The organism is Clostridium sp. ZS2-4, from assembly GCF_026719745.1.
GTDB lineage: Bacteria > Bacillota > Clostridia > Clostridiales > Clostridiaceae > Clostridium_H.
Genome location: NZ_JAPPRQ010000022.1, coordinates 1 through 42,476 on the forward strand (window position 1 = coordinate 1; position 42,476 = coordinate 42,476).

Genomic DNA, 42,476 nt, shown 5'->3' on the forward strand with positions numbered 1-42,476 from the left:
TGCCTTTCTTAATTTTTTTGTGGTAAGAAAATTATACTTCAAGGCTTGGTATTATCCACTATTTATTTTTTGGAAACTATAATATGGAAACTAATAAAGTTTTGTTTGTACGAAACTTAGGTAATTATCAAAGTAATATATTTAAAACATTCCTATTAATAATATATTATTGCTTTTTATTACAATAGTCACTCTGTAAATAAATTCAAATAAAGCATTGTATATTCTTTACAAACAATTAAATACTAATTTATTTTTTCTTTATTTTTTTGCATAGATATATAAAAAATTTTCCAATCCCTAATTTTTCACCTACATAGTTTGCTACTACCATATAAATTTTTATAATTACTATATATATAAATAAAACACTTAAGATTTTTAAAACATACTGAATATAATCCATACTTCTTCCTCTCTAATCAGTAATCAGTCCGCTTTAAATTATAACATATTATTCCTTAAAAGTATTTGAATTGCAAAATAATAAAACACAGCTCTAAAGTGTTAACTCTTTAGAGCCGTGTTTTATTTAGTTCTGTTTTATGTAATATTTAGTATATTTCCAGCAAATTGTTTTATGTAAGCCGTATTTAAGGCTTTCACATAGGTATGTTAATTATTTATATACCACTTCAAACTCTTGACATACTACTAACATATCTTCCGAAAATTCTTTTTCTTCCTCTTCTAATTCTTTAGTGAAAAAATGTACATGTACTTCTCTCCAATACTTTAGCGACTTATCCCCTTCACCCTCTATTTTTGCAAATTCTTCATTTACATCTTTAAAAGGACGTACAGTCACCTTTTTAGTTCTTATAATACATTGAACTATTCCATTCCAGTCAGTAATAATACTATAATTATCTTCTGTAGGTAGTTCTTCATTTTCTAATTCATACCAATAATAAAGAGATGTTGTTCCTCTTTTGATTCCTTCTCTAACTAATTTTGCTAAATCATTAGCACTTTTTTCATTATCACAAAAATACCATGAAGTGTAATTTTTATTAGTATTATTAATATTCTCACCTATAGACGCTAAATAATTTTTCCACATTTCTTGTACTGATTTATGTTCTTGTTCCATATTGTGAATTCTCCTTTGTATATTTAGTTTGGAAGCTTTAAAGAGTAGTCTTGATATTGCTATTTTCTATAACTAAGTTGCTCCCTATACTCATGAAATAAATGTTGCTTTTTATAGCTTCCTATTATATGGATAATGTGAAGTTAATAACTATAGATATTATCTACACCTCAATTTGGATAATATAGCATATTTGAAAAAATATGAATTAACTAAACCATACATTATGTTAGTTTTGTTCAATAAGACAAATTGGAATTTAACTATTTCATTCTTTTAAGTGTTTCATCCAGTGAAATACATTCTGCATATCTACAATTCCACATAAATTCATTGTAGTATTTGTAACTTTGCTCTGAAGACATAAACTTATTATTAACTGTTGTATTTGCATACGCTGGAACTATAATATTAAATCCATGCTCAAATCCACATTTTATAGTAGCATCAATACAATAATCTGTTTGAAGCCCTACAATAATTATATCTTTTTCACCTTTACCTATTAAATATTCTAATAAACCAGTCCCTTTGAAAGCACTATTAACCTCTTTATCAAATATTTTTTCTTCATTGATTGGTTGAAATTTTTCATATATTTCAAATCCATCTGTTCCTTTTGTTAATTCACTTCCTATACCATCATCATGACGTACATATATTACTTCAATATTATTTTCCCTAGCCTCATGTATTATTTTTTTAACATTAGATACAAACATATTAAATTTATATAATTTTTCGTTTGTTATTAACTTTTGTGTATCAACGACTAATAAAACCATTTTTCTCTCCCCTTCAAATTACTATTTGTCTAAAGATTATATGAACAATCTTTACTTGGAAGTTATTTATATTTACGGTGCTTTTTAAATAAAATCTTTATATACTTTAACATCTTGTTATTAGCTTAATGGGTATATATGGATAATTACAAATTCAAATTGTACTAATGTTTCGTATTTACGAAGTTATGTTATATGTAGTCCCTCTTTCCATTAGCCTTGAAAATATCATACATACTCTTTCTATTTGGATCATTAAACAAATCATATCGAATAAAATCAAAAGAACTATTAATTCGATTAGTTTCTGAATAAAGTTGAACGTAAAAATTTCCATGAAATTCTAAGTCAATTTCTACTACCAAACTATTATAATCTAGATCATAGTATTGACTATAACCTTTATGTTCTTCATTAGGAAAATTCTCAACAAAGTTGACGTTATATGGTGGCTTAAAATAATTAATCATTGCTGCCTCTATGATATTAATTATCTGATTATACTTTAATGGATTACTCATTACGCCGTTGAAATGACTATCTTCTTCTTCCTGTGTAGCAGTGTATATCCCAGTTATACCATCAAAGTTCATCTGTAGTTGTGGTGAAAATTCAAATAGGAATATATATAGTTGCTTATCTGGATGTGAACTATAATAATCTGTCAATATCTTTTGCAACGTTGAATGTGATTTCAATCTATCTGTAGCTATACGTTCCCCATCTTTACCGAATGCCTGTCCAATATACAATATTTCAAATTCCCAATTCCTTGTAGGACCAGATATATTTAACACTCCCTGGGCTTCAATTGAAAACGTATTACTTTTTAGATCACGCCCAAAGGTGTTCAGCCATTCATTATCATTAATTTCAACTTTCAAATTGTTGTAAGGATAAGGACAATCTAGACTTAACTTTGTATGGTCTAGATTTGCATCAAGAACTAAGTGTTGAATCTCAATTGTCTCAACTGAATCTTTTATCTGTTTTTCTAGAGTTAAACTTATGCCTTCTTCACTAGACTTATAAGAGTCCTTTACAAATCTCACTTTTGGACATGACATAATACTATATATATGATAATCATGTCCATCCTTAATAATATTAAGATGTTCAACTGGAATAATCGTCTTATAACTAGTAAAAACATTTAATCCAAATTCTGATAAATACTTTCGTATTTTCATATACTTCCCCTTTCGATATCAGACTTTAATGTCACTTAACTACGGTATTTCCGATACTCATGAATTAAGTGTTCATTTTTTCAAATGCCTATTATAAACATTTGTTTATAATTGCTTAAATTTGTAAATAATACAGACAAGAGGTGATTATATGCAATCTAACACAACTTGTCAATTAGTTGAACAATATCTAGGTTACCTTGTTGTTATTAAAGGTCGTTCCGATAATACAATTAAAGAATATCGTACTGATTTACTTATGTTTTTCAACTATATTATGAACTTACGTAATATTCCTATTATTGATGAAAACTTTGCTAAAGCAGATTTAGAATTTATAAAATCTATTACTCTTCATAATATGTATTCTTTTATTTCTTATTATAAAAAGACATTAAATTCTTCATCTGGAACTAGAGCAAGAAAAATAGTATCCATACGTCAATTCTGGAAATATCTCAAAACTAAAGCTCATCTCATTGATAATAATATTGCTGAAGAATTAGAAACTCCCAAATTACCAAAACGAATACCTAAATATCTTAACTTAGAAGAATCTGTTTGCTTGTTACTTGAATGTAAGAAATCTCCCAGAGATCACTGCATAATTACTATTTTTCTTAATTGTGCATTAAGATTATCTGAGCTTGCCATCCTAAACATTGATCAAGTAAATAATGATATTTTATCTGTAGTCGGAAAAGGTAATAAAGAACGTAAAATCTTTCTAACACCCGCTGCTAAAAAAGCTATTAATGATTGGTTATATATTAGAAATTCAATTAACGTTAATACCAATGCTTTATTTATATCTAGAAATAATAACCGTATTACTACAAGAGCTATTCAAAATATTGTAAAAAAATATGTTATTTCTTCTGGACTTGACCCAAAATCTATATCCACACACAAGCTTCGTCATACAGCAGCTACTCTTATGTATAAATATGGTAGAGTAGATATTCGTTCTCTTCAGCAAATTCTAGGTCATGAAAGTATTGCTACAACAGAAATCTATACCCATATTGATGAGCATCAATTACAATCTGCAGTAAACTCTAACCCCCTCGCAATGATGTTTAACTGAACCAAAGAGACACCTACTATTGTGTCTCTTTGAACAATAGACATAACCTGTCCAATTGTATGAATAATGGGTAGTTAATAAATATAGATATCTACATTTCCAATACGGATAATGTTACAAATTTTTAAAAATATGAATTACCTAAACCATACATTAAGCTAGTTTTCTTCAATCATACAAATTGTAATTTATCAAATAATGTTATTCATCCAAGCTTTATAAAATAATGTATTGGAAACGCTTTAAATCTTACCTTAGCCTCTTCATCTAATAGGTCCAATAAATTTCTACCTCTGATTTACTTCCCAGCAAAATGCTTGCATCTAATTTAATTTCTATGCTATCAATTTCACTTTTAATTTATTTTAACTGTAAAATTTCTTAATAATCAAAGTTTTTTGCCTTTTTACAATTTGAAGCATATTTAAAAATTTATTTCATTATTGATATTCTTTACTTGCCACTTTGATATTTCTAAAATACAATTAACTTACCCTTATTTATATAATCAATATTTAAATTATAGTTAACATTTTCGTTTTATCACCATCATTAAACAACAAATAAGCATTATCAAAAATATCAAATCTATCAGCTAAATCATCTCTATTATTTTTTAAAATTTCTTTTACCACAGAAAGAAATTTTCTACCACCACTAAAACACGGAACTTCCCAAAATACTTCCATTCCATATTTCATAACAATAACTTCTAAAACAATTCTATTTTTTTCAATCCCTTCAAAACTATTCTCTGCCTTTTCTAAACCTTTTATAATTTTTGTAAAAAATTTTTCAAAATCATAAGCTTGTTTTTGAGCTTCATCAATAGTCATTCCTCCCTGCGATGAAAATTTTGCAGGAAATTGAAATAAAACTCCACTTCCAGTATTTTTAAATTTAAACTTTTCATCGTTTGACAACTTAATAATTTTTATCTTAATTACGTTTTCTTTTCTTTTAAAGCTAAAATCGCCCAATACATTCATGTTATCTATATCAACTTTCGAAAGATACTCAAAAAACTCTTCTCTAAACTTGTTGTGTTCATGCTTATATAACTGTGAAGCTGGTATTTCAATCTTATAGTTTTGCGACAATTCATTATAAACATTATCTGGTAGTTCACATAAAACGTCATTTACAATATTGTAAATTTTAAACATACCATACATCAAAGCAATAATCTCTTTTTCTTTCTTATCATCTTCTTCAAATCCATATAAGACTCTTTTAACTTCTATTGTTAATATGTCTCCACTCACATTATCATAGTATTGCAAATCAGCTGTACAATGCACACCTTTTTCTTTCTTCTTATCTGGGCAACCAATAAATTTATACTTGCAATCTCTTTTCTTATTTAGATTATCGATAAAATATTCTACTTCAGGATATTCACATTCTCCAGTTTCACAATTTGAACAATAATCAAACATAGTTATCCCCCTCTAAATTACTATTTTGCAAATCAATTAATTTAGATAATAATCATAGTAACACTTTTTATTTCAAATTCTCAATCATTCTTCTAATGTCAGGTTCTCTATATCTATTTTCTTCTGTTGTCCAAGCAACTGTCATATTCATTTTCTTTAATAATCTAATAAGTTCAGTAATATCTTCTATAATTGAATTTGTATACATATACAGTTTTCTAAGTGTTTTATCTTGCGGAGTACCTACAGACAATTTTCTTTCTCCTATTAATACTGTTTTATCAGATTCATCAATAACATTTAATGTTCTAATAATACTGCAATTATCTCTTAAGGTTTTTATTTTATCATCTATATTAATTTCTTGTGGAATAGCCTCATTGATTTGACAAAGGAAATTCATAAAATTAAAACTTCTACCTGTATGTTCTAACTGTAATTCTTGAATAAGGCAATTTTGCACATCCTCATTTATATAGGCTTTAAATGTACCCATTATATGATTTCCATACAATTTAATTCTTCTCATAATTCTTGTATTTCTCATATATAAAAATAATATATCTTTAGATTCTTTATCTTCTTCTGATAAAAACATCATAAATAAAAATCTACCTCTACCTACTTTCAAATCAAATGCTAATGCTTTATCTAAAGATTCCAAAGTTGCAATATACACATTTTTCAATTTACTAAAATCAAATTCTACTACCATATATAAATTCACCCTCTAAAATTACTATTTATCTAAAGATTATAGACATTCAGTATATATTTAATTAGATATTAACTGCCATTAAAAAATAGGCTCAGAGCTAAGCTTTGAATCTAAAATATTCAACTCGAAGCCATACTTCTTAACCATGTTTTCTACAATTTTTCTAAAATCGGCAGAAGCATTTGGATATAAAAATACATTTTCAATTAAAGTCTCGACATCCGTACTAACAAACCCACCTTTTGTTTGAGTTTCATCATCAATTTTGTTATTGCTTAACAAGTAAACGCCTCTTATTTCTTGTTCGTATTTAAATTCTTCTCTTTTTGTTAGAAAAGGCCCCCACAGACCTTCGTCATACTGTATAGAGTCTTCCTCATAGTTTTTGTACTGTACAATCCCCATAAAAACCATACGACGAGTATCGTCCATTACAGCTTCACCGTACCTTTTGTATGTCGACTGAATTGCAACCCCAGATTCATCGCTTATATAGTTTTCCCACATACCCATATTTTCATGTTCATTCATATGCCAGCAATTAATATGGACATTCTCTCTGTAAATCTGGTTTTGTGCTCTATGCTTATCTGTGTAATTATCTAGTATTCCCAAACCGTCCATATAAACCTCTGTATGCAAGTTCTTTCTGCAATACGAACCTTCATGATTATCCTTAAACGACTTTGAATTACAAAAATATAGAGCTTGCTCTTTTAATAGCGATTCAAACTTCTTTAAACTCATATATCTCCAAATTTTAACACTTTCATCCTCAGGTGTTTTCATTAAGTAATTTATATCAAACATTTCTCTTCATCCTTTCTATTATGTATCTTACTATATTGTCTAATTACAGTTTCACGACATTAAACTGTTTAATTTTAATAGATAATATTAAATAGTTTAACCCGATCAGACAAGTCACCCAAATGTAACAACTTGAATTCATAAATAACACACTTATATTATCGAACCAAGTAATCCGTCTTCAAAAAGCATACATCTTATTTTATCTGCTTCATATAAATCTAATACTCCAGTATGTGCACTACTTTTCCTAAGGTTATTTACAGTTCTTAGGTCCTCTAACTTATCATAAAAAGGAACAATATTATCATCATATATTTTACCTAATATCTGCCCAAGCATCCTTTCACGGCTAGTTAAAATCCCTTGAAGTTTATGTCTCAATTGCACCTCTACAATCTTAGAGTACCCAACAATAATAGGGGCAAAATCAATCATTGCATCTTTGTGTAAATCATTATAGATAATTAGCAGTCCTAAGCAGCTCTTTTGCCTTATCAGTTAAATTAGGAAAGGTTTGCTCAATGTTTTGTTCAATACTGAATAATAATTCCTCATTATTGATAGTACTTTCTTTCATACTTTCCACCTGATTTATATGAGTAATATCCTGTTATGCTGAGCATCGAACTTCCAGTTATATACATTTGTTTATAATTGCTTAAATATGTAAATAATACAGACAAGAGGTGATTATATGCAATCTAACACAACTTGTCCATTAGTTGAACAATATCTAAGTTACCTTGTTGTTATTAACGGCCGTGCTGATAATACAGTTAAAGAATATCGTACTGATTTACTTATGTTTTTCAACTATATTATGAACTTACGTAATATTCCTATTATTGATGAAAACTTTGCTGAAGCAGATTTAGAGTTCATAAAATCTATTACTCTGCATGATATATATTCTTTTATTTCTTATTGCAAAAAATCATTAAATTCTTCACCCGGAACTAGAGCTAGAAAAATAGTATCCATACGACAATTCTGGAAATATCTCAAAACTAAAGCTCATCTCATTGATAATAATATTGCTGAAGAATTAGAAACCCCAAAATTACCAAAACGAATACCTAAATATCTTAACTTAGAAGAATCTGTTCGCTTGTTACTTGAATGTAAGAAATCTCCCAGAGATCACTGCATAATTACTATTTTTCTTAACTGTGCATTAAGATTATCAGAACTTGCCAGCTTAAACATAGATCAAGTAAATAATGATATTTTATCTGTAATAGGAAAGGGCAATAAAGAACGTAAAATCTTTCTAACACCCGCTGCTAAAAAAGCCATCAATGATTGGTTGCAAATTAGAAATTCTATTAATGTTAATACCAATGCTTTATTTATATCAAGAAACAAATGTCGTATTACTACAAGAGCTGTTCAAACTATTGTAAAGAAATATGTTATTGCTTCGGGACTTGACCCAAAATCTATATCAACACACAAACTTCGCCATACAGCTGCTACTCTTATGTACAAATATGGTAGAGTAGATATTAGATCTCTTCAGCAAATTCTTGGTCATGAAAGTGTTGCAACAACTGAAATCTATACCCATATTGATGAGCATCAATTACAGTCTGCAGTAAACTCTAACCCCCTTGCAATGATGTTTAACTGAACCAAAGAGACACCTACTATTGTGTCTCTTTGAATAATAGACATACCCTATCCAATTGTAAACTTAATGTGAAGTTAGTTCGAGTGCGTTAGTAAAATTTTATTTTTACTTTTTTCTTCCTCACGTAGCTCTTGAAAAGTATGTATATCTAACATATAAGTATTTTCGCAATATCTTATAACAATACTTTTGATTGTATTTATAATTGTATAAGCATCATCTTCATTTAATTGCAAATCAATGATTGATTTACCACCATGTAAAAGTGGATTTCTTACATTTCCTCTCAAATCCTTTAAATAATTTACTAGCATATTTTTTTCTGTTTGTGTATTGCAGCAAAATGTTGCAATACGGTTGATGAGCTTATTTCCATCATATGTGGTTGGGTAAAGCATGTCCACAGCATCAAATATAGTAATAATGGTTTGGTTAGTATCATGAAAGTAAGTACTTTCTGCTATTCTATTTAAAGCATCACGGTTTATAGAAAACACCTCATCAGAACGCGAACCAAAAAAACAATTATAGAGTGTTTCAGAGCAATCAGTCAATGATGGAATAAATGGAGTATGAGGCTCAATATATTCTCCATAAACACGACCTGGAAGAGTGTATATTGAGCTACTCTCTTCAGGAGTGATATACGCTGCTCGGATTCCAGTAGCATTGATTCCAACTTTAGACGGTAATATAGTATCTTTTTTTAGATCACTTGATAAAATTAAATAATTCAATGTTTTCTGTATAGTATTGCAAATAATATCAGAAAATTCACAGTAAAATGAATAGTCAAATCCATTAGTTGGACTTTCCCAATAAGATTGATTTTCAATTATTGCGAAAGGACCATCAATGCTAATATTTCGTGATAAAACCGTCACTATTACACCTACATCCCATACAGTAAATGATTTCTCCTCTACATTAAATTTTGAAAACAAATGATATTTTGGGAAATCGCTATCTACTGCTAGTTCTTTTTCATCTAAATCATATGCCATACAAAGTCCTAAGCCATACTCATACACTTCATAAAACTCTTTAATCCTATCTTTGCTATTAGCTGGCAAAAATAATGTTTCTTCAATTTTCAAACAAGTAGTTATATTTAAATTATTCACTTCAGCAAAATAGTCACATTTTCCCAAAACAGTAACTGGCATTTCAGTGATAGCGATATCACTATTTGGAGAAGAATATAAAAACTCATTACACTTTTCGCATATTTTTTCGTTTAGTTCAGAAAAAGTTGTTACACCCGATTCAATTGAAGCCATACAAAATCTAATAACAAGCAAGTATAAATTATCCAGTAAATTATATATTTCTTTCCAAGGAAGGATATCATATAAAGATTTTCCTGCATGGATTATCTGAGTACGAACTGTTTTGGAGTAAAAATAAAATTGTTGCGAAAGGATATCAAATTCATTTTGATTTTCGACAATGAAAGATAGAATTCGTATCTTTTTAGCTTGGAAATTATGTGAGGTGCTACAGTCTAGCCCTTCAATTGTTGAAAACAAATATGCAAAGCAAGTATTTGCATCATAAATCTGTATTGCCTTAAAAAGTCTATGTAAAATATTTCTATACTTAACATAAACCTCATCTTCTCTAAAAGATAATAAAATGTCATTTTCATCCGTATAGAATCCAGTAGCATCACATCCGATTCCTTCTGATAATTCATAGTAAACTTCTTTACCCTTGATAATTTTATAAGATTCAAAATTATCACTTAATACTACTGCTACTTTATTTCCTTCATAAAATCCTGGTGTTCCTATTACTTGTTCATGAAAGGTAAAACTATTCAAAGATACTCTCAAACTATCCAGTGCATAATCCACGGGTTTTATTAAGTGCTCTACTAGTTCTATCTGATCTCCATAAGTATCTAACTCATCGATATGGTATATTGCAAAGGATTGATTGAATAAATCTAAAACATTGGATTTATTCACCAAGCTTATTGAATACTCCTTATTATTTATGAATATATTGTCGCTTTCATTTACGGCAATATTTGAACTTACAGTAATATTTTTGAGCACGACAGAATGCTCTATATGTAGCCTTTGTATTGGAATAAAAATTAACAATATAAATACCTCTCTTTCCGAATCATCAATATAAATGAAATGAAGCAATACCTTTCCCACTTTTACATTAAAGCTATTACTTCATTTTACAACTTCTAGTAATATCTGATTTGTTCATTTTAGACTTCCCATTATAGACATAACGTCTCGTACTTAAGACATTCCATCTTTTACCCCGTTTTTTACAAATACTGTTTTTAATTTATCTAAGCTCCTATTTTAAACATACTCACATACACCTAATAGATTTTAGGTGTATTAAATAATCTATGCTGCATGTGTATCAAATTATATCATATTAATACTTATTATTACAAATAACTTTATATTTACCATAAAAATAACCCTAAGCATCTAATACCTAGAGTTATTTTACAGAAATAATTTCAATTCTGTACCTCACATTCAAAATTTATTTGTTTGATGGTATAATATTTTTGATGATTAATCCATAACTGTAAAAAAGTTAAAATTAAAGATTATTTATACAATCCACTGTACAGAAGATTGTATAAAAGCAAAGTAGAGATTATAGAGTTTACTCTATAGATAACAAAACTAGTTTTAAAAGTCCAACTACTATGTACAAGGAGGGTTTATTATGTATAATAAAAAATTAGCATCACTAATATTAACAATAACACTATGTGCTACACCGATAACACACAGCCACTGCAAGCGCCAAAACTCCGTCTAATAAAACAGCAATTAAGACATCTTCAGCAAATAAAATCACAAAAGCACAAAAGGCTTTATTGGACTCTTACAATCCAACAGATACTGCTACTCTGAATAAATCATATGCATCATGCTTTTCTAATTTCTTCAAAACCGAAGAAACTATACTTAAGACAACTAAAACTTAGCAGTATATAATATTACACAATATACCAATGCTACTAAAATCGGAACTATGCAAATAAAAACTTAAAAACATTAAGAATTCTGGAATTTAAGAATTTTAGAATTTAGGAAATAATGAAGATAGGTTCTAATATTAAATAATTTTATTATGAAATTTGCTTATTTAAGAAATTATTATTAAATAAGCCGTTTTTAATCTTGACTACCAAAAGTTTAACATGGACATGCTCCTAAATGCTCTGTTAAAATGTCACTAGTTTATCAATAAATCATGCCGAATCTTCTTAAGAAGTACCGGGGATATTTTTTTGGGGTGAATCTCTTTGTGAGTAGGGTACCTCTAACCCAAACCCGACAACTAACCTGGGAGGCAAAATGGAGGTATTTAAACTAATGACAAAATTCAAAGCATTAAAAACTTTCTTAACTGCCTTAACTTTAAGTGCAGTACTATCTACCCCTGCTTTTGCAGGAGACTATACTGTAGTTTCTGGAGATTCATTATATAAGATAGGACAACTTTTCAGCACTTCCTCTGACAATATAATGAAAAGCAATAGTCTTAATGGAACTACTATTTATCCTGGACAAGTTTTAAAAGTTCCTTGTGATACACATACCGTAAAAAGTGGTGATAGTTTATATCTCATTGCTAAAAAATATGCTATAAGCTTATATGATTTAAGAAGAGCAAATAATAAATGGGACAATGTTATTTATCCTGGGCAAATACTTAATCTGCCTAAAATAAATTCCAGTGCTCCTGCAGTTACACCTAAACCTATTGTAAACTATACAGAAGCTGATTTAGACCTTTTAGCAAGACTTATTACCGCTGAAGCACAAAATCAACCTTATAGTGCACAAGTTGGTGTGGCAGCAGTAGTACTGAATAGAATAAAAAGTTCTCAGTTTCCAAATACTATTTCTTCTGTAATTTATGAAAAAAGTTATGGATACTATCAATTTACTCCTGTAGCAAATGGTTGGATAAATAAACCTTGTACAACAACAGCTAAAAAAGCTGCCAAAGAAGCTTTATATGGCTCTGATCCAAGCAAAGGTGCATTATTTTATTTTGATGATAGTGCTACTAACAAGTGGTTATGGTCCAAGCCTATAACAGCTAGAATTGGAAATATGGTTTTTGTTAAATAGTAACTTAGTATAAATTTATTCATTACAATAATAAGCTAGATGGATAGTAGTTAGACAAGCTATCCACCTAGCTTATTTGATTAGGTATATCTTATTATGAATAATAAGATATACCTAATAAATATTTTAAAGCATTGTTTGTGTTATAATTAATCTAATAATAATTGAAAATGGGGGCACAGATTAATGTATTTTAAAGAATCAGGAAAAATTAATACTGAAAAAACTTTAGAACTAGCAGTTAAAACTGCAAAGGAAAGAAATATAAGAAACATTGTGGTAGCTTCAGGAAGTGGTTATACAGCAAAGCTTTTAAAGAATATTAAGGATATTAATGTTATGTGTGTAACACTTGCCAAAGGATCTAATGAACCTGGAAAAAATAAAATGTCTGAGGAAATGCATAAAGAACTTATAGATTCAAATATAAAGGTTTTGACTACAACTCATGTTTTAAGTGGTGCAGAAAGAAGTCTTAGCCAGAAATTTGGAGGAATATCTCCTGTAGAAATAATGGCTTACACTTTAAAAATGTTTGGACAAGGAACTAAAGTTTGCGTAGAAATCTCAGTTATGGCTTTGGATGCAGGCTTAATTCCGTATGGTGAGCAAGTTATAGCTATAGGTGGGTCATCAGAAGGTGCCGATACTGCAGTTATAATTACACCTAATCATGCTAACAATATCCTTGGTACAAAAATTAATGAAATCATATGTAAACCTATTTAATAAAAAGCACAATATTTAAATCTATAAATTAGCCTTAGTATTATGGAATTATACCAGGGCTAATTTATTTCAAGTCAGCCTTTTTGTATTTTTGACTTCAATTTTCTTATCTCTTCATCCTTAGACGCTATTATTTTCTCATATTTTTGTTCCATTTCACACCAATTCTTATTAAGTAAATTTATGAGTGATGCCATTTCATCTGCACTTCCTGCTATACGATTAAATAACAAAAGATTTGAAGCCAATATTTCTGGAATTTCTTTATGGGAATATCTCAGCTGATGATCAATTTCACCATATCCTTCTTCAAATATTGTTCTTACTTGGATTTCCGCGATGACCTTTTGATTTGTTGGAAAAAACTCTACAAGATAATGTACTGAACGATATCCTGATTTTCTTGACTGAATTTCAATATTCAATTCTTCAAACCTTTTAGTATCATCACCTTCTCTTACATTAGCAGTTATTTCAATAACCTTCCATGTATTTAAGATAAAATTATGTATACTTTCCCAATCTTGTTTGAAAATATGTATTGCTCTAATACCTATTAAGTCATTTATTTCTTCTTTATAATTATCAACAGAAAATTGAAAATCTTTTCCATATTTTTGTTTTCTATCACTTGTTTTCCTAATAATCTTTTCAATTAAACGTTCAGGATTCTTTACTCTTGATTTTACTGAATGTATCTTATTGTGTGTTCTCAACGTATTTGCTATAAAATCAGCTTGAGCTTCATAAGTATCTTTATAATTATTAAAATCAACATATATATCGTTCAAAACATTCCATTGTATTTCATTATTTATAATATCTTCTTCTGCAAAAGTATATTTTTTAAAAAAATCTTCCCTTATAAATTCCCACTTCATATAAATTCTCCTCATATGTATATTAATTTTATATACTGATATTTTTACCCATACCTATAGTTTTATCATTATTTATTCATACAAAAATAACCCCTTAAAGTATTATATAGGTATTTTCTTACCTATGTCTACTTTAAGGGGTACATTTTTATTCTTAAGAAGTTTTATTCTTTTATACTTTAATCTATTGAACAACTACTAATGCTTGGGTGCTGCCACCAACCATAACGGACTTTCAGCACCAAGCTGTCGCTCATGCTGGGTATACATATATAAAGCCATATTCTCATAAACGAGAATATAGCTTTTGTCTATAAATTTCTTATAATCCCTTTACTAGCCGTTTGCTTTATTCGCACTACCTCATTTATGGCCCAATGCATATCCTCTGAATTAATTACTAAATGTTCTAGAAAATCCTCACCACTATTTAAAAATCTATCTATAGCCCTTATGGCAGCCTTGTTACATATTCCTTGAATATCTGAACCAACTAAACCTTTAGTATGAACAACCAATTCCTCTACATCAACAGTATCAGTAACAGGCCTTCCTTTCAGATGAATTTTAAATATATCACATCTTTGCTCCTCATCTGGTTCTGAAATTTCAAATATCTGGTCAAATCTTCCTTGTCGTAATAATGCCTGATCTACTAAATCTATCCTATTAGTTGCTGCAAGTACAACAACCCCTTTTAATTCTTCTACTCCGTCTAATTCAGTAAGCAACTGACATAGTACCCTTTGGCTAACACCTGAGTCACCACCATCAAAAGCACGTTCACTTGACAATGCATCAATTTCGTCAAAAAATATAATACAAGGGGCTGCCTGCTTAGCCTTTTTGAAGACTTCCCTTATTCTCTTCTCTGACTCACCCATCCATTTTGAAAAAAGTTCAGGTCCTTTAACTGATATAAAATTTGCATTATTTTCTGATGCTACCGCCTTAGCAATAAGCGTCTTACCTGTACCTGGCGGCCCTGTTAATAGAACACCTTTAGGTTGATATGCCTTTACATGTTTAAAAAGTTCTTTATACTTCAGCGGCCACTCTATTGCTTTTTTCAGTGAATCCTTTATCTCACTTAATCCACCTATATCATCCCAGCTTATATTTGGAATTTCTACAAATATCTCTCGTATAGCTGAAGGCTCTACCTCACCCATAGCTCTAGTGAAATGTTCCATTCTGACCTTCAGCATAAGTAGTTTTTCATATGGTATAACTTTCTGTTGAAAATCTATTTGGGGAAGTATCTCCCTAACAGCAAACATACCTGCTTCTCGACATAATTCTTCTAAATCAGCACCAACAAACCCATGAGTTATCTCCCCAAGCTTAGCTATATCTACATCCTCTGCCAAAGGCATCCCTCTGGTGTGAATCTCCAGAATTTCAGTTCTTCCATCCTTATCAGGGACATTTATAGATATTTCCCTATCAAATCTACCTGGTCTTCGAAGAGCAGGATCTAATGCATCTGGAATATTAGTTGCTCCTATAACCACCACATGTTTACGTTTTTCTAGTCCGTCCATAAGTGCCAAAAGCTGCCCTACTACTCTCTTTTCTACCTCCCCTGCTACCTCAGTCCTTTTAGGTGCAATTGCATCTATTTCATCAATAAATATTACAGCATGTGTACTACTGGCCGCTTCTTCAAACACATTTCTCAAATTTGCCTCGCTCTCTCCATAAAATTTATGAATTATTTCCGGGCCATTTACTGCTATAAAGTGAGCATCTGTTTCTGTTGCTACTGCACGGGCAATTAGAGTTTTACCTGTACCTGGTGGTCCATAAAGTAATACTCCATTTGGTGGATCTATCCCTATTGTTTCAAATATTTCAGGATATCTTAGCGGTAATTCTATCATTTCCCTCACTCGCTGAATTTCATTATGAAGTCCACCAATATCCTCATATGCCACCATGAATTTACTTTGGCGTTCATCAATAGTACTCATAATATCAAATGCTGTGTTGGAACATAGAAGCACAATTCCATCTGGAGTTGTTTTAGTTACTATAAAATCCATATATCCTGTTCCCAAAAGTGTAGTACGTACCCTGTTGCCTTTCATCACAGGTATTCCTTCCAATAATTTGCCTATATATTCAACATCCCAACTATTATCTATATCATTGTCTTTCATTATTGGCGATAAAGTTACAGAATGAGCCTCAGCGTATGCACCTTTTTTTACAGTAACCTTGTCATCAATTCCAACACCAGCATTTTCTCTCATTATTCCATCAATCTGTATTATTGATTTCCTTCGATATTCTTTATGAATTGGCAAAAGTTTAGCCACAGTATCTTTTTTACCAGATATGTAAATGATGTCTCCTATCTTTACGCCTAACTTTTTCATATCATCTATATCCATTCTTGCTATAGCGTATCCAACATCTTTTGATTCACCCTCTACTACTTTTAAGGATATTTGATTTTCTTGTCCTATATACATATCTGACATATCGATTTCCTCCCATTTACTCTTACCGTGTTATTAAGAGCTATGAACAAACCTTCTCATTTTTAAAATATTATTCTATTCTATAACTCATCCATCCACAACGTGAACATCCTTTTTCTAATAAACTCTCTCTTGATGCTCTTCTTCCGCAATTTGGGCATGTATCTGTATTTTTTTCATTTTCCTGTTCTTTTGTATATTCCCCAATAACCTTCTCCCATTCTTTTAAGGAAGTTTCATCTCCAGAGAAACAGACTACTTTATTTTCTGTTCCATCTCGGTATAATATGATTAAAGATTTTTCTCCTACCAAACTATTTCCAAATCCACTTCCTTCTATCACAACATTTATAAGACTATCAGCAGGAATATCACAAACTAGCTTTTTATCAAAATCATACCACCAACACAACCTTTTATCTGTAAGATATAAATGACCTGGTTTCCATTGATAATTTGTATTTCCATCAACTTTAAGATCCATTAGATACCACATCTTACCTTCATAAGCTATATCCTCTTCTGGTTGTAGGAATGTTAAGGACTCATCTTTCTTATCAGGTACAGTAGAATTTTCTTCTAAACTAAATCCTTCTTTCTTCATAATATTTTCTATAGTTTCTTTTAATATCCCAACATCCTTAGTATGCAGTTGTGCTACCTCATCTTCTTTTAGTAAAAGATGAAGTTCTTGTCTTGTAACACCAGTATAGTGAGGTCTTTCTTTTAGTGCCATAGCTCTTATTTCTTCATATGATGTTTCAAATAGAACCTCAGCTGGTATTTTTCTAAACATAACTATTCTTTTATTAGTAACGTATATTGTTCCTGCTCTCCAGGTTTCATATATACCTTTGCTATACCAATGAGTACCAAAAACAGAAAAAATAATATGTTCATCTTCTGCCATAGGAGGTCTTTCAAGTTGCTCTTCTTTTGCAGCAATAGCACGCTGGGCTTCATCCCAGTCCTTCATAATACCGTATTGCAGCATTGTTTCCATTCCTGCCAGAGCCAGTTTTAGATTAATACCTAGTAATGGAATACCTGATACAGATATAATAAGATCTGTATTCAGTAGAATACCTTTATCAAGGATTCTGTCCAACAGGTCATTGAGAGTTGCTTGTGGACTCCGTGTTGGCTCCATTATAACCCCACCTTTCAGCCATCATAAGTGTCATACTTTTTTTTATCATTTCACTACATTTTTCTGGTTGAGTCAAAACTATATATACTCGTCTCATTCTTCCTCTTCCACACTTGAAAATAATACATAACTGTTTTACTCTAACACCTAATATCCAAGCTTTTTTTAAAATTTTTAATTCCAGTATGCTATCAAGACTGATTTCAAATAATTCCCTAGCCATATTAATAAAAAGTAACCGTCTATTAGTAAGAAATAGCTCTCCTTGGTGATATAAATATATTGATTTCAATGTACCTTTAATCTGTAAGACGATTTTTTCGCCTTTATTTAAATTAATTGTCCTCACTTTTCTCACCCTTTTTCAGGAGTAACAAAACTAAAAGGTGCCCATGGTCCGCTAAAGCGTACTGATACACCATCATTACCTTCAATTTTCTCAAGCTCTTCACCTAATTCAGAAACTCTTTCCTTATTTACTAAACAAGACAAGTTCATAATCATTTTATTAGTTCCTTCAACTTGTTTAGTTTTTCCTATTACAATATCATCTGTACAATTTTTAATCATACCGTAAAACTCTTTAAAATACTCGTCTGATTTATCCTCAATCCTTTCCTTTATCAAATCCTTAAAAATCTCTCTTTCCATATAAGCTATTCCTTGTGGTTTAGCATCAATTTCTTTCTTTTTTGCCATCAATTTTTCATCTGTTTCAATAAGTTTCTCACCTAAAACTTTTGTATCTACCATAACTTGTACTCCATATTCTTGCCTATTTCTAAGTTTACTTATCTTTTGATAAAAATCATCATAATTCTCTTCTAACCAACGTTTTACTTCTTCTTCAGGATCACTTCCGACCTTTCCTTCTATAATCATATCAAAGCTCATAGGAAGCACAGTTCCAAACCTTTCACCAATAACATCCAATACTCCCTGCTGTGCAAAAAGCCATTCTTTTACAATTTCCTCATCCTCTGATTGGTATGGCTCTGGTGAGCAGTCATGAACAACAATACACATATCTTTGTATGGTATAGTGTAAACCTCAGCACCCTCAATACCTATTGTTCCTAAATTTTCTCTTATTCCTCCATCAGATACACCATATACATATCTAGCAGGTAATTCATGAACCATGTCACCTTCATAATCGGCTTCAGTCATAGTATCTTTTTTATTATGTTCAGCTAGCTGAACAGGTTCATTTTCAACTACTTTTTCAAGTTCAATCTCCTTTTCTTCAAAAATTTCTTTATTCTTTTCCTTTTCTAAGTTTTCTTTACGAATTACTGTTTGTTGCTCTTTATCTTTATCTTTATCTTTATCTTTATCTTTATCTTTTGCCAATCTGTCATCCATGTTTGTCATACATTTTTGCACACTTTCAAACCGTTTTTGCAAATCATTTAATTGCTGAAAATCACAAATTTGATTTTTTTTGTTTACTTTTTTTGTTTTTTCATTTTTAAGAATAGACAATGCAGGAATTAGAAGCTGTACTTTATCATCATCAGCTTCCTCATTCAAGGCAGTAAATATCTTTTGTATATTTGATTCACTAATATCCATTCCAATCTCTTTTAAAAACATAGCTATATACAGATATTCCATACTTATCCCTACTTTCTCTTAAAGATTTTATTACTCAACTTCTTCTTCCCATCTTTCAGGATTAAGGAGCCTATCTACAACATCGTCAACAATCTCGTCCAATCCATCTCTTATCCCTTTAACTGATTCAGTAATTCCTTGTTCTTCTTTTATATTCTCAATGGCTATATCAAGGTCCATTAAAGCATTTCCTAGTCTCTCTATCTCTTCACTATTTAAAATCCCACTTTTTATTCTTTCACGCGCTTGGTGTTTCAAAGCATCCCTGATTATTTCCACTAAAGCCATAATTAATCCTAGTAATCCATGCTTTAAATTATCCTCACTTATATCAAGTGGCATAACTATAATCCCTTCTTTCATACATAAACTGAGTATATATTGCTGTGTTACATCTTCTATTATAAATTTAAACTTACCTGAATTTGTCTATTTTAACACTTAATATCCCATTTCTATACTCTACCTTTGCAATATCTTTTACTTTAATTGATGGTGATATCTGAGAAACAATAGTAATATGATCATCCTCCTCGAAAAGATCTACCAAAGTTTTTCCTACTGCTCCCGTTAGTGATTCATTTTCTTCTAAAATGTCTGCCAACCACCAATTGAAAAGCACTTTTTTTCCAGTAACAGGATCAATTCTAGATTTGCTAAATTCCAATACAGGTCTACCAAAAATTTTTACCGCTGTTGGATTAATTATCTCCCTTAATCTGTATAAATTCTCCATATCGGTAGATTCATTAATAATCTTAGTCAACTCAGTAATTCTTACATGTCTGTGCCACCTAAAATACCAAAATATTTTTCTACTTTTCTCATCCAAAGCATCCAAGAATAAACTTATTTTTTCTCTAGACTGATCCATACTGTTTCCTCCTTATTTTTAAGGAATAGGAACAGCTGCTTTTTGTTTTGCTGTCACTTCTTTATTTTCTAATTTCATTTTAGCTTTTGCACTCATCCAACCACACCAAGGACAGCACTCATTTAGCAATTCCTCCTTACTTACTTCTTTACCACACTGAGGACATGTTTCTACCCCAGATTGTGCCTCCTGCCAAGCAGCAGTATCTGTATTAGTACCTGATGGAAATTCAAGACCATACTTTGCTGCAGTAGCAAATGAGGATAATGCAGCTCTTACCTTTACACCTAAAAGCTCTACTCCTGCTACAGATACGGTAATATCTGCATTAATTACCATTCCTTTATCTAAAAGCCGGTCAATTACATCTACCAAACTTCCTCTTTCATTTTTGTCACGACTCGGTTCTATCATCCTATAATTCCCCCTTTTTGTTTTATATGTGAAATACAGACTCTTCAGTTCTCCGTTCCTTTCTTATCTATAACTATTTATATTTAAAAGTATGGATGAATATTCTTAAAGTCAACACATAAAAACGAAGACATACATGACTTAAAAACCCTTCATGAACTTGGTGTAAAGTTGCTTGAAAGGCTTTTCACATCATATATGTTAACTATTATTTTCTTTTTTATATTCTCTAATTTCTTTTAATCTTTCCAGTATATCATTTTCTTGTTCTTCATACTCTTCTTCACTTATTTCATCATTTTCAAGCTTCTCGTATAAATCACTCAATATATGTTTGTATTTTTCTTCATCTAACCATTCTTTCTCCGCTTCATCATAAATAACTTCAATTACTTTGTATACCCCATCTAAAATTTTCATCACATCAGCTCCTTCTTACCTTTTTAGAGCGCTCAAATCTAAATCAATATCTATAAAATTATAAGGAGGCCATGGTCCAGTATAGCTAAAATTTAATCTATCTTCATATTTCTTAAACTTTTCACCTACTTCTTTGTCAAACACATCTTCATTAGACTTTTCTATTAGGAAAAATGCATTGAATACAGTTTTAATTGCTAAATCATCTTTAAGCTTACTTTCAACAGCCAAATGTTCTAGACCCCTAAATATGTTTTTAATATATTCATCACGCTTTTCTATAATGGATTGTTCTACCTGTTTTCCTAATTCAATTTTTTCTGATAAAACTTCATTTTCATCTCTATCAGCAACTATCTTTTTTAGTTTTTTAATACCTTTATTTTCAATATCATTATTAAACATATCTTTTTTCCAAGTAACTTTAAGTCCTACTTCCATCTTATCTTCTAAATATTTTATAGCATTTATCAACTTATAATAGTTACACTGCATAAGAGTTTCTATATCCTTTTTGTTACTAGCTACAGTACCAAATGCTACTGGGATAATTGTGTATTTATCCATGATTTTTGTAAGTACATTCTGATGAGCAATAATATTTTTTCTTTTTGGATCATACTCCATCATAGGGGCATCACTCATTACTGCTGAAATATCTTTATAAGAAACTGTATATACAGGTGCATTAAGGTTTCCTATTTCTGAATTTCCAAAGGTCTTTCTTTGATCTTCTTTAATAAAACCATATAAGTACTTGCCCATTTTTGCCATTTAATCACCTACTTTTTATAATTTTTTCAAAATGTCTTGAATAAATAACTACATCACCGTTATAATGACTATCTTCTTGAAGAGCATAGACATACTCTGTCATAGCTGCTAATGCAGCTTGTTGGCAAACATCCATGATATCTGCTCCAGTATATCCTTCTGCCGCTTCAGATAGTTTAACTAAATCAACATCATCTGCAATTGGTTTTCCTCTTAAATGAATCTTAAATATTTCTATTCTATCCTCTAAGTTTGGCTCATCAAATTTTAAAATCATACCAAATCTACCTGGTCTTAAAAGAGCTGGTTCAACCATATCTAATCTATTGGTAGCTCCAATTAGCAGAACCCCATTTAAATCTTCTATACCGTCAATTTCTGTCAACATCTGACATACTAATCTTTCCATTGTATTATTATCTGATTTGCCGTTTCTCGTAGGTAAAATAGAATCAATTTCATCAAAAAATATAATACACGGAGCTGCTTGTTTTGCTTTCTTAAAAATTTCTCTTAAGCTTTTTTCAGATTCGCCAACCCATTTTGATAATAATTCCGGACCTTTTACAGATATAAAATTAGCATTGCTTAAAGATGCAATTGCTTTTGCCATTAATGTTTTTCCTGTACCCGGTGCGCCATAAAAAAGTATTCCTTTTGGAGTCTTGCATCCAAACTTTTTATATAATTCTGAATATTGTTCAGGCCAGACTAAAGTTTTTGTTATGTCACTTTTTATCCTCTCTAATCCTCCTATATCATCAAAAGATACATTAGGAATATCTACAAAAACCTCTCGTATTGCTGATGGTTCTATATCGTGAAGTGAAGTATAAAAATCATCCATAGTAATCTTTAATTTCATTAATTCATCATATGGTATATTAGATGTGGAAAAGTCAATTTGAGGAAAGATTTTTCTAAGTGCTGTCATAGCAGCTTCTCTACACAATGACTGTAAATCTGCGCCTACAAAACCATGAGTTAAATCTGCTAATTTATTTAAATCTACATCATCATCCAGAGGCATTTCTCTTGTATGCACCTGAAGAATTTCAAGTCTACCATTTTTGTCTGGAACTCCTATTTCAATTTCTCTATCAAACCTTCCTGGTCTGCGCAGAGCTGGATCTAGGGCATTAGGTATGTTGGTTGCTCCTATAACAATAACCTGTCCTCTATCCTTTAATCCATCCATTAAACCTAAAAGCTGTGCCACAACTCTTTTTTCTACTTCTCCTTTTACATCCTCTCTATTTGGAGAAATAGCATCTATTTCATCAAGGAAAATAATACTAGGCGATTTTTGGCTGGCAGTTTCAAATATTTCTCTCAGTCTTGCTTCACTTTCTCCATAATATTTATTGATAACCTCAGGTCCATTTACATGAATAAAATAAGAATCCGTTTCATTGGCAACAGCTCTTGCAATTAATGTTTTTCCTGTACCAGGTGACCCATATAATAAAACTCCTTTAGGGGCTTCAATTCCTAATCTGTTAAATACTTCTGGATATTTTAGTGGAAGTTCTATCATTTCTCTTATTCTGTCAACCTGTTTTCCTAACCCTCCAATATCCTCATAAGCAACTCTACTATCTTTTTTTATTCCACCTTGTTTTTTTATTTTTATATTACAAGAATTATTTATTATTACGATTCCCTCTGGAATTGTATTGACAACTTCATAGTCTTGATAAGAATATCCTAATGATTTTACCCTTATGTTGTTACCTTTTATTACAGGTATTCCTCCAAGCATTTTTGAAATATACTTTATATCCTCATTATTATGAGTAGATGAATTTTTACCCACTGGACTTAAAATAATACTTTTGGCATTTTGTGTATTTGCCAAATTTATAGTAACATATTCATCTAAACCTACACCTGAATTTTCTCTAAGTATTCCATCCATTTGAATTAAATTTTTGTCCTTAAATGAATCATAACACGGCATCACTCTAGCTACTGCCGTGCTTTTACCTTTAATTTCCACGATATCTCCTATTGCTGCTCCCATCTCAAAAATTATTTTAGAATCAACTCTAATTATTGCCTTTCCAACGTCATTATTTAAAGCTTCAGCAACTTTTACAGAATATTGTTTTTTCTCTTCTTCCATATATACACCTCTTGATATTAATCTTACTTATCTATTATTATTGAATATATTGAATTATTAAGCTTAGTCTTAATTTTATCTCTTGATGGGTTAAATTTAAGCTTTATATCTTTACTATAAAAAACACCATTTCCTAAAGCTCTAACTTTAATTATCTTCTCATCTAATTTACATTGAATATCTTCTTCTTTGATTCCAGGCATTTCCAAAACCACAATAACCTTATCATTCTGATCAAAAATATCCACTGCTGGTTCCATTTTTTTTTCTATTTGCTCCTTCTTTTCAATAAGATTATCCTTTATTTTATCTAAATTATTTATTCTATTTCCATGGCTTATTTTATCTGCTCCTAGTCTTATATTAACCCCATATTTACCTACTATATTAGTTTTCTTTGAAGGATCATTTATGTTTCCACTAATATCTAATTCGTCTTCTTCATTTTCCATCATATCAGCCACAATATTAATAAACTTGCCCAATCCCTTAAAGATAGAATCGATTCCTGTATCGTCCCTGTCATTATGTCTCATATTTAATTCCTCCTAATCTCTTTCATATAACTGCGCTTTTTTCTTTGTTTCATTTAGTTCATATCCCAAAATATCCAAGTTATCATTTACAAACACTTCGTATATTTCAACAATTTCCCCCATCCCTTTTCTCACAGTATAGTCCTTATCTAAATCCGCTTCACAAACAACTCTCCAGTCTTCACCCTCTTTTATAACGGTAAGAATTCTACACTCTTTACCAATAACATTATTAAAAAAGCGTTTAACCTCATTTGCAACCTGAACAACCACTAAAAATCCCTCCCAATATTTATGGTTAAGTCCAAATCAAACTTAACCATTTTTATAATTATATTATTTAAAAGCTTGATCTATTCCCTTATCTATTACTTTGTAATAGTTATCTTTTTCAGTGAAACTCATATTGGTTGCAACACTTGAAGAATTATATATATCTCTACATATTTGTCTAAATAATTCATTTGATTTATCTATTCTTATCCTATTATCTTTAATTATCTTTGCAAGCATTATGCTGCTTCTTAATGAAACCCACATTTTATCTTGTATAAGATATCTAATAACTCTAGTTAGGTTTACTATTTTTTCAGAATCTTTAATATTAATTCCTGTCTTAGCCATTACAATTTTAATTTCTGTTTCAAAATCAATGCTATCCATATCTATAGTTATCATTCTATCTGTTAAAGCATTAGCAGATTTATAAACTCCTATATATTCTTCTGGATTACTTGTGAATATTATTCTAAAATCTTCATGTACCTTAACATATGAATTTCCTATATAAGCATTAGACATATCAACCATTTTTTCTTCTAATACAGGCAATAATACATTATTTATCTCTGGCCTTGTTCTTGTAAATTCATCATATATAAAAGTGTAGCCATTTTTACACGCAGTTAATAACTTACCATCCAACCAAATTTTTTTCATCTCCTGCTCTTTTTTAAAAACTGAACTTATATAGTTATCTGCTACTGAAGTTATCTTTATCCCATTATATTCGCCTAATAAGTCAGCTTCATTAAATTCGTCACTTCCTGAAGCAAAAATTATAGGTCTTCCGATTTTATTTGCAATATGAAATGCTAGTGCTGTTTTTCCTATTCCTGCTGCTCCTTTTAAATGAATTGGAAACCCTGCATTCATATAATAAAATGTTCTTGCAGTTAACTTTTTTATATATGGAGTTTCTACAAATTTCTCATTCGTATCTATGTTAAGTACATTTTTATACGCATTAAATTCATTCATTTTTAAGCCTCCATACTTTTTAGAATAAATATTTAGCAGACAATAAACTGGGTCAAGTCCAGAACCCAGTTTATTGTCTTCCTGAAATAAATAGAAATAATAAGTTTATATACTCCTATGCAGTTACTAAATCATTTTTTAACAAACCAACAGCGTCTGCATAGTTAAGCCATGTTTGAACACTTGCTATTACTACCCTTGCTTCTACTCCTAATAATTCTATTCCTACTAAAGATACTCTTGCGAATAAATCAATTACAATACCTTTATCAAGTATTCTATCGATTACTTCTGCTAAGCTTGAGCTATTTAATGATTTTTTCATAAATTCACCTCCTTTTATTTATATGATTTCTATTGAAATGGCATACCAAACTAAACCAAAGTTTATCTTTACTAAATCTATGCAGTTACCAAATCATTTTTTAACAAACCAACAGCGTCTGCATAGTTAAGCCATGTTTGAACACTTGCTATTACTACCCTTGCTTCTACTCCTAATAATTCTATTCCTACTAAAGATACTCTTGCGAATAAATCAATTACAATACCTTTATCAAGTATTCTATCGATTACTTCTGCTAAGCTTGAGCTATTTAATGATTTTTTCATAAAAACACCTCCATGTAATTTAAGCAATAAATTGAAGTTAATCAACTTCCTATTACATATTATTCACATACCTATTTTTGGTTACACAAACTTAATCTTCTCAAGTAGAGTCATATAATGTTTTTTACCTGAAGCTAAGTTTCAATTTATATATGATACTGGGTTGAAATAAATCAACCCAGTGAATACACTATCCAATAACAATAATATTATTAACTGTTAAGTTTCTTCTTAACATATAGCATCTGCATAATCTATCCAAACATAATCAAGCCAAGTTGGAATACTAGCAACTACTACTCTACCGCTAATTCTTAATAATTCTATTCTTAGAAGACTTAATGCTATCCAAAAGTCGATTACTAATCCTTTATCAAGTATTCTATCTACTATTTCCGGAAGACTTGCTGCATACATCGGTTTTTTCATAATATCATCTCCAATACTGGTTTTTCCCTTACTGGCCCCACCCCCCCATAATGTATAATATTATCTATCTTAGTTATTTGTTACTTTTCTTTACTTCTTAAGGAGTTTTATTCTGTATAACTGCTCCAAATATTTTGACAACTGTATAGACCTAAAGTATAATAATTGCAAATATATAACATCAGGAGGTAGCCATGAAAAATACAGTATTTTTAAATTGTGCTAAATTAGACTTCGATAACAAACTTAATTTATTACCATTAATAAACCTAACTAATTTCACAAAATATGAAGAAAGTACCAATGTAGAAATTTTAGAAAGAGTTAAAAATCAAAATATTGTAATTACTAAAGAATTACCTATTGGAAGAGATTTGATTAGTCAATTTCCACCTTCTGTTAAGCTCATCTGTGAAGCTGGCACAGGCTATAATAACATAGACATTGCTGCTGCTAAAGAGAAAAATATTACTGTTTGCAATGTTCCCGGTTATAGTACTGAGGCAGTTGCCCAACTAGCTATTACCTTTATGTTGAATTTAATATCTTCATTAGTTCCACAGCAAATAATGATTAAAGATAATAATTTTGATAATTTTACTAAACATCTACAGTTACCCCATTTAGAAATTCAAAACAAGACTCTTGGAGTAATTGGGGCTGGAACAATTGGACAACAGGTAATGAAAATTGCTAGAGCTTTAGGAATGAATGTACTCGTTTACAGCCGTACTCCGAAACAATGGAAAGACTCTAATATACAAAATGCATCTCTTGAAAAATTATTAAGACAAAGTGATTTTGTTTCCATTCATTGTCCTCTTACTATTGATACAAAATATCTTATAGATAAACAAAAGTTAGAAATGATGAAGCCTTCCGCATTTATTATAAATACCTCAAGAGGACCAATAATAAAAGAAACTGATTTAATTGAAGCTCTACAAAATAAAGTAATTGCTGGTGCAGGACTTGACGTTCAGGACCCTGAGCCACCTAAACTGGATAATCCTTTATTTTCAATGCCAAATGTTATCCTCACTCCACATATAGGCTGGAAATGTTTTGAATCCAGACAAAGACTTATTGATATCTTAGCTGAAAATATTGATTCTTTCCTTCGAGGTAAACCTATAAATGTTGTAAGTTAGAAGACTTTATTACTAATTCCCTAATTCATACAAATTTTAAGATTATAAAAAACACGTATTGGATTTTACAATACGTGTTTTTGGATTAGTAGTACACAGCTTATATATTTTAATATACTACTCCATATAAATTGTTTTGAATTGTGATGGTTTTGCATTAATTTTAATAGACTCTGTAAATTCTAATTCTTTTATAACACTTTCTTCATCCAACATTACTTCTTTCGCATCTTTTATTTTTATATCTTTTAACAGAATTTCATCTGTTTTATTACCATTTATGTTTCCATTAAAGAATCTTAATATATATCCTTCATTCTTTTCACACTTTTTAAATGTGCTTAATACTAAATTTTCATTTTTAAATTCTAATAAAGAGTACTCTTGAGGAGTGTTTCTCTCTTCACTCTTATTCAAAATAAAGTATTCGAAGTTATTCTTAAAGTTACTTGCCTGATAAATTGAGAATGGCGTAAATATTTCTCTAGCATGCTTTGCTAACTGATTCTCATTTAAATCTTCATATAGTCTTAAGCTAAAGTTAAATGTAAGCTTTCTTAATAAACTTGCATCTGGTGTCTCCCACTCCATACCTGAAGCTCTTCCTGGTCTGTCAAGTAATTCTTCCTTTCCCATATATGGAGTTGATCTAAATAAAGTTAATGCTATAGTATCTAAGCTTTCTCCAACTATTTGATACTCTCGTACACAATCAGTAAATACAGCTAATCCGTATTCAGCATTTTTTAAGGTAACAAAGCTTTGCATAGGCTCTATAGTTCTTGGTTTTTCTACCCAGTTATCTTTTTCCCATATTTCAATCTCTGGTAAATATGTTTTTCTTTTTATTGAACCAAATTGCTGATCTGCTATTGATGTTGTTGAACTTATGTCAGTTTTAAATAGTGCTCTCATTCTATGTTCTATGGCTTTATTATCAATTGTTACATTAAAGTCTACTGTTTCTGAAGTTTTAGTAAGCATAATTTTTACTCTTATATCTATTTGTTGATCTTGAATATTATTAGCTCTTTGTACTAAGTTTTGGGGAATATCCATACATATATCATATGTTATTTCTTGAACTAAACTATTCCTACTAACCTTTATATTGCTTATCTTTGAATCCTTTGAATAGTAATATCTATCTTCTCTTGGTTCTGAATAATCATAGCTATCTCCATCATCACCACTATCCTCTATTATAAATACCCCTGTTAATTCCTTTTTCTCTATCTTATTTCTTATTGTTACATTTCCATCTTCTGAAACTTCAACTTGTGTAAATTGATTTTCTATTATGTATTCTCTTGTAATGTCTGTTTCTTCTACTTTTTCTGATATACTTTCAAAATATAATGTTTTATATCCCATTCCTTCTATTTCATTTGCCATAATATACATCTCTGTATCAAAAATTTCTATATCATCCTTTGACCATCTTGGTACATAATCCCCATTTACTCCAATTTCATGTAAAGAATCTTTTCTTATTTTTTCTGTTACATTTTTTGAGGAAATTACATGGTGTTTCTGCTCTTTTCCATTTGAATCAACTATTTTAAAATTCTCACTTGGTGTAAATAGTCTTGCCTTTACAACTTGTGATCTTTTATAAGGTAAGAGATTATATACTTGGAATTGAAAAATATCTTTTTCTTCAATACTTTGTCCTATTAACCTTTGATTTATTTCTAATAAATCAAGCGCTAAATTATTTATTCTTTTATATCTTGCTTTTATATCATCATTAACAGTATCTGAATTACACATTCCTATACTATCATGAGCTGCATTTTCAAACATAAGCTTCCAAATTTCTTCTATAACCTTAGTGTTATATTTTTGCCCTAAGCTATATGCAATAGTACATACTGGCTCTAGAATATTGGTTATTAAATTCTCTGCTTTATTATTTAATATCTTTAAATCAGCTCTTGTTGAGAAAATTGATTTATGCACTCGGCTCTTTTGTCCAAATGTAAGCTCGCCTTTATAACATTCTATATCAATTGCTTCTTTTTCTAAAGTATCCAGTATGTTTTCAATAGAATTTATTTCAATATCAAAACCCACATCTTCTTTTGCTTTATTTATTATCTCTAATAAATCTTTCCTAATTGGTCTCTGATCTTGACCATTCATTAATACTATATGATTACTTGTTGATAACTCACCTAACTCTTTTATTTTCTCATCAAAATAAGTTTTTATATTTTCAGTATTTCTTGGCGGATTTATCATATTTCCATAATCAATAATATTGTGTGCAAATACCTTACTGCCTCCTGGGCCTTCCCAGTAAAACTCAGTTTTTTTTATCTGTGTTTCTGATAAGCCTCTTCTAAACGCTGTTTTATTTATATTAAAACCATTATATATTTGTGGCATTTGTGCCGATTGTCCAAAACAATCTGGTACATATCCAACCATCATACACTTTCCTAATTTTTTTGCTCTATTCATTCCATAAAAAATATTTCTAATTATCGATTCTCCACTTATAACTAATAAATCTGTTTGAGTATACCAAGGTCCTACAAGTAATCTTCCTTCAGAAATTAAACTTCTAATTAGTTCTTCATCTTCTGGATTATATTTTATATAATCATCTATTATAGATACTTGACCATCTAATAAGAAGTATTTGAAGTTTTTATCTTTCTTTAAGTAGTCCATTACTTCTTTAAAATTATATAATGAGTATATTAATGATTTTGAAGATGGAAAATACCATTCTCTATCCCAATGAGTGTGAGGCATTACTGAAATTTTTGTATTCTGGCTCATTATTAATCTACCTTTCTAAAAACTAAAAGCAACTGAATAATCAATTGCCTTTAGTTTTATTATTTAATTATGATTTAAACTTCAGCTGCAGCCTCAGCCTCAGCTTCGGCTAACTGTTTTTTATATATATAATTTCTTCTAAATACTGATGCAACAGCTACAAATGCAACTCCTACTGCTAATGAAATTAAAAATCCTACTATATTTTTTATTAGTGGCCATCCATAAAATCCCCATGGAACTCCAATGTAAGCCCAACATCCAAAGGTATATGACATAGCAGCACCTATTGCTGATCCCATTACATTTATTGGAATTGTTCCTAATGGATCTGAAAGTGCAAATGGAATAGCACCTTCTGAAATTCCTAAAAATCCTAGTAAGAAGCAAGGAGTACCACTTGCTTTTAACTCTGGTGGAAATACGCTCTTTCCAACTATATATTTATCTATGATAGTAGCTAATCCTAATCCTATTGGTGGAATTATAGCTCCTAATATAACTGGAGTTTGTGTAAAATTAGTATCTATTGTTAATTGTTTTGATAGTGTATTTGCAGTTTTGTTAATTGGTCCTCCTAAGTCAAATCCCATGGCGCCTCCAAAGATTCCGGATAGAACAGTACCACCAGTATCACCAACGCCATTTATAAGTGATGTAATTGCTTTTGTAAAAGCAATACCTATGGGTCCAACTAAATATCTACTCAGAATTATAACTGCTAAGGCTCCAACAACAGGTATGATAAACATAGTCTTTATACCAATATAAGTTCTTTTTACTTTTACTTTTTTGTTTAAGAAATCAGCTACATACCCTGCTAAGAAACCTATTAACATTGCTCCTAAGAATCCAGACCCCATTAACTGTGCTAATAGTCCACCTAAGAAACCTGGTCCTAAACCTGGTCTGTCTGCTATAGAATATGCCACAAAAGCTGAGAATATTGGGAACATCAATCCCATTAAATTTTTACCAGCTACTTGTTTTGCCCATGCAAAAAAGCTTATTAATTCATTAGTACTTTCAAGTAATTTAGGATCTCCAGCATTAAAACCCATTCCTTGTCCAACTAATACACTTATACCCATTATAGTACCTGATGCAACTATAACTGGAACCATATATGAAATACCCGTCATTAAGTGGCTTTGGAGAACTGCCCACTTTTCTTTCACAGTTTCTTTACTCATAACCCCAACTCCTTTTAATTTATTTTAGTCTAACTTTTCTTTTATAATTTTATCAATACTAGCTATAGTCTTTTGAAGTGGAACTCTTATTATCTTATCTTCAAATGCCTCAAATCTTTCAACTTCTCTAATTTTTATTGCAGCTGAAATAATTATCAAATCGGCCTCTTCTAAATCTTTTTTAGTTAATTTCTCCTCTATACCTATTGATCCCTGGGTTTCTACCTTACTCTTATGTCCTAATTTTTTTGCTGCTGCCTCAATTGCATCTGCAGCCATGTATGTATGTGCTATACCTGTTGGACATGCACATAATCCTACTATTTTTTTCATAACCGTCTACCTCCTAAATTTGTTTTTGTTTTCCTTGTTTTAACATTTATTCAAATTTCATCTCTATATGTATACTATATCTTGTATGTAAACGTATTTCAATTTACTATTTTGTGCCTCTAAGGTGACAATTTATAGGTGTAAATTATGGCACTATCACAGTTATACACCATGCAATCTATTTCCATATATGTAATATAAAAAAGGCTATCACCAAACGAATTAGTAATAACCCTATTTAAAACCTCTATATTCAATTAACATTTCTTACTTTTAATATATTCTTATTTAGGCTTAATTGCTTTATAAGTTCATTAGCTTCAATATATTTGGGCACACTTAAAGTATATATATTAGCTCCATCTTGTGCATACTTATCTTCTAATTCAACTTTATCACAGCTGCACTCCTCTAATTCTTTTATTTTTATGGCATTTATAGCAAATAATTTATCTATATATTTAAAAGCCTCTTCCTTATTTACATATTGAATTTCCATTTTTTTAGTCTGTGATTTTGTTATAAATCTTTTTTGGAATCTTTTTAAAGTTTCTAAGGTTATAGCTACAGCTATAGTACCACATATGCTTATAAGATAATATCCCATTCCTATTGCTAATCCTAAACAAGCTACAACCCATAAAGAGGCTGCTGTTGTTAATCCTTTTATAGACCCCTTAGTATGTAATATTGTTCCTGCACCTAAAAAACCAACTCCTGTTATTACTTGAGCTCCTAGTCTTGCATAGTCAACCTTTAAAACATCCCCTAATTTTGGATTAATAGTTATCATTTGAATCACATGTTCTGCCATTGAAATTTGTATTAATGATATCACTGTTGCTCCAATACAAACTAAAATATGTGTTCTAAAGCCAGCAGGTCTATTTTTAAATTCTCTTTCATATCCAATCGAACCGCCTATAAATATTGCTAAAAGTAATCTTATTACTATATCTTCAGTTGTCATATCCCCCACCTTTTCCTTTGATATATATGTTACAATTATCAATACTCATTGTTCAATAATCAATTTATGAAAAAACTTCGATGAAGTTTCAATACAATGAATAGTATTTAATTTAACCTATATACTAATAAAATAAATCTTTTAATCTAACTGAAATAAATTGGATTAGTAAAACAAACCATAACCTCTTCGCCATCTATTACACCATATAATTCTCCTCTTATCCATTTTATACTATCTATATTTTCTGTTATATCTACTTCCTCTTCATCATAATTTGGCATAGCAATATTGCCAATATTACTATTTATATTCACTCTTAATGTTTCTTTATCAATATTATGCTTTACGTTGATACTACTTTCCATAATATTAATACTTACTTTTAAGTTATTGTTTAACTGAAACTTACTAATTTTATCTCCAATAGTCCAAGCTTTTTCTCCTGATAGTACATCTATAGTTAGTACTTGTCCTAAAGAAACAGATAAACATCCTTTTTTTATAGCTTCAAATATAGAGTTATCCTTATGGCCTTTTTCACTATCTATACCAATATAAGTAGCTGCTATATACTTATCCTCTGGTGTGCTCTTATGCCAATCCCTACCTGAAACTGCCGATATTCTAAAGCCTTTATTTAACAACTCTGTCCATAGTTTAAATGCTCGTATATTTTGTTGTTTTATACTTGGAAACATACCTGACCATACTTCTATATAATCTATTTTATTCCAATCTTCTACTGTATACTCCAAATAGCATCCTGTAGCTATGGGACTTCCAATTCTAAAAGGATGTGCTATTCCTATTAATTCTACTTTTCCTTTAGCAACCTGTATTTTTTTCGAAAAATTTTCTTTAGTTATATCTCTCCAATCCACATATTCTTTTAATCCCAATAATAGCACATGTCCATAAAATGTTGTCCATTCTAAACCTTTAAGTATATTTATATTAGCAATATTCTTCATATTCTCTATATCTTTATATGTTGATATAGTGTTATGATCTGTCATTGCTATTCCTTTAAGTCCTAACTTACTTGCACTCAAAGCTAATTCCATTAATGTATGTTTTCCATCACTGTGATTCGTATGAGTATGCAACTCATATGGTATCCAATTAATCATAATTCTCCTCCATATCATATAAATATAATTTATAACTACATTCCCTTGTTACTAAGGCATGTACACTTATAGTGATTTTAAAAATACCTGGTGGAATAACTCCTTGTATTAACCCTTCAGTTGCTTCTTCCTCACTAATTATGAGTTCTTGTTTATTATCTTTTCTGTGGACACAGCCTCTAAACCCGTTCTTATCATCAAGTGATACTGTTAATAAGTTTGATAAAGATTTACGATTTGCCCAGTTTTGTTTTTCTTTTTCTAATTCTTCACCTTCAACATATTTTTCCAAAGCTTCTTCCACTAATATTTTTACTTGTTTTTCATCCTCTAAACATTTAGGACTATACTCAAATATTACTTTTAATTTTTTATATTCTTTTGCCAAAGTACATTCATATGTTATGTGCTCTTTTTCAAATGTAGAGTCTATGGTATTAGACTCTTCTAATAATATTTTCATCTCATCCATTCTCCTTGCTTTCTAAAACTTAGTTTATTTATTCAGATTCTTTACTTTTTCTATTAATATATCTATTCTATCTGTTGATATTGAATCAATTTCCATTTCAATTAGTTTATCCATTGTTTCTTCATCATCAACTGTCCAAGCACTAACAAACTTCCCTATATGATGTAAAGTTTTTATAAGCTCACGACTTGCTCTTGGGTAATGTAGATTAACTCCAAAAGCGCCTAATTCTTTTATATCTTTTGCAATTTCATTCAAATAATCTATATCTGTATTTCTTGAGCAATCCAATCTATAATTAACCAGATATTTTAGTTTATAGTTAATAGTTTTTAATCTTTGTACCACTGGTGGTTTTACTCCTGATAAAAATACTCTGTCAACCATATCACAATCAATAATTACAGCTTCTAAAACATCAAATTTATCAAATTCTTTCATATCAAGATTTAATTTAATATCTTTATGTGGTTTAACTATATCTATTACGTCCTGCAGCCTTAAATAAGAATCAATTTTCTCTTCTTCTAGTTCATTATGACTTAATAATATTTCATTATTTTTTGTAAATCTAATATCAACCTCAATTATATCTGCTCCTAGCTCAATAGATTTTTTAATATACTCTAAGCTATTCATAGGCGTATTCATACAGCCTGAATGTGCTGTAACTAAAACTTTCTTACTCATTTCTTATTCCTCCCTTAAATTACCTCATATATTTATTAAAATAAATAGCCTTTGTTTATTTGTTAATAACAAAAGCTATTTTAGCAATTCATGAAATTTAACCATTTATTATTCCATTCATTTCATTAACAAGATCTTCTTTTTTATCTAGACTTAATAATTTATTTACAAAATCTTTATTTATAAGACTTCTTGCAATATTGGATAATAGCTTAAGGTGTGTTGTACCTGCTTCATTCTCTGGAACTGCTAAACATATGGCAAGCTCAACCGGTTGTCCATCTAAAGCCTCCCATTCTACTCCATTAGAAAATCTTTGTATAAATACAGATGCTTTTTTCACTGTTTCTGATTTACAATGTGGTATTGCTACCTTTGATCCAACTCCAGTAGAAAATTCATTCTCTCTTTCAAATAACCCTTCTAAAAAGAACTTAGTATCTTCTATGCAGTTATTCTCCATTGCCATATTTGAAAAATTATTTAACACTTCTTCTTTTGAAACCTTTTCTGTTACAAAGCTTACATTATTTAAAGTTATTTCTATCATATTATCCCTCCATCATCTTGTGAGATTCACACAAAATTCTTCTAAATCTCTTGAATTCACTAATTTCTCTATTTTCTTATTACTCTTTGTTTTATTATTAATTAAAGGAAATAACCTCTTTTCTATACCAATTTTAGGATTTATACAAGATATAATTACAAGCCTTACCTCTTTGCTTCCCCACAGTACAGGTCTTTTTAATGTAATTATTGCCCCAGTGCTATTTCCTGTCTTTATACAATGTGGCAATGCTACTACATTATTTATAACCGTTTCTGATAATTCTTCTCTTTTCATAATATCTTTAATTTCAGTTTCAGAAAGATATTCTTTTTCTAACATTATATTTAGAACATGGTGCATTAACTCTTCTTTACTTTCATAATCTGCATTTGCAAAAAATAATTCTTTTGGAATTTTATAAAAAAAGGATTTAATAATATTAGAATTATCAATTGCAGTTTTAATATTTAAGATATCGGTTTCATCCAAATCGTAATTAATTCTTACAATTGGGATATCTGTATAATTTTCTTCTAAATTAACAGTTGTAACAATTAAATCATACTCGTTTTTTTCCAGTGAAGTTAACATATATCTTGGAATTGTATTTACTATTTGTATATTAGATATCTTTTCTTCCAGTTTCGATTTTATAAGTTGAGAAAACCCAATACCATTTTCACAAATAACACATATTTTTGATATGCTGCCTTGTCTTCTTTCCATAGCTGCTGCAAAATGAAGGGCAATATATCCTATATCGTTTTCACTGAGCATTAATAACAATTCTTCTTTAATAACTTCATTGCATAATAACGCACAATTATATGACTCTATGTATTTTGTTTTTATGATTTCAAGCATAGGATTATCCAAAGTTGTTTTAATTGAATACCTTCCCAAAGAAGAATTAATATGAGCAAATAGGCCGTTTATAAGCTGAAAATCATTAGTAAAGTCAAGCTTCATAACTTTTTTTATCTGTAACATAAATTTATTTATCAAATCCAATAAATTTGTGTCCTTTAAAATTAGTTCTTCATTTGTTAAACATAGACTGTTATCCAAGTAAGAATTTCCTATTACAAAAGATGTATAAACAAGTTCATCCATAGAAATTTCCCTATTAACTTTACAGCTTATAAAATTTGTTATTTCTTTAGCAGTATTTATTGTTTTCAAGTCTAAAGTTATTTTTTCACTTTCATCAAGTTTAATTTGCTTATTGTTCATGAGTCTTATTATATTTACATAAACATATCTTTGTATAAGATTTAAATGGTTATCAGGTTTAAATATATTATTTTTCACTAAAATTTTTGTTATATGCTTTTTAATCACTTCATATTCAACCAATTTAATCCCATTTATTTCTTCGAAATATTCCGTGTTTTTCAACAATACCTCTTCTAAATAACTTACTATAAACCTTCTTTTATCATCTTCTTTCCCTTCCGTAAAATAGCCATAATATGGTTTATTTAATAACTGGATATTATATGACTTTAATACTCTTTTTACTTCTCCAATGTCTTTACTTACAGTTGATCTGCTCACATATAATTTTTCTGATATTTCATCCGTAGTTACATAATCTTTTAAAACTAATATTAAAGCATTAAGTATAACTCTGTTTTTATTAGATGCTTTTACTTCATCTAACTTTTTACTTGATTTAATATTAAAATTTTTTAAAAATAGTGTCTTATCAAAAACATTTAGGCAATATCCTTTATTTGAACTGAGAATTTTGTATCCTTTATCATCACATTCTATTATTAAATCTTTTATACCCCTTTTAATAGTTCTACTGCTGACACCTATTGCTTCTGATAGTTCATTACTACTTATAAACCTACCATGTTGACTATACAAATATTTAACTATTCCTAAAGTTCTTTCTTTAATCATCACTTTGTTCTCCCCTTATGTCTATAATATATAGTATTTTTGAAGATACTTCCATTTACACTTTTCCATTTTTATAGTGACAATTTCTCTTTTCAATTTATGTCCCAACCACAGTGTCACTTATTCTCTCAAATATACTAATATTTTACAAGCTTTTTTCTCATATGTCCACATATGCACTCTCACCTTATTTTTTATAAAAGCTATATATAAGTTTGTTTTGAAAGATTATTGAATTTTTATATCCTTATAAAAAATTGTTTAAAATAAAAATTAAGTAATATTTCAAAGCGAATTTATATTTTGGGGTATTTCGAAAGTTTAATTTGAGTTTACATTTAAAATTTAGTTTACATAATTATAAATATGTAAATAAGCTTCCTTTCATATTAAGCTAATCATTATGTCTTTAAAGTTACCTCAGAATTTTCCCCTGCATATAAATTTCTCTGGTGGAGATATAACAAAAAAGTCCTCAAGTGTATTCTCTACACTCAAGGACTCTACTCTATTGATGTTGCCATATGTTTTCTTTTAACTTAGCATTACTTACCTATAGCATTATTTTACATATATTATTTGTAAATTCTACTGGATCATTTATCGTTAACCCTTCTATAAGTAATGCTTGATTATATAATAAGTCTGTATATAACTTAAGCTTATCTTTATCTTTTTCATAAGCTTCTCTTAATGCTTTAAATACATCATGATTTACATTTATCTCTAATACTTTATCTGCTTTTATGTTCTGATTATTAGGCATAGCACTTAGTATTTTTTCCATTTCAATTGTAAGCTCACCATCGTTTGACAAACATACAGGATGATTTTTCAACCTTTTTGATGACCTAACATCTTTAACTTTATCTGATAGAATATTCTTCATATGTTCAAACAATTCTTTATTTTCTTTATCATCGGTACTAGATGAGTTTTCATTTTCTTCTGTCTCTATACCCAAGTCACCACTTGATACAGATTTAAATTCTTTATCCTTATATGTCATTAACATTTTTACAGCAAACTCATCTACATCATCTGTAAAGTATAATATTTCATATCCTTTATCTAATAGTAGTTCTGTTTGTGGCAATTTCTCAATTCTTTCAAGTGATTCCCCAGCAGCATAATAAATATATTTTTGATCCTCTGGCATTTTGGAAACATACTCATTTAAAGTGACCATTTTTTTCTCTTTTGATGAATAAAACATTAATAAATCTTGTAATTCATCTTTATTGCTTCCAAAATCACTATAAATGCCATATTTCAATTGTCTTCCAAATGATTCATAGAATTTTTCATATTTTTCTCTTTCATTTTTTAATATGCTTTGTAATTCATTTTTTATTTTATTTTTTATATTTTTAGCGATAAGCTTTAATTGTCTATCATGTTGTAGTATTTCCCTTGATATATTAAGAGACAAATCTTCTGAATCAACTATGCCTTTTACAAACCCAAAATAGTCAGGCAATAAATCTGCACACTTATTCATAATTAAAACGCCATTTGAATACAACTCTAAACCTTTTTCATACTCTTTTGTATAGAAATCATACGGAGTCTTTTCTGGAATATATAAAATTGCATTGTAACTTACTGAACCCTCAACACTAATATGAATATGTTTTATAGGTTTATCAAAACCGTAGTGTTTTTCAGAATAGAAATTATCATAATCTTCTTGATTAAGTTCTTTCTTGTTTTTTCTCCATATAGGAATCATACTATTTGTAATCTCTTCCTCTATGTAATCTTCGTATTCTTTTTCACTACCCTCTTTAAGCTTTGTTTTAGTTACATCCATCTTTATTGGGTATCTAATAAAATCAGAGTATTTCTTAATTATAGACTTTAATTTATACTCCTCTAGGTATTCATCAAAGTTCTCATCTTCTGTTTTTTCTTTTATTTTAAGTATAATTTCTGTACCAACAGAATCTTTTTCACATGGTTCAATAGTATAACCATCTACACCTTTGGATTCCCATTTGTAAGCTTCATTGCTACCAAAAGCCTTACTTATAACAGTAACCTTATCAGCTACCAAAAATGTAGAATAGAAGCCAACACCGAACTGACCAATTATATCATATCCATCTTTCAATTCATTTTCTTTTTTGAATTTCAAAGATCCACTCTTTGCTATAACTCCAAGATTATCCTCTAGTTCTTCTTTTGTCATTCCAATACCAGTATCGGAAATTTTAACTATTCTGTTTTCCTTGTCAATAGATACTTTAATATAATAGCTATCTTTTTCAAAAGTTAACGAATCATCCGTTAATGCTTTATAATAAATTTTATCAATTGCATCACTGGCATTAGAAATAAGTTCTCTTAAAAAAATTTCCCTGTGAGTATAAATTGAGTTAATCATAAGATCTAAGAGTCTTTTAGACTCTGCTTTAAACTGTTTTGTTTCCATTTTAAGTCTCTCCCTTCAAACTAAAAACCATATTTATGACACTTTGTTAAAATTGTTAGCACTCTTTATGAGCGAGTGCTAACAACTACTTTTTATATACCATATTTTTGATATTATGTCAATACATCTTGCAATGATATATATAAGCTGAAATTCTCTGAATTACACCTATGGTACTGTTTTAGCCCTATATATACTTTACCCTAAAATTTTATAAAATATCTGAATATATAAGTTTGTTTTGAAAGATTATTAAATTTTTATATCCTTATAAGAAATTGTTCAAAATAAAAATTAAATAATATTTTAAAATAAATTTATATACTAGAGTATTTCGAGAGTTTGATTTAAGTTTACATTTGAAGTCTAGTTTACATAATTACAAATATGTAAATAGATTTTTGATAAATCGTATTATAAAAAATTATTTGTCAGATTGCATTATATAAATTTTTCTTCAATCCCTTCCTCAGTTATTTGTTTTAAAATTTGTTCTAGTTTCCATCTTTGATTATTAATAGCCCAGTTACTTATCTTAAACGATTGTGTATTGGTTTTTATCAATATTGAATTTTTTTCATATGCTACTGACTGTACCATATCATGTGAAATAAACTTATTTCCAATAATAATATTTTTCTCTCCTATCATAACTGACTGCTTTTGGAATACAGAAAGCCATACAAAGTATACTATTACAAATACAATTAATGGTATAAAATTCCCTATACTAAAGTTATAACTCTCTAGTATACTAAAAATAATAAATATTGAAATTTCAATTATACCGCTAATTCTTTCAACAAATGATTGAAATAATATTTCTTCATACAGTTTCATAGCCTGCCTTGGGAAAATATAAGAATACTCATTTCCGATGATTATTGCGATAATTACCATATCCCCAGGTTTAAGTTGATTTGCTTCAGCAGTCAAAAACCAAAATGGTATTAGAACAATCATCATGATACCACAGGCAATTCTATAATAATGATCTGAATTATATTTCATATATGTACCTCCCATTTATAATGTATTTATCTTCTTTCAAAATATATCAAATTATATCATATCAATCCTTATTATAACTAAATATTACATTTTTTCCAACACAAAAAAACAACTCTAAGCACCTAATTCCTAGAGTTATTTTTTATATCGTTGTTTTTATGACTGATTTCTAATCTTGAATATAAGAACAGCAATAATCGGTTAATTCTTTTACATTTAATTGGAATTTAGAGTTTGCAGCAACTTCAAAAGTTTCTCCCTCACGAATTAGAATCCAATCATTACTACCTGGCAATTTTACCTCCAAGGTTCCTGCAACAATTTCCATAAGCTCCTTTTTTTCTGTTCCAAATTCATATTCACCTGGCATCATAATTCCCAAAGTTTTTCTTTCTCCATCTTGAAAAATTACAGTTCTACTTGTAACCTTTCCATCAAAATATATATTCGCTTTTTTTACCACTGTTACATCATTAAACATATCCATTATAATCCTCCTTGTATTATGTATTGCTTTAGTCGCTTGCAGAATTCCACAAGCATTGATTTGTCTAATTTTTAAGCCGTTAGGCTTTTATATTTTCCTCCACTGCGACATAATAGAATTACACCACATAAAACCAAACACCACAGAGGAGGAGAA

The 42,476-nt window shown here is 29.6% G+C and carries 44 protein-coding genes and 1 riboswitch; of the genes, 5 read left to right on the plus strand and 39 right to left on the minus strand.

Annotated features, from left to right (window positions below):
- Window positions 1-250: 250 nt before the first annotated feature.
- The 4 genes from OIO11_RS04065 to OIO11_RS04080 form a co-directional block, all read right to left on the minus strand.
- Window positions 251-406, minus strand: a complete 156-nt coding sequence (locus OIO11_RS04065) for a hypothetical protein (RefSeq protein WP_268070091.1) — start codon at window positions 404-406, stop codon at window positions 251-253.
- A gap of 213 nt (window positions 407-619) precedes the next feature.
- A complete protein-coding gene (locus OIO11_RS04070) occupies window positions 620-1,093 on the minus strand; it encodes an ASCH domain-containing protein (RefSeq protein ID WP_268070092.1) in 474 nt (157 codons plus the stop codon).
- 263 nt (window positions 1,094-1,356) lie between these two features.
- The gene (locus OIO11_RS04075) at window positions 1,357-1,878 is read right to left on the minus strand and encodes a cysteine hydrolase family protein (protein WP_268070093.1); all 522 of its coding nucleotides are present in this window, start codon (window positions 1,876-1,878) and stop codon (window positions 1,357-1,359) included.
- A gap of 191 nt (window positions 1,879-2,069) precedes the next feature.
- Window positions 2,070-3,068, minus strand: a complete 999-nt coding sequence (locus OIO11_RS04080; protein WP_268070094.1) for a hypothetical protein — start codon at window positions 3,066-3,068, stop codon at window positions 2,070-2,072.
- A gap of 151 nt (window positions 3,069-3,219) precedes the next feature.
- Between OIO11_RS04080 and OIO11_RS04085 the strand changes: the two genes are divergently transcribed.
- On the plus strand, window positions 3,220-4,155 hold the full coding sequence (locus OIO11_RS04085; RefSeq protein WP_268070095.1) for a tyrosine recombinase XerC: 936 nt from the start codon (window positions 3,220-3,222) through the stop codon (window positions 4,153-4,155).
- A gap of 515 nt (window positions 4,156-4,670) precedes the next feature.
- On the opposite strand, the gene OIO11_RS04090 is transcribed toward OIO11_RS04085, so the two are convergent.
- The 5 genes from OIO11_RS04090 to OIO11_RS04110 all read right to left on the minus strand — a co-directional run bounded on the left by OIO11_RS04090 (window position 4,671) and on the right by OIO11_RS04110 (window position 7,702).
- Window positions 4,671-5,594 (minus strand): hypothetical protein, encoded by a 924-nt coding sequence (locus OIO11_RS04090; protein WP_268070096.1) that lies wholly within the window; start codon window positions 5,592-5,594, stop codon window positions 4,671-4,673.
- Window positions 5,595-5,661: 67 nt separating this feature from the next.
- The gene (locus OIO11_RS04095; RefSeq protein ID WP_268070097.1) at window positions 5,662-6,309 is read right to left on the minus strand and encodes a hypothetical protein; all 648 of its coding nucleotides are present in this window, start codon (window positions 6,307-6,309) and stop codon (window positions 5,662-5,664) included.
- An 81-nt stretch (window positions 6,310-6,390) separates the two neighbouring features.
- Window positions 6,391-7,122, minus strand: a complete 732-nt coding sequence (locus OIO11_RS04100) for a hypothetical protein (protein ID WP_268070098.1) — start codon at window positions 7,120-7,122, stop codon at window positions 6,391-6,393.
- Between the two features lie 153 nt (window positions 7,123-7,275).
- Window positions 7,276-7,560 carry a hypothetical protein gene (locus OIO11_RS04105; protein ID WP_268070099.1) on the minus strand — a complete coding sequence of 95 codons (285 nt, stop codon included), beginning with the start codon at window positions 7,558-7,560 and terminating at the stop codon, window positions 7,276-7,278.
- Window positions 7,561-7,579: 19 nt separating this feature from the next.
- Window positions 7,580-7,702 (minus strand): hypothetical protein, encoded by a 123-nt coding sequence (locus OIO11_RS04110; protein WP_268070100.1) that lies wholly within the window; start codon window positions 7,700-7,702, stop codon window positions 7,580-7,582.
- Between the two features lie 117 nt (window positions 7,703-7,819).
- Here OIO11_RS04110 and OIO11_RS04115 point away from each other — a divergent pair, with 117 nt between their 5' ends.
- Window positions 7,820-8,755, plus strand: coding sequence for a tyrosine recombinase XerC (locus tag OIO11_RS04115; RefSeq protein ID WP_268070101.1), 936 nt, complete (start codon window positions 7,820-7,822; stop codon window positions 8,753-8,755).
- Between the two features lie 74 nt (window positions 8,756-8,829).
- On the opposite strand, the gene OIO11_RS04120 is transcribed toward OIO11_RS04115, so the two are convergent.
- Complete coding sequence (locus OIO11_RS04120; RefSeq protein ID WP_268070102.1) at window positions 8,830-10,923, minus strand: hypothetical protein; 2,094 nt, start codon at window positions 10,921-10,923, stop codon at window positions 8,830-8,832.
- Between the two features lie 1,066 nt (window positions 10,924-11,989).
- A riboswitch (cyclic di-AMP (ydaO/yuaA leader) is annotated at window positions 11,990-12,115 on the plus strand.
- Window positions 12,116-12,120: 5 nt separating this feature from the next.
- Here OIO11_RS04120 and OIO11_RS04125 point away from each other — a divergent pair.
- Complete coding sequence (locus OIO11_RS04125) at window positions 12,121-12,885, plus strand: cell wall hydrolase (protein WP_268070132.1); 765 nt, start codon at window positions 12,121-12,123, stop codon at window positions 12,883-12,885.
- Window positions 12,886-13,071: 186 nt separating this feature from the next.
- Entirely contained in the window at window positions 13,072-13,614 is a 543-nt protein-coding gene (locus OIO11_RS04130) for a pyruvate kinase alpha/beta domain-containing protein (RefSeq protein ID WP_268070103.1), read from the plus strand.
- Between the two features lie 74 nt (window positions 13,615-13,688).
- Here the strand turns inward: OIO11_RS04130 and OIO11_RS04135 are convergent, their stop codons facing one another.
- From OIO11_RS04135 to gvpJ, 17 genes are all read right to left on the minus strand, one after another.
- A complete protein-coding gene (locus OIO11_RS04135; RefSeq protein ID WP_268070104.1) occupies window positions 13,689-14,495 on the minus strand; it encodes a RelA/SpoT domain-containing protein in 807 nt (268 codons plus the stop codon).
- 311 nt (window positions 14,496-14,806) lie between these two features.
- Entirely contained in the window at window positions 14,807-16,981 is a 2,175-nt protein-coding gene (locus OIO11_RS04140; protein ID WP_268070105.1) for a CDC48 family AAA ATPase, read from the minus strand.
- Window positions 16,982-17,051: 70 nt separating this feature from the next.
- On the minus strand, window positions 17,052-18,131 hold the full coding sequence (locus OIO11_RS04145) for a gas vesicle protein (protein ID WP_268070106.1): 1,080 nt from the start codon (window positions 18,129-18,131) through the stop codon (window positions 17,052-17,054).
- Entirely contained in the window at window positions 18,094-18,480 is a 387-nt protein-coding gene (locus tag OIO11_RS04150; protein ID WP_268070107.1) for a hypothetical protein, read from the minus strand. The genes OIO11_RS04145 and OIO11_RS04150 overlap by 38 nt, the downstream gene beginning before the upstream one ends.
- Before the next feature lie 5 nt (window positions 18,481-18,485).
- Window positions 18,486-19,748, minus strand: a complete 1,263-nt coding sequence (locus OIO11_RS04155; RefSeq protein WP_268070108.1) for a GvpL/GvpF family gas vesicle protein — start codon at window positions 19,746-19,748, stop codon at window positions 18,486-18,488.
- A 30-nt stretch (window positions 19,749-19,778) separates the two neighbouring features.
- Complete coding sequence (gvpK, locus tag OIO11_RS04160; protein ID WP_268070109.1) at window positions 19,779-20,111, minus strand: gas vesicle protein GvpK; 333 nt, start codon at window positions 20,109-20,111, stop codon at window positions 19,779-19,781.
- Between the two features lie 52 nt (window positions 20,112-20,163).
- Window positions 20,164-20,622, minus strand: a complete 459-nt coding sequence (locus OIO11_RS04165) for a hypothetical protein (RefSeq protein WP_268070110.1) — start codon at window positions 20,620-20,622, stop codon at window positions 20,164-20,166.
- Window positions 20,623-20,640: 18 nt separating this feature from the next.
- Window positions 20,641-21,036: a gas vesicle protein gene (locus OIO11_RS04170; RefSeq protein WP_268070111.1), complete on the minus strand. Its 396-nt coding sequence runs from the start codon at window positions 21,034-21,036 to the stop codon at window positions 20,641-20,643.
- A gap of 201 nt (window positions 21,037-21,237) precedes the next feature.
- Window positions 21,238-21,456: a gas vesicle protein GvpG gene (locus tag OIO11_RS04175; protein WP_268070112.1), complete on the minus strand. Its 219-nt coding sequence runs from the start codon at window positions 21,454-21,456 to the stop codon at window positions 21,238-21,240.
- 15 nt (window positions 21,457-21,471) lie between these two features.
- Window positions 21,472-22,230, minus strand: coding sequence for a GvpL/GvpF family gas vesicle protein (locus OIO11_RS04180; protein WP_268070113.1), 759 nt, complete (start codon window positions 22,228-22,230; stop codon window positions 21,472-21,474).
- Window positions 22,231-22,234: 4 nt separating this feature from the next.
- Window positions 22,235-24,355, minus strand: coding sequence for a CDC48 family AAA ATPase (locus OIO11_RS04185; protein ID WP_268070114.1), 2,121 nt, complete (start codon window positions 24,353-24,355; stop codon window positions 22,235-22,237).
- A 23-nt stretch (window positions 24,356-24,378) separates the two neighbouring features.
- Window positions 24,379-24,891 (minus strand): Hsp20/alpha crystallin family protein, encoded by a 513-nt coding sequence (locus OIO11_RS04190; protein WP_268070115.1) that lies wholly within the window; start codon window positions 24,889-24,891, stop codon window positions 24,379-24,381.
- Window positions 24,892-24,903: 12 nt separating this feature from the next.
- Window positions 24,904-25,164: a hypothetical protein gene (locus tag OIO11_RS04195; RefSeq protein WP_268070116.1), complete on the minus strand. Its 261-nt coding sequence runs from the start codon at window positions 25,162-25,164 to the stop codon at window positions 24,904-24,906.
- A gap of 63 nt (window positions 25,165-25,227) precedes the next feature.
- A complete protein-coding gene (gene gvpN / locus OIO11_RS04200; RefSeq protein ID WP_268070117.1) occupies window positions 25,228-26,151 on the minus strand; it encodes a gas vesicle protein GvpN in 924 nt (307 codons plus the stop codon).
- Between the two features lie 115 nt (window positions 26,152-26,266).
- A complete protein-coding gene (gene gvpA / locus OIO11_RS04205; RefSeq protein ID WP_268070118.1) occupies window positions 26,267-26,476 on the minus strand; it encodes a gas vesicle structural protein GvpA in 210 nt (69 codons plus the stop codon).
- A 77-nt stretch (window positions 26,477-26,553) separates the two neighbouring features.
- Complete coding sequence (gene gvpA / locus OIO11_RS04210) at window positions 26,554-26,763, minus strand: gas vesicle structural protein GvpA (protein WP_268070118.1); 210 nt, start codon at window positions 26,761-26,763, stop codon at window positions 26,554-26,556.
- Window positions 26,764-26,994: 231 nt separating this feature from the next.
- Window positions 26,995-27,192: a gas vesicle protein GvpJ gene (gene gvpJ / locus OIO11_RS04215; RefSeq protein WP_268070119.1), complete on the minus strand. Its 198-nt coding sequence runs from the start codon at window positions 27,190-27,192 to the stop codon at window positions 26,995-26,997.
- Between the two features lie 194 nt (window positions 27,193-27,386).
- Here gvpJ and OIO11_RS04220 point away from each other — a divergent pair, with 194 nt between their 5' ends.
- Window positions 27,387-28,343 (plus strand): NAD(P)-dependent oxidoreductase, encoded by a 957-nt coding sequence (locus tag OIO11_RS04220; RefSeq protein ID WP_268070120.1) that lies wholly within the window; start codon window positions 27,387-27,389, stop codon window positions 28,341-28,343.
- Window positions 28,344-28,460: 117 nt separating this feature from the next.
- On the opposite strand, the gene OIO11_RS04225 is transcribed toward OIO11_RS04220, so the two are convergent.
- The 12 genes from OIO11_RS04225 to ppnP form a co-directional block, all read right to left on the minus strand.
- A complete protein-coding gene (locus OIO11_RS04225) occupies window positions 28,461-31,133 on the minus strand; it encodes a glycoside hydrolase family 38 C-terminal domain-containing protein (protein ID WP_268070121.1) in 2,673 nt (890 codons plus the stop codon).
- Between the two features lie 74 nt (window positions 31,134-31,207).
- On the minus strand, window positions 31,208-32,326 hold the full coding sequence (locus OIO11_RS04230; RefSeq protein ID WP_268070122.1) for a PTS fructose transporter subunit IIC: 1,119 nt from the start codon (window positions 32,324-32,326) through the stop codon (window positions 31,208-31,210).
- Between the two features lie 24 nt (window positions 32,327-32,350).
- On the minus strand, window positions 32,351-32,659 hold the full coding sequence (locus tag OIO11_RS04235; RefSeq protein WP_268070123.1) for a PTS fructose transporter subunit IIB: 309 nt from the start codon (window positions 32,657-32,659) through the stop codon (window positions 32,351-32,353).
- A gap of 253 nt (window positions 32,660-32,912) precedes the next feature.
- On the minus strand, window positions 32,913-33,629 hold the full coding sequence (locus OIO11_RS04240; RefSeq protein WP_326497914.1) for an MgtC/SapB family protein: 717 nt from the start codon (window positions 33,627-33,629) through the stop codon (window positions 32,913-32,915).
- 146 nt (window positions 33,630-33,775) lie between these two features.
- Window positions 33,776-34,762 (minus strand): CehA/McbA family metallohydrolase, encoded by a 987-nt coding sequence (locus OIO11_RS04245; protein WP_268070124.1) that lies wholly within the window; start codon window positions 34,760-34,762, stop codon window positions 33,776-33,778.
- Window positions 34,755-35,225, minus strand: a complete 471-nt coding sequence (locus OIO11_RS04250) for a hypothetical protein (RefSeq protein ID WP_268070125.1) — start codon at window positions 35,223-35,225, stop codon at window positions 34,755-34,757. The genes OIO11_RS04245 and OIO11_RS04250 overlap by 8 nt, the downstream gene beginning before the upstream one ends.
- Before the next feature lie 33 nt (window positions 35,226-35,258).
- Entirely contained in the window at window positions 35,259-35,924 is a 666-nt protein-coding gene (locus OIO11_RS04255) for a glycerophosphodiester phosphodiesterase (RefSeq protein ID WP_268070126.1), read from the minus strand.
- Between the two features lie 97 nt (window positions 35,925-36,021).
- The gene (locus tag OIO11_RS04260) at window positions 36,022-36,474 is read right to left on the minus strand and encodes a fructose PTS transporter subunit IIA (protein ID WP_268070127.1); all 453 of its coding nucleotides are present in this window, start codon (window positions 36,472-36,474) and stop codon (window positions 36,022-36,024) included.
- A 12-nt stretch (window positions 36,475-36,486) separates the two neighbouring features.
- On the minus strand, window positions 36,487-38,388 hold the full coding sequence (locus OIO11_RS04265; RefSeq protein WP_268070128.1) for a BglG family transcription antiterminator: 1,902 nt from the start codon (window positions 38,386-38,388) through the stop codon (window positions 36,487-36,489).
- Window positions 38,389-38,941: 553 nt separating this feature from the next.
- Entirely contained in the window at window positions 38,942-40,822 is a 1,881-nt protein-coding gene (gene htpG, locus OIO11_RS04270; protein ID WP_268070129.1) for a molecular chaperone HtpG, read from the minus strand.
- Window positions 40,823-41,263: 441 nt separating this feature from the next.
- A complete protein-coding gene (locus OIO11_RS04275; protein ID WP_268070130.1) occupies window positions 41,264-41,833 on the minus strand; it encodes a hypothetical protein in 570 nt (189 codons plus the stop codon).
- Between the two features lie 169 nt (window positions 41,834-42,002).
- Window positions 42,003-42,320, minus strand: coding sequence for a pyrimidine/purine nucleoside phosphorylase (gene ppnP / locus OIO11_RS04280; protein ID WP_268070131.1), 318 nt, complete (start codon window positions 42,318-42,320; stop codon window positions 42,003-42,005).
- Window positions 42,321-42,476: the final 156 nt, after the last annotated feature.

Bases quoted from the DNA above. Each gene is read 5' to 3' on its own strand.
- OIO11_RS04165 (WP_268070110.1), bottom strand. From the start codon at position 20,622: ATGGATCAGTCTAGAGAAAAAATAAGTTTATTCTTGGATGCTTTGGAT.
- OIO11_RS04145 (WP_268070106.1), bottom strand. From the start codon at position 18,131: ATGGAGCCAACACGGAGTCCACAAGCAACTCTCAATGACCTGTTGGAC.
- OIO11_RS04260 (WP_268070127.1), bottom strand. From the start codon at position 36,474: ATGATAGAAATAACTTTAAATAATGTAAGCTTTGTAACAGAAAAGGTT.
- OIO11_RS04130 (WP_268070103.1), top strand. From the start codon at position 13,072: ATGTATTTTAAAGAATCAGGAAAAATTAATACTGAAAAAACTTTAGAA.
- OIO11_RS04230 (WP_268070122.1), bottom strand. From the start codon at position 32,326: ATGAGTAAAGAAACTGTGAAAGAAAAGTGGGCAGTTCTCCAAAGCCAC.
- OIO11_RS04065 (WP_268070091.1), bottom strand. From the start codon at position 406: ATGGATTATATTCAGTATGTTTTAAAAATCTTAAGTGTTTTATTTATA.
- OIO11_RS04125 (WP_268070132.1), top strand. From the start codon at position 12,121: ATGACAAAATTCAAAGCATTAAAAACTTTCTTAACTGCCTTAACTTTA.
- OIO11_RS04220 (WP_268070120.1), top strand. From the start codon at position 27,387: ATGAAAAATACAGTATTTTTAAATTGTGCTAAATTAGACTTCGATAAC.
- OIO11_RS04245 (WP_268070124.1), bottom strand. From the start codon at position 34,762: ATGATTAATTGGATACCATATGAGTTGCATACTCATACGAATCACAGT.
- OIO11_RS04180 (WP_268070113.1), bottom strand. From the start codon at position 22,230: ATGGCAAAAATGGGCAAGTACTTATATGGTTTTATTAAAGAAGATCAA.
- OIO11_RS04085 (WP_268070095.1), top strand. From the start codon at position 3,220: ATGCAATCTAACACAACTTGTCAATTAGTTGAACAATATCTAGGTTAC.
- OIO11_RS04255 (WP_268070126.1), bottom strand. From the start codon at position 35,924: ATGAGTAAGAAAGTTTTAGTTACAGCACATTCAGGCTGTATGAATACG.
- OIO11_RS04190 (WP_268070115.1), bottom strand. From the start codon at position 24,891: ATGAGACATAATGACAGGGACGATACAGGAATCGATTCTATCTTTAAG.
- OIO11_RS04250 (WP_268070125.1), bottom strand. From the start codon at position 35,225: ATGAAAATATTATTAGAAGAGTCTAATACCATAGACTCTACATTTGAA.
- gvpN (WP_268070117.1), bottom strand. From the start codon at position 26,151: ATGAATGAATTTAATGCGTATAAAAATGTACTTAACATAGATACGAAT.
- OIO11_RS04185 (WP_268070114.1), bottom strand. From the start codon at position 24,355: ATGGAAGAAGAGAAAAAACAATATTCTGTAAAAGTTGCTGAAGCTTTA.
- OIO11_RS04225 (WP_268070121.1), bottom strand. From the start codon at position 31,133: ATGAGCCAGAATACAAAAATTTCAGTAATGCCTCACACTCATTGGGAT.
- ppnP (WP_268070131.1), bottom strand. From the start codon at position 42,320: ATGGATATGTTTAATGATGTAACAGTGGTAAAAAAAGCGAATATATAT.
- OIO11_RS04275 (WP_268070130.1), bottom strand. From the start codon at position 41,833: ATGAAATATAATTCAGATCATTATTATAGAATTGCCTGTGGTATCATG.
- OIO11_RS04170 (WP_268070111.1), bottom strand. From the start codon at position 21,036: ATGATAGAACCGAGTCGTGACAAAAATGAAAGAGGAAGTTTGGTAGAT.
- OIO11_RS04110 (WP_268070100.1), bottom strand. From the start codon at position 7,702: ATGAAAGAAAGTACTATCAATAATGAGGAATTATTATTCAGTATTGAA.
- OIO11_RS04075 (WP_268070093.1), bottom strand. From the start codon at position 1,878: ATGGTTTTATTAGTCGTTGATACACAAAAGTTAATAACAAACGAAAAA.
- htpG (WP_268070129.1), bottom strand. From the start codon at position 40,822: ATGGAAACAAAACAGTTTAAAGCAGAGTCTAAAAGACTCTTAGATCTT.
- OIO11_RS04095 (WP_268070097.1), bottom strand. From the start codon at position 6,309: ATGGTAGTAGAATTTGATTTTAGTAAATTGAAAAATGTGTATATTGCA.
- OIO11_RS04135 (WP_268070104.1), bottom strand. From the start codon at position 14,495: ATGAAGTGGGAATTTATAAGGGAAGATTTTTTTAAAAAATATACTTTT.
- OIO11_RS04115 (WP_268070101.1), top strand. From the start codon at position 7,820: ATGCAATCTAACACAACTTGTCCATTAGTTGAACAATATCTAAGTTAC.
- OIO11_RS04070 (WP_268070092.1), bottom strand. From the start codon at position 1,093: ATGGAACAAGAACATAAATCAGTACAAGAAATGTGGAAAAATTATTTA.
- OIO11_RS04240 (WP_326497914.1), bottom strand. From the start codon at position 33,629: ATGACAACTGAAGATATAGTAATAAGATTACTTTTAGCAATATTTATA.
- OIO11_RS04140 (WP_268070105.1), bottom strand. From the start codon at position 16,981: ATGTCAGATATGTATATAGGACAAGAAAATCAAATATCCTTAAAAGTA.
- OIO11_RS04090 (WP_268070096.1), bottom strand. From the start codon at position 5,594: ATGTTTGATTATTGTTCAAATTGTGAAACTGGAGAATGTGAATATCCT.
- gvpK (WP_268070109.1), bottom strand. From the start codon at position 20,111: ATGAAAGAAGGGATTATAGTTATGCCACTTGATATAAGTGAGGATAAT.
- gvpA (WP_268070118.1), bottom strand. From the start codon at position 26,763: ATGAAAAAATCATTAAATAGCTCAAGCTTAGCAGAAGTAATCGATAGA.
- OIO11_RS04175 (WP_268070112.1), bottom strand. From the start codon at position 21,456: ATGAAAATTTTAGATGGGGTATACAAAGTAATTGAAGTTATTTATGAT.
- OIO11_RS04080 (WP_268070094.1), bottom strand. From the start codon at position 3,068: ATGAAAATACGAAAGTATTTATCAGAATTTGGATTAAATGTTTTTACT.
- gvpA (WP_268070118.1), bottom strand. From the start codon at position 26,476: ATGAAAAAATCATTAAATAGCTCAAGCTTAGCAGAAGTAATCGATAGA.
- OIO11_RS04100 (WP_268070098.1), bottom strand. From the start codon at position 7,122: ATGTTTGATATAAATTACTTAATGAAAACACCTGAGGATGAAAGTGTT.
- OIO11_RS04235 (WP_268070123.1), bottom strand. From the start codon at position 32,659: ATGAAAAAAATAGTAGGATTATGTGCATGTCCAACAGGTATAGCACAT.
- gvpJ (WP_268070119.1), bottom strand. From the start codon at position 27,192: ATGAAAAAACCGATGTATGCAGCAAGTCTTCCGGAAATAGTAGATAGA.
- OIO11_RS04265 (WP_268070128.1), bottom strand. From the start codon at position 38,388: ATGATTAAAGAAAGAACTTTAGGAATAGTTAAATATTTGTATAGTCAA.
- OIO11_RS04155 (WP_268070108.1), bottom strand. From the start codon at position 19,748: ATGGAATATCTGTATATAGCTATGTTTTTAAAAGAGATTGGAATGGAT.
- OIO11_RS04105 (WP_268070099.1), bottom strand. From the start codon at position 7,560: ATGATTGATTTTGCCCCTATTATTGTTGGGTACTCTAAGATTGTAGAG.